The organism is Synechococcus sp. CS-1329, assembly GCF_025128055.1.
Classification (GTDB): Bacteria; Cyanobacteriota; Cyanobacteriia; order PCC-6307; family Cyanobiaceae; genus Regnicoccus_A.
In genome coordinates this window covers 1-55,001 of the sequence record NZ_JAHLYS010000038.1, presented here as the reverse complement: position 1 = coordinate 55,001, position 55,001 = coordinate 1, and the positions used below count along the sequence as shown (strand labels likewise).

Annotated in this window: 53 protein-coding genes and 2 pseudogenes (1 of these 55 running past the window's edge); 24 read left to right on the top strand and 31 right to left on the bottom strand. The window is 66.1% G+C overall.

What is annotated here, in order from left to right; all coding sequences use genetic code 11:
* The 3 genes from hrpB to KQ304_RS09770 all read right to left on the bottom strand — a co-directional run.
* Window positions 1-1,597, bottom strand: partial view of an ATP-dependent helicase HrpB gene (hrpB, locus tag KQ304_RS09780; RefSeq protein WP_259736911.1) — the 5' portion only. Its footprint begins 998 nt before the window's first position; the window shows 1,597 of its 2,595 coding nt (coding positions 1-1,597); its start codon is at window positions 1,595-1,597; the stop codon falls past the left edge of the window.
* A 311-nt stretch (window positions 1,598-1,908) separates the two neighbouring features.
* The gene (locus tag KQ304_RS09775) at window positions 1,909-2,292 is read right to left on the bottom strand and encodes a hypothetical protein (protein ID WP_259736910.1); all 384 of its coding nucleotides are present in this window, start codon (window positions 2,290-2,292) and stop codon (window positions 1,909-1,911) included.
* 81 nt (window positions 2,293-2,373) lie between these two features.
* Window positions 2,374-2,682 carry a DUF2973 domain-containing protein gene (locus KQ304_RS09770; RefSeq protein WP_259736909.1) on the bottom strand — a complete coding sequence of 103 codons (309 nt, stop codon included), beginning with the start codon at window positions 2,680-2,682 and terminating at the stop codon, window positions 2,374-2,376.
* Window positions 2,683-2,981: 299 nt separating this feature from the next.
* Between KQ304_RS09770 and KQ304_RS09765 the strand changes: the two genes are divergently transcribed.
* On the top strand, window positions 2,982-4,124 hold the full coding sequence (locus tag KQ304_RS09765; RefSeq protein WP_399229048.1) for a trypsin-like peptidase domain-containing protein: 1,143 nt from the start codon (window positions 2,982-2,984) through the stop codon (window positions 4,122-4,124).
* Between the two features lie 81 nt (window positions 4,125-4,205).
* Here KQ304_RS09765 and KQ304_RS09760 read toward each other — a convergent pair whose 3' ends face one another.
* The 3 genes from KQ304_RS09760 to KQ304_RS09750 all read right to left on the bottom strand — a co-directional run bounded on the left by KQ304_RS09760 (window position 4,206) and on the right by KQ304_RS09750 (window position 6,695).
* Window positions 4,206-4,478, bottom strand: coding sequence for a hypothetical protein (locus KQ304_RS09760; protein WP_259736908.1), 273 nt, complete (start codon window positions 4,476-4,478; stop codon window positions 4,206-4,208).
* 119 nt (window positions 4,479-4,597) lie between these two features.
* On the bottom strand, window positions 4,598-4,813 hold the full coding sequence (locus tag KQ304_RS09755) for a hypothetical protein (RefSeq protein ID WP_259736926.1): 216 nt from the start codon (window positions 4,811-4,813) through the stop codon (window positions 4,598-4,600).
* A 151-nt stretch (window positions 4,814-4,964) separates the two neighbouring features.
* Complete coding sequence (locus KQ304_RS09750; RefSeq protein WP_399229043.1) at window positions 4,965-6,695, bottom strand: ABC-F family ATP-binding cassette domain-containing protein; 1,731 nt, start codon at window positions 6,693-6,695, stop codon at window positions 4,965-4,967.
* A gap of 93 nt (window positions 6,696-6,788) precedes the next feature.
* Here KQ304_RS09750 and KQ304_RS09745 point away from each other — a divergent pair, with 93 nt between their 5' ends.
* Window positions 6,789-6,962, top strand: a complete 174-nt coding sequence (locus KQ304_RS09745) for a hypothetical protein (protein WP_259736906.1) — start codon at window positions 6,789-6,791, stop codon at window positions 6,960-6,962.
* A gap of 82 nt (window positions 6,963-7,044) precedes the next feature.
* Here KQ304_RS09745 and KQ304_RS09740 read toward each other — a convergent pair whose 3' ends face one another.
* The 3 genes from KQ304_RS09740 to KQ304_RS09730 all read right to left on the bottom strand — a co-directional run bounded on the left by KQ304_RS09740 (window position 7,045) and on the right by KQ304_RS09730 (window position 9,157).
* Window positions 7,045-7,302 carry a hypothetical protein gene (locus KQ304_RS09740; RefSeq protein WP_259736905.1) on the bottom strand — a complete coding sequence of 86 codons (258 nt, stop codon included), beginning with the start codon at window positions 7,300-7,302 and terminating at the stop codon, window positions 7,045-7,047.
* Between the two features lie 100 nt (window positions 7,303-7,402).
* Window positions 7,403-8,716 (bottom strand): glycosyltransferase family 2 protein, encoded by a 1,314-nt coding sequence (locus tag KQ304_RS09735; protein ID WP_259736904.1) that lies wholly within the window; start codon window positions 8,714-8,716, stop codon window positions 7,403-7,405.
* Between the two features lie 111 nt (window positions 8,717-8,827).
* Window positions 8,828-9,157 (bottom strand): hypothetical protein, encoded by a 330-nt coding sequence (locus tag KQ304_RS09730; protein WP_259736903.1) that lies wholly within the window; start codon window positions 9,155-9,157, stop codon window positions 8,828-8,830.
* Window positions 9,158-9,249: 92 nt separating this feature from the next.
* Here KQ304_RS09730 and KQ304_RS09725 point away from each other — a divergent pair, with 92 nt between their 5' ends.
* Window positions 9,250-9,582, top strand: a complete 333-nt coding sequence (locus tag KQ304_RS09725) for a ribbon-helix-helix domain-containing protein (RefSeq protein ID WP_259736902.1) — start codon at window positions 9,250-9,252, stop codon at window positions 9,580-9,582.
* A 16-nt stretch (window positions 9,583-9,598) separates the two neighbouring features.
* Here the strand turns inward: KQ304_RS09725 and KQ304_RS09720 are convergent, their stop codons facing one another.
* The 7 genes from KQ304_RS09720 to KQ304_RS09690 all read right to left on the bottom strand — a co-directional run bounded on the left by KQ304_RS09720 (window position 9,599) and on the right by KQ304_RS09690 (window position 17,734).
* The gene (locus tag KQ304_RS09720; protein WP_399229037.1) at window positions 9,599-10,771 is read right to left on the bottom strand and encodes an anhydro-N-acetylmuramic acid kinase; all 1,173 of its coding nucleotides are present in this window, start codon (window positions 10,769-10,771) and stop codon (window positions 9,599-9,601) included.
* Window positions 10,768-11,472: a TrkA family potassium uptake protein gene (locus tag KQ304_RS09715; RefSeq protein ID WP_259736901.1), complete on the bottom strand. Its 705-nt coding sequence runs from the start codon at window positions 11,470-11,472 to the stop codon at window positions 10,768-10,770. The genes KQ304_RS09720 and KQ304_RS09715 overlap by 4 nt, the downstream gene beginning before the upstream one ends.
* 157 nt (window positions 11,473-11,629) lie before the next feature.
* The gene (locus tag KQ304_RS09710) at window positions 11,630-12,265 is read right to left on the bottom strand and encodes a peroxiredoxin (RefSeq protein WP_259736900.1); all 636 of its coding nucleotides are present in this window, start codon (window positions 12,263-12,265) and stop codon (window positions 11,630-11,632) included.
* A 102-nt stretch (window positions 12,266-12,367) separates the two neighbouring features.
* Window positions 12,368-14,179: an SLC13 family permease gene (locus KQ304_RS09705; protein ID WP_259736899.1), complete on the bottom strand. Its 1,812-nt coding sequence runs from the start codon at window positions 14,177-14,179 to the stop codon at window positions 12,368-12,370.
* Window positions 14,180-14,190: 11 nt separating this feature from the next.
* Window positions 14,191-15,837 carry a GTPase HflX gene (gene hflX, locus KQ304_RS09700; RefSeq protein ID WP_259736898.1) on the bottom strand — a complete coding sequence of 549 codons (1,647 nt, stop codon included), beginning with the start codon at window positions 15,835-15,837 and terminating at the stop codon, window positions 14,191-14,193.
* The gene (locus KQ304_RS09695) at window positions 15,834-16,496 is read right to left on the bottom strand and encodes an HAD-IA family hydrolase (protein WP_259736897.1); all 663 of its coding nucleotides are present in this window, start codon (window positions 16,494-16,496) and stop codon (window positions 15,834-15,836) included. Before KQ304_RS09695 ends, hflX begins: the two co-directional genes overlap by 4 nt.
* A complete protein-coding gene (locus KQ304_RS09690) occupies window positions 16,493-17,734 on the bottom strand; it encodes an NAD(P)/FAD-dependent oxidoreductase (protein WP_259736896.1) in 1,242 nt (413 codons plus the stop codon). Before KQ304_RS09690 ends, KQ304_RS09695 begins: the two co-directional genes overlap by 4 nt.
* A gap of 75 nt (window positions 17,735-17,809) precedes the next feature.
* Here KQ304_RS09690 and KQ304_RS09685 point away from each other — a divergent pair, with 75 nt between their 5' ends.
* Complete coding sequence (locus KQ304_RS09685; protein ID WP_259736895.1) at window positions 17,810-18,559, top strand: phosphoadenylyl-sulfate reductase; 750 nt, start codon at window positions 17,810-17,812, stop codon at window positions 18,557-18,559.
* Window positions 18,560-18,562: 3 nt separating this feature from the next.
* Window positions 18,563-19,366 carry a type III pantothenate kinase gene (locus KQ304_RS09680; RefSeq protein ID WP_259736894.1) on the top strand — a complete coding sequence of 268 codons (804 nt, stop codon included), beginning with the start codon at window positions 18,563-18,565 and terminating at the stop codon, window positions 19,364-19,366.
* Here the strand turns inward: KQ304_RS09680 and bcp are convergent.
* Window positions 19,344-19,811 carry a thioredoxin-dependent thiol peroxidase gene (gene bcp / locus KQ304_RS09675; protein WP_259736893.1) on the bottom strand — a complete coding sequence of 156 codons (468 nt, stop codon included), beginning with the start codon at window positions 19,809-19,811 and terminating at the stop codon, window positions 19,344-19,346. The genes KQ304_RS09680 and bcp overlap by 23 nt on opposite strands.
* A gap of 79 nt (window positions 19,812-19,890) precedes the next feature.
* Here bcp and KQ304_RS09670 point away from each other — a divergent pair, with 79 nt between their 5' ends.
* Entirely contained in the window at window positions 19,891-20,400 is a 510-nt protein-coding gene (locus tag KQ304_RS09670) for a hypothetical protein (protein ID WP_259736892.1), read from the top strand.
* A gap of 93 nt (window positions 20,401-20,493) precedes the next feature.
* Window positions 20,494-21,186, top strand: coding sequence for an alpha/beta hydrolase (locus KQ304_RS09665; RefSeq protein ID WP_259736891.1), 693 nt, complete (start codon window positions 20,494-20,496; stop codon window positions 21,184-21,186).
* Between the two features lie 67 nt (window positions 21,187-21,253).
* Here KQ304_RS09665 and KQ304_RS09660 read toward each other — a convergent pair whose 3' ends face one another.
* Window positions 21,254-23,503 (bottom strand): AAA family ATPase, encoded by a 2,250-nt coding sequence (locus KQ304_RS09660; protein WP_259736890.1) that lies wholly within the window; start codon window positions 23,501-23,503, stop codon window positions 21,254-21,256.
* Between the two features lie 113 nt (window positions 23,504-23,616).
* Here KQ304_RS09660 and KQ304_RS09655 point away from each other — a divergent pair, with 113 nt between their 5' ends.
* The 5 genes from KQ304_RS09655 (at window position 23,617) to KQ304_RS09635 (ending at window position 33,041) form a co-directional block, all read left to right on the top strand.
* Entirely contained in the window at window positions 23,617-24,693 is a 1,077-nt protein-coding gene (locus KQ304_RS09655; RefSeq protein WP_399229027.1) for an efflux RND transporter periplasmic adaptor subunit, read from the top strand.
* Between the two features lie 13 nt (window positions 24,694-24,706).
* Entirely contained in the window at window positions 24,707-28,120 is a 3,414-nt protein-coding gene (locus KQ304_RS09650; protein WP_259736888.1) for an efflux RND transporter permease subunit, read from the top strand.
* On the top strand, window positions 28,120-28,404 hold the full coding sequence (locus KQ304_RS09645) for a hypothetical protein (protein ID WP_259736887.1): 285 nt from the start codon (window positions 28,120-28,122) through the stop codon (window positions 28,402-28,404). The genes KQ304_RS09650 and KQ304_RS09645 overlap by 1 nt, the downstream gene beginning before the upstream one ends.
* A gap of 224 nt (window positions 28,405-28,628) precedes the next feature.
* Window positions 28,629-29,771 (top strand): efflux RND transporter periplasmic adaptor subunit, encoded by a 1,143-nt coding sequence (locus KQ304_RS09640; protein ID WP_259736886.1) that lies wholly within the window; start codon window positions 28,629-28,631, stop codon window positions 29,769-29,771.
* A 6-nt stretch (window positions 29,772-29,777) separates the two neighbouring features.
* Window positions 29,778-33,041, top strand: coding sequence for an efflux RND transporter permease subunit (locus KQ304_RS09635; protein WP_259736885.1), 3,264 nt, complete (start codon window positions 29,778-29,780; stop codon window positions 33,039-33,041).
* Here the strand turns inward: KQ304_RS09635 and KQ304_RS09630 are convergent, their stop codons facing one another.
* A complete protein-coding gene (locus KQ304_RS09630; protein WP_259736920.1) occupies window positions 33,042-34,694 on the bottom strand; it encodes an alpha-D-glucose phosphate-specific phosphoglucomutase in 1,653 nt (550 codons plus the stop codon).
* 143 nt (window positions 34,695-34,837) lie between these two features.
* Between KQ304_RS09630 and KQ304_RS09625 the strand changes: the two genes are divergently transcribed.
* The gene (locus tag KQ304_RS09625; RefSeq protein WP_259736884.1) at window positions 34,838-35,215 is read left to right on the top strand and encodes a hypothetical protein; all 378 of its coding nucleotides are present in this window, start codon (window positions 34,838-34,840) and stop codon (window positions 35,213-35,215) included.
* A gap of 32 nt (window positions 35,216-35,247) precedes the next feature.
* On the opposite strand, the gene KQ304_RS09620 is transcribed toward KQ304_RS09625, so the two are convergent.
* From KQ304_RS09620 to KQ304_RS09590, 7 genes are all read right to left on the bottom strand, one after another.
* A complete protein-coding gene (locus KQ304_RS09620; protein ID WP_259736883.1) occupies window positions 35,248-35,742 on the bottom strand; it encodes a hypothetical protein in 495 nt (164 codons plus the stop codon).
* Window positions 35,743-35,780: 38 nt separating this feature from the next.
* The gene (locus tag KQ304_RS09615) at window positions 35,781-36,998 is read right to left on the bottom strand and encodes an FAD-dependent monooxygenase (protein ID WP_259736882.1); all 1,218 of its coding nucleotides are present in this window, start codon (window positions 36,996-36,998) and stop codon (window positions 35,781-35,783) included.
* Window positions 36,995-38,404 carry a phosphatidylserine/phosphatidylglycerophosphate/cardiolipin synthase family protein gene (locus KQ304_RS09610; RefSeq protein WP_259736881.1) on the bottom strand — a complete coding sequence of 470 codons (1,410 nt, stop codon included), beginning with the start codon at window positions 38,402-38,404 and terminating at the stop codon, window positions 36,995-36,997. Before KQ304_RS09610 ends, KQ304_RS09615 begins: the two co-directional genes overlap by 4 nt.
* Window positions 38,405-38,523: 119 nt before the next feature.
* The gene (locus KQ304_RS09605) at window positions 38,524-38,697 is read right to left on the bottom strand and encodes a hypothetical protein (protein ID WP_259736880.1); all 174 of its coding nucleotides are present in this window, start codon (window positions 38,695-38,697) and stop codon (window positions 38,524-38,526) included.
* Complete coding sequence (locus KQ304_RS09600) at window positions 38,697-39,812, bottom strand: DUF4912 domain-containing protein (protein WP_259736879.1); 1,116 nt, start codon at window positions 39,810-39,812, stop codon at window positions 38,697-38,699. The genes KQ304_RS09605 and KQ304_RS09600 overlap by 1 nt, the downstream gene beginning before the upstream one ends.
* Before the next feature lie 203 nt (window positions 39,813-40,015).
* Window positions 40,016-40,777 carry a phycobilisome rod-core linker polypeptide gene (locus tag KQ304_RS09595; protein WP_259736878.1) on the bottom strand — a complete coding sequence of 254 codons (762 nt, stop codon included), beginning with the start codon at window positions 40,775-40,777 and terminating at the stop codon, window positions 40,016-40,018.
* A 116-nt stretch (window positions 40,778-40,893) separates the two neighbouring features.
* Complete coding sequence (locus KQ304_RS09590; protein WP_259736877.1) at window positions 40,894-41,520, bottom strand: phycobiliprotein lyase; 627 nt, start codon at window positions 41,518-41,520, stop codon at window positions 40,894-40,896.
* A 55-nt stretch (window positions 41,521-41,575) separates the two neighbouring features.
* Here KQ304_RS09590 and KQ304_RS09585 point away from each other — a divergent pair, with 55 nt between their 5' ends.
* Window positions 41,576-42,475 carry an EamA family transporter gene (locus tag KQ304_RS09585; RefSeq protein ID WP_259736876.1) on the top strand — a complete coding sequence of 300 codons (900 nt, stop codon included), beginning with the start codon at window positions 41,576-41,578 and terminating at the stop codon, window positions 42,473-42,475.
* Here KQ304_RS09585 and KQ304_RS09580 read toward each other — a convergent pair.
* Window positions 42,441-42,830: a hypothetical protein gene (locus KQ304_RS09580; RefSeq protein WP_259736925.1), complete on the bottom strand. Its 390-nt coding sequence runs from the start codon at window positions 42,828-42,830 to the stop codon at window positions 42,441-42,443. The genes KQ304_RS09585 and KQ304_RS09580 overlap by 35 nt on opposite strands.
* The gene (gene sufR, locus KQ304_RS09575; RefSeq protein ID WP_259736875.1) at window positions 42,823-43,497 is read right to left on the bottom strand and encodes an iron-sulfur cluster biosynthesis transcriptional regulator SufR; all 675 of its coding nucleotides are present in this window, start codon (window positions 43,495-43,497) and stop codon (window positions 42,823-42,825) included. The genes KQ304_RS09580 and sufR overlap by 8 nt, the downstream gene beginning before the upstream one ends.
* Window positions 43,498-43,803: 306 nt before the next feature.
* Here sufR and KQ304_RS09570 point away from each other — a divergent pair, with 306 nt between their 5' ends.
* The 6 genes from KQ304_RS09570 (at window position 43,804) to KQ304_RS09545 (ending at window position 49,501) form a co-directional block, all read left to right on the top strand.
* Window positions 43,804-44,175 (top strand): ferredoxin-thioredoxin reductase catalytic domain-containing protein, encoded by a 372-nt coding sequence (locus KQ304_RS09570; protein WP_259736874.1) that lies wholly within the window; start codon window positions 43,804-43,806, stop codon window positions 44,173-44,175.
* A gap of 5 nt (window positions 44,176-44,180) precedes the next feature.
* Window positions 44,181-45,623: a Fe-S cluster assembly protein SufB gene (gene sufB, locus KQ304_RS09565; protein ID WP_259736873.1), complete on the top strand. Its 1,443-nt coding sequence runs from the start codon at window positions 44,181-44,183 to the stop codon at window positions 45,621-45,623.
* A 79-nt stretch (window positions 45,624-45,702) separates the two neighbouring features.
* Window positions 45,703-46,491 carry a Fe-S cluster assembly ATPase SufC gene (gene sufC, locus KQ304_RS09560; RefSeq protein ID WP_259736872.1) on the top strand — a complete coding sequence of 263 codons (789 nt, stop codon included), beginning with the start codon at window positions 45,703-45,705 and terminating at the stop codon, window positions 46,489-46,491.
* Between the two features lie 11 nt (window positions 46,492-46,502).
* Window positions 46,503-47,756 (top strand): SufD family Fe-S cluster assembly protein, encoded by a 1,254-nt coding sequence (locus KQ304_RS09555; protein WP_259736871.1) that lies wholly within the window; start codon window positions 46,503-46,505, stop codon window positions 47,754-47,756.
* An 89-nt stretch (window positions 47,757-47,845) separates the two neighbouring features.
* The gene (locus KQ304_RS09550) at window positions 47,846-49,090 is read left to right on the top strand and encodes a SufS family cysteine desulfurase (RefSeq protein WP_399229013.1); all 1,245 of its coding nucleotides are present in this window, start codon (window positions 47,846-47,848) and stop codon (window positions 49,088-49,090) included.
* A 15-nt stretch (window positions 49,091-49,105) separates the two neighbouring features.
* Window positions 49,106-49,501, top strand: a complete 396-nt coding sequence (locus tag KQ304_RS09545; protein ID WP_259736870.1) for a L,D-transpeptidase — start codon at window positions 49,106-49,108, stop codon at window positions 49,499-49,501.
* Window positions 49,502-49,507: 6 nt separating this feature from the next.
* Here the strand turns inward: KQ304_RS09545 and KQ304_RS09540 are convergent, their stop codons facing one another.
* Together KQ304_RS09540 and KQ304_RS09535 are read right to left on the bottom strand one after the other, a co-directional pair.
* Complete coding sequence (locus KQ304_RS09540; RefSeq protein WP_259736869.1) at window positions 49,508-49,921, bottom strand: hypothetical protein; 414 nt, start codon at window positions 49,919-49,921, stop codon at window positions 49,508-49,510.
* Window positions 49,922-49,938: 17 nt separating this feature from the next.
* Window positions 49,939-50,649 carry a class I SAM-dependent methyltransferase gene (locus KQ304_RS09535; protein WP_259736868.1) on the bottom strand — a complete coding sequence of 237 codons (711 nt, stop codon included), beginning with the start codon at window positions 50,647-50,649 and terminating at the stop codon, window positions 49,939-49,941.
* A 104-nt stretch (window positions 50,650-50,753) separates the two neighbouring features.
* Here KQ304_RS09535 and KQ304_RS09530 point away from each other — a divergent pair, with 104 nt between their 5' ends.
* Window positions 50,754-51,488, top strand: a complete 735-nt coding sequence (locus KQ304_RS09530) for an integron integrase (RefSeq protein ID WP_259736867.1) — start codon at window positions 50,754-50,756, stop codon at window positions 51,486-51,488.
* Here KQ304_RS09530 and KQ304_RS09525 read toward each other — a convergent pair.
* A pseudogene (locus KQ304_RS09525) lies at window positions 51,481-52,655 on the bottom strand (ISAs1 family transposase). The gene KQ304_RS09530 and the pseudogene KQ304_RS09525 overlap by 8 nt on opposite strands.
* Before the next feature lie 46 nt (window positions 52,656-52,701).
* Between KQ304_RS09525 and KQ304_RS09520 the strand changes: the two are divergent.
* The 3 genes and pseudogenes from KQ304_RS09520 to KQ304_RS09510 form a co-directional block, all read left to right on the top strand.
* Window positions 52,702-52,941: pseudogene (locus KQ304_RS09520) on the top strand (tyrosine-type recombinase/integrase); the annotation flags it as partial.
* Window positions 52,942-53,488: 547 nt separating this feature from the next.
* Window positions 53,489-53,830, top strand: a complete 342-nt coding sequence (locus KQ304_RS09515) for a hypothetical protein (RefSeq protein ID WP_259736866.1) — start codon at window positions 53,489-53,491, stop codon at window positions 53,828-53,830.
* A 4-nt stretch (window positions 53,831-53,834) separates the two neighbouring features.
* Entirely contained in the window at window positions 53,835-54,836 is a 1,002-nt protein-coding gene (locus KQ304_RS09510; RefSeq protein WP_259736865.1) for a DGQHR domain-containing protein, read from the top strand.
* The last annotated feature ends 165 nt before the right edge of the window (window positions 54,837-55,001 follow it).

Sequence of the window (55,001 nt, the reverse complement as noted above, 5' to 3'; positions counted from 1 at the left end):
CCGCCTCCCCTTCGACCTGCTTCTCAGCCTCTGCACCAGCCCCCCTTGAGCGGGCTGCAGGCCACTCAGTGGCCTGCAGCTGCTGCTGGAGCTGCCGGCAGAGCTGCCGCAGGGGACCCCGCCGAGGGTCTCGCCTGTCCTGACGCAACCAGTCGAGACGGGCCATCAGATCGCTGCCCGCCCCTTCGCCCGCCAGAGGATCCCGTTCGTTGAGCAGAGTCGCCAGCTCACAGGCCAGCTGCGGGTTCCCCAGGCACTGGCCCTCCAGCAGCATGTGAGCCAGGCGAGGATGCAGTCCCAGCTGGGCCATGGCCCGGCCATGGGCGCTGAGCACCCCGTGCGGGTCGATCGCGCCCAGCTGCTTGAGCAGCTCCAGACCCTGGCGCAGGGCGGCCTGCGGCGGTGGATCCAGCCAGGGGAGTGATTCCCCCAGCCCGGCGCCCCAGCGAGCGAGCTGCAGCACCAGGGGCAGCGGGTCGGCATCGAGCAGCTCGGGCGGGTCGTAGGCCGGCCGCCGCTGCTGCTCTGCCGGCGACCACAGCCTGACGCAGTGGCCGGGCCCCAGGCGGCCGGCCCGACCCCGCCGCTGCTCGGCGCTGGCCTGGCTGGCGGGCAGGGTGATGAGCCCGTCCATGCCGGTGCGGGGATCGAAGCGGCTGCGCCGGCTCAGGCCGCTGTCGACCACCAGGCGAACGCCCTCGATGGTGAGCGAGCTTTCGGCGATGGCGGTGGTGAGGACCACCTTGCCGGCGGGGTGGCGGCCGGCGGCGATGGCGCGGCCCTGGGCCTCCAGCGAGAGGCCTCCGTGCAGGCTGTGAAGCTCCGCCCGCTGGCCCCAACCGGTGGCTTCAATCGCCCGCAGCGCCTGCCTGATCTCCCGCTGGCCGGGCAGGAACACCAGAGCTGTGCCGGCTCCCCCCTCGTCCTCCTCCTGCAGCCAGTGATCTTCGAGGGCTCGCACCACCTGGGCCCCCAGGGGCTCCCGCTCCCGCGGGGGTTGATGGTGCAGCTCCACCGGATGGCTGCGCCCCTCGCTACTGAGCACCACCGCCTCGGGCAGTTGCCGGCTGAGGGGCTGCAGGTTGAGGGTGGCCGACATCACCAGCAGCCGCAGCTGGGGGTTCAGCAAGGGGCGGGCCTCCCGCAGCAGGGCCAGGGCGAGATCAGCGTCGCTGCGGCGCTCGTGAAATTCATCGAAGATCACCGCCGCCACGCCCTCCAGGGCGGGATCGTCCTGGAGGCGGCGCAGGAACAGTCCGTCGGTGATCACCTCCAGGCGCGTGGCCTTGGACACGCGCTGCTCCAGCCTGACGCGATAGCCCACCAAGGCTCCCACCGGCTCAGCAATGGCTTCAGCCAGGCGTGTGGCTGCGGCTTTGGCTGCCAGCCGCCGGGGCTCGAGCATCAGGATCGTGCCGCCCTCGCCTTTGGCGCTGCCCAGGTGCTGGAGCAGGGCCAGAGGAACGCGACTGGTTTTGCCGGCCCCGGGTGGAGCCTGAAGAAGAAGGGTGCCGCCCGGAGGAAGTTGCTGCAGGATCTCCGGCAGAAGCGGGTCGATCGGCAACGCTTCCCCGTGGCGGCTGCAGGGGAAGCCCATGGAGTTCAGCGGGGTAGGAAGGCTCCCGCCGGCGAAGACAGTGAGAAGGGAGCGGTGTCCGTTGAGCTTGGATGCTCAGCCGAGAAACCGCAGGACAAGAGCCAGCAGGGCGGTACTGAGCAACCCCAGGGAGGCCAGCAAACGCACGAGCGGCCCGATCGACAGGCCCAGAGTGGACATGAAGAAAATTGGAAGAAGTGGACACCGCTGTTTTAACGCCGCTCGGTGGGGCGAGCGGTGTTGATGGCCACGTTTCGTTGCCACACGTTGGAATGACCACAGCTCAAGACCACCGGCTGACGCCTCGTTGCTCAGCGCACGTGGCGGGCCCCATCCACCGGGTGATAGGCCTCTCCGGTGGTTTCCTCGTAGACGATCGCCGGCAGGCCTGTCTCAAACATCGTTTGCAGAGCCTCCTTGAGGTAGGGGTTCCAGCCGCCGGTGCTCACCTTGCCGTGACGCACGGTCCAGTCCCAGGTGCCCTGCAGATCGCGGGGAATGCGACCTTCGCGGTCACGGCGGGCCACCAGATCCTGCGACTCCACCAGTCCCACCAGGATGGGATCCTTGCCGTAGGCGGGGGTGAGACTCAGCTCGAGGCGAACCGGATCGTCTTTGGTCAGGTGAAGGCGGAAGCGGGGCGGCAGTTTCAGGCCGCGCAGCACTGCCGCCACGATGCGGGTTTTCTGATCCAATTCTCGGCCTCCGCCAGAACTCGGGTTCGCCCACCGGTTGTACCAGCCGGCAGGGTCGCCCCAAGATATGCAGGTGGCGGATCAGTCGTGTTGGGCCGGCAGCTTGGGGAGATCGTTGTCTCCCCCGAAACGCACGGTGAGCAGATCCTCTGAAGTGATCTGCCCATCGGCATCAAGCAACTCAGGGTGGATGGTGAGCCTGCCGGTGCGATCCCCCTTGGTCTCGGGTTCATTGGCGAAGTCCGGAGCCATGGGGGGCGAGCTGCCGAGATCGCCAGCTCGGGGCACAGCTGAAAATCCCTTGGCCATCACCTTGAAGGCCTGCCAGAGCAGCACCAACATGCAAGCGCCATAGACGATCGGGAAGATCTGGGACAACAGTGGTGTCATCGGCGGCTCGGCGGTGCTGGAAAAATCCGGCTCACTTCACCATCATTGCCTGGATGAGGCACCTTGGGCGAGCTTCCAGGCCCAAAGGCTGCTGCAGGCAGCACCAAAAGCTAGAAACAGCAACAGAAAAGAACTGGTATCCATGGATCGGTTACAAATCTTTGTTAAGCCTAGGCGGTTGCTGGCCCACCTGCAGCCAGATCCCCGCCGCACTTCGTCACACCTTGGCGGCTGACCGCCCTTACGTGCAGCCCGCCACTGCCGTTACGGTCCAAAAACCCCTGTGCTCCCCTGACGTGATGACGATGATCTCCCTCTGGCATCGATCTCTGCGTCCTGTGTTGCCCCTCGCCCTGTTGCTGGGGGCTCCGCTGCTGCCGGCTGGATCTCTGCCGGCTTTGGCCAGGCCCTCGGTTGCGGCACCCTCCCTCTCGCGCCAGTCGTTCGTGGCCGATGCGGTGCGCCGCTCAGGACCGGCCGTGGTCACGATCGACACCGAGCGCACCGTGATCCGCCCTGGCAGTGGCGGACTGCCACCGGGAATGATGCTGGATCCCTTCTTCCGCCGTTTCTTTCCCCAGGCCCAGCAGCCCACGCAGCGCACCGAGCGGGGCCAGGGCAGCGGTGTGATCTTCCAGGCCGATGGCCTGATTCTCACCAACGCCCACGTGGTTGAGAAAACCGACCGGGTCTTTGTGGGGCTCAAGGATGGTCGGCGCACGGAGGGCAAGGTGATCGGCCTCGACAACGTCACCGATCTGGCCCTGGTGCGGCTGATGGAGCCAGGCCCCTGGCCGGTGGCTCCTCTGGGCAACTCCGATGCTCTGCAGGTGGGTGACTGGGCGATTGCCGTGGGGAATCCCTTTGGTCTCGACAACACCGTGACCATGGGCATCATCAGCAACCTGAATCGCAATGTGGCCAAGCTGGGGATCACCGACAAGCGGCTGGATCTGATTCAGACCGATGCAGCGATCAATCCCGGCAACTCCGGTGGCCCCCTGCTCAATGCCGACGGCGAGGTGGTGGGGATCAACACCCTGGTGCGATCCGGCCCAGGGGCCGGCCTGGGCTTCGCCATTCCGATCAATCGAGCCCGGGAGATCGCCACCCAGTTGCTGGCTACGGGCCGGGTCAGCCATCCGATGATCGGCGTGGGGCTCGACAACCTGCCCTCCGAGCTGAGACGGAGCTTGAACGGCGGAGCGCTGGTGCGTTCGGTGATGCCTGGTGGCCCGGCCTCAAGGGCCGGGCTTCGCAGTGGCGACGTGATCGTGGCGGCGGCTGGCAAGCCGGTGGCCGGTCCGTCGGAAATGGTGGCGGCTGTGGAGGCCAATGGTGTGGGGCGACCGCTGGCGCTCCAGGTGGTGCGTGGCGGAAGCCAGGTTCAACTGGAAGTGGTGCCCACCGGGATGGAGATCAGTGGTGAACGGGCCCGGTAGGCCTTGGTCAAGGCTGATCGCCTGTGGGGAGGAGGGGAGCCATGGACTCCCCCCTGCGCAGTGCCCGCAGACGTTCCGGACTCAGAGAACATCCATCGAGCCGTTGACGTCTGGCCTGGAGTCGCTGTCACGGGAGGTGCCAGCGGTGGACCTGGTCGGACCACCGAACTGGCTGGGGGTTCCCAGCTGCTGGCGCATGATCCATTCCGTGGCTGCTTTCTGGGTGTGCCAGGCCTGCAGCAACTGCTTGGCCAGGCCACGCAGCGACTGGGTGTCTCCAGTGGAATCGATCATGCGGGTCATGCGCTCCAGCTCAAACTTTTGGCCGAGGCTGAGGGCGAGCGGTTCGGACATACGAGGCATCGCGACGGGGCAGTGAAGCCACGCCGATGCTACGAAGTGTTTCGGGTGCTCGCGTAGCGAGCGCCACAGACTTACCGATTTTTTGTCAGGGTCTGCCCATGGCGCCTCGATCAGTGGTGTTCCCGGAGCTCCTCCACGCAATGGGTGATGCACTCGCCGTCGTCGAGGGAGCAGGTGGTGATGCACTCGAAGTAGCTCTCCACCGAATCACCGTTGTCGTCATGGCTGAGGCTGGCGCCTGTGGCCACCACCGCCAGGCCCGCAACGGTCTGGGGAGAGCCTGCGCCGGTTTGGTTGGCAAGGGGCTGGCCGAAGGAATGGGTCATGTGCCGGACCTGAGAATGGGGATATGGTCAGGATATGGAGATCATTCCTGCGGGTCCAGACAATTGAGTCTTCTTGCCTACTCAAGGATGAAGTTGTCTGTGCTTGCTTGAGAGATTCTGCTGATTCACTGCCCAGAGAGCTTCTGGGGGTTCAGCTGCCGCCCCGGGTGCGGCGTGACTGGTTTTTGTCTTTCTGCTTCTGGCGGTTGGCCAGCTGCCGGGCCTGCTTCTGCTGGTCCTGCTGAGCGAGCAGTGCGGCTTCGGCCTCCTCGGCTTTCTTCTCCAGGTAATAGGCGTAGTCGCCCTGATAGAGCACCAGGTCGCCGTCGCGGAGTTCCACGATGCGGTTGGCCACCTGGGCGATGAAATAGCGGTCGTGGGAGACGATCAGCGCGGCCCCGTCGTAGTCCTTGAGGGCCGACTCCAGCATCTGCTTGGCGGGAATGTCCAGGTGGTTGGTGGGCTCGTCGAGCACCAGCAGGTTGCAGGGTGTGAGCAGCATCAGCGCCAGGGCCAGGCGGGCTTTCTCGCCGCCGCTGAGCTGGCCCACCGCTTTGAACACGTCGTCATTGCTGAAGCCGAAGTTGCCCAGCAGCGAGCGCACCTGGGTCTGGGTCCAGTCGGGCACGGCCTCGAACAGGGTGTCGACGACGCTGCGCTCGAGATTGAGGGCCTCGGCCTGGTTCTGCTCGAAGTAGCCCGCCTCCACGTTGTGCTCCCCCAGGCCGGCCTGGCCCGCGTCGGCGGCCTCCAGCCCCATCACCAGCCGCAGCAGGGTGGATTTGCCGGCTCCGTTCGGGCCGACGAAGGCGATGCGATCTCCCCGCTCCACCTCCAGATGGGCGCCGAGAAAAAGGATCTTGTCGCCGTAGCTGTGGGTGAGGTCGTCGATCAGGGCCACCTGGCGCCCCGAACGCGGAGCCGGAGGGAACTGAAAGCGGGGGCCTGAGAGGCCCTCCAGCGGGGCCTCGATCCGCTCCACTTTGTCCAGCAGCTTCTCGCGGCTCTTGGCCTGGGTGCTGCGGGTGGCGCTGGCCCGGAAGCGGTCGATGTAGGCCTGCTGGCTGGCGAGATCCTTCTGCTGGCGATCGAAAGCGGCCTGGCTGGCCTCCCGCTCCAGGGCCTTCTGCTCCAGGTGCTGGCTGTAGTTGCCCAGGTAGGTGCGCGAGACGCCCCGCTCCGTTTCAACGATCAGGTTGCAGACCCGATCGAGGAAAGCGCGGTCGTGGCTGACCACCACCATCGGCACCTCCTGCTGCAGCAGATACCCCTCCAGCCACTGAATGGTTTCCACATCCAGGTGGTTGGTGGGTTCATCGAGCAGCAGCAGATCCGGATCCTGCAGCAGGATCTTGCCCAGGGCGATGCGCATCTGCCAGCCCCCGGAGTAAGCCCCCACTGGCTCTTCGGCCCCCTCCGGCGTGAAGCCGAGGGTGGGCAGCAGTTTGTCGATGCGGGCATCGAGCTCATAGCCGTGCAGGGCTTCGAAGCGGCTGTGCAGCCGCCCCAGTTCGTGGATCAGCTCATCGAGGTGGTGAGGGTCGGTGGCCGCCTGATCACTGGCCATCTCATGCTCCACCTGGTGCTGGCGGATCAGCACGTCGGCGGCCTCACCGAAGGCCTGGAACAGTTCCTCGCGCACGCTGCGCTCCAGATCCACATCGAATTCCTGGCGCAGATAGACGATGCGGGGGTTCCCCTGGCGCACCACCTGGCCCGAGCTGGGTTCCTCCAGGCCGGCGATCAGCCGCAACTGGGTGGATTTACCCGCTCCATTGACGCCCACCAGACCGACCCGGTCCCCCGCCTTGACCTCCCAGGTGACATCCCGCAGCACCTCGCCGGTGGGATAGATCTTTGAGACACGTTCCAGACGGAGCACGGTTTGGGCGGATCGGCGGTGAAACGTCATCATCCCCGCTGGCCCTGTTCAGCTGCGGGGCAGACTGCAGACCGTCCTGAGCCAGCGGCCGTGATGGTGAAACGTCTGGAGCAGGTGGCGGCGCTTGTGGTGGCTGCCGGCCTGGCGATCGTCAGCTACTGGCTGTTCTTCAGCTGGGCTCAAGGTGGGCGGGAGCTGCGCCAGCCCCAGGCCCAGCCGAGCCAGGCTGAGCCATCCGCCGCGTCCCGGCGGCAGGGCCTGCCCTGAGTGCAGTCAGAGAGGCCTCTTCTGAATCAGCGCCTGGGGCCGAGAGAGACCGAGAGCGGCCCGAGCAGGGCTCCTGCCTGGATCAGAGACCGCCGCGGGCCTTGATCAGCCACTGCTTGCTGTCGAGATCGTCGAGGGAGGCCAGATGCTCTCGAACCGAGGCCTCGGTGACCGGGAGGTTGAACTCGACTCCCATGGCGATGATCCGCTCGATCGTGCCTTTGGGGTCCTGCAGCGCCTGACGGAACAGGGACTGGGTGAGGGCTTCATCGCAGCGGATGCGCTCGTAGAGAGCGGCGGTATTGGCCGCGGCGGCCGGTTCGGGCGGGTGCTCGGTCATGGGTACAGGCCTGGCGGGTGCAGCCGGAACTCTCTGGTGGGCACCCTATGGCCACTCCGCAACCGGGTCCAGCCTTTGGTGGCTGTTGTTGGCTGGCTCATCACCACGACCGGCGCCGGCTCAGGCTGCTGGCGTAGCCCCAGAGATGACTGATCAGGTTCAAGGGGATGTAGAAGAACGGCCTGAGGCTCAGCTCGATCAGGGCGCCCGGCACCGAGACCTCCGAACGGCCGAAGGCCCGCCGGTAAACCTCCAGCGACAGGCCCGTGAGCAGCAGCCCCACCAGGGCGGAGATCAGGGCCAGCAGGCCAAGGCCCCCCAGCCCACCGGCGGGTGGGCGGGCCAGCAGGGCCAGACCGGCCAGAAACCAGGCCAGCGGGTAGAGAAAGCTGGCCACGGTGTAGGTGTTGTGGCTCAGGTAAAGCAGCCCCAGCACGCCGTAGCGGCGGTTCCCCACCATCGGGCGATAGCGGATCAGGGTTTCCAGGAACCCACCGGCCCAGCGCCGCCGCTGGCGCAGAAACACCCCCATGCGGCCGGGGGCTTCCGTGCGCACGGCCAGGGCCGGCTCCACCCTGACCCGGCAGGGCTCGCCGCGGTCGCGGCGGTGGCGCTGCAACCGGTAGATGATTTCGTAGTCCTCGACCCAGCTGGAGGGATCGAAGCCGCCGATGTCGAGCAGGGTCTGGCGGCGGAAGGCCGAGCAGGCCCCGGAGATGATCAAGGTGGCGTCCCACTGGCTCCAGGCCAGGCGCCAGAGATGGTTGCGGGCGTATTCATAGCGCTGGAAGCCGGCGAACAGCCGACCCTGCAGGTTGGCAGGACAGCGGGGCAGCAGCGTGCCGCTCACCGCATCGAGGCCCGGTTCCAGGGCGAACCGGTGCTCCAGGGCGGCGAGGGCGCCGGGCAGCAGTTCGGTGTCGGCATCGAGGATCAGCACCACCTCAGCGGTGCTGATGGCAACGCCCTGGTTGATCGAGTCCCCTTTGCCGCCGTGCTCCTTGGTCAGCAGCTGCAGGCTGGGATGGCTGCTGGAGCGACGCAGCCGCCCCTGACCCCCAAGGCCATAACCCTCGGCCAGTCGCACCAGGGTGTCATCGCTGGAGCCGTCATCGCAGACGATCACCTCACTGGGCTGGGGGCTCTGGGCCAGCACGCTATCCAGGGTGGCGCCCAGGGAAGCGGCCTCATTCCAGGCCGGAATGACCACGGCGATTGTTGGTGCCGCCGCAGCGGCCACGGCTCCCGCTGAGCTGCGTAGCCGCTGCAGGCCGCTGCGGGCCAGCAGCAGGATGCCAGCGGCCTGGAGGGTGTCGTAGAGCACCACCAGCAGCGACAACGCCAGGAAAAGATCGAGCCAGCTCAACAGGCCTGCCGCCAGAATCCCAGCCGGAATCAGCCAGGAGAGGCTCATCAGGACCACAAACAATCCCGCTGGTTCCCGTGGGGAGATGGCCCTTTGTCCTGGTCTTGGCATGCTGCCGCGGAACCCTTGGCCAGGAGGGGAACCAGGCTAGGGACACCATCAGGCGGCCTGGGGCGGCTCCACTGATTCAACGGGCTCAGGGCCGCAGGAGGCACTCTCCAGACTGCGGGCCTCCAGGCAGAGCAGTTGGCGCAACTGGGCGTAGTTGGCGGCCAGGGGTTGGCGCCCCTCCTGCAGGGCGTTGAACTCAGCGCGTTGCAGGACGTGATGGAGATGGGTGAGCAGGTAGGTGCTGATCACCGCTGAAACCTCCACATCACTGGAGCCGGCTCCTCGAGCACCGGGCACCCCTGGGGAGGCCGATCGCTCTTTGCTGCGTCGGGGATTCGGGGGCTGTCCCGCCTCCGATTGGACCGCGCTTTTGGGCATGGCTCTGGCTCGGAGCGCTTCAATCTTAGTGCCGGATAGTATCCGTTGGGAACTCTGTACACTGGTGTGTAACGCGTGGGATCTGTTCCGCTGTGGCCACTCGCCAGACCTCCACGAGCGGCCGCCCCAAGTCACCCCGCATTCAGGTGGTGCTGCCGGAAGAGCTCTGTGATCGTCTCACCGCCGCCGCCGAAGCCGAGTCGCGCACGGTCAGCAACATGGCCAAGGTGCTGATTCAAAGAGGGCTCGAGAGCCTTGAGCAAGCCGTGTCGCCTCCGTCTGGCGTGGCGGAGAAGCGCCTTCGCCGCGAAGCACGGCCCACCGAGCGCACCGAGCGCTTCCGCGAGGTGCTGGAACGCCAGGAGCGCAGGGAGCCCCGCCGGCTGCGGGGCCTGCCACGCCGTCTGCGCCTGCCCCGCTCCTGAGTCGGCCCCAGCAGGCTCAGCGGCTGGGATCAGTTCTGACCCCCATCACCGCCGCCAGGCGAGCCCCGGTGACCGAGGGAAGACAGCCGGCGTGGCCATGCTGCTGCCACCAGGCGAACAGGGCAAAGCCCAGGGCCTCGCGGGCGGCCTCATCGAGGCCCAGCTCCGCCAGTGGCCGCACCCACAGCCCCCTGCAGCGGCGTCTGAGCTGATCCATCAGCATCCCGTTGCGAGCTCCGCCTCCAGCGACCACCAACTCCAGCGGCCGCGGCCCATGGCGCAGATCGGCCGCCACCACCGCCGCACTGAAGGCTGTGAGCGTGGCCAGGGCATCGGCGGGCTCCAGGGGTCCTGCAGCGGCGCCTGCCCGCTGTTCCAGCTGCTGCAGGCGCCGCTCCAGATCCGGCAGGCCGAAATCCTCGCGGCCGGTGGACTTCGGCGGCGGCTGCTGGAAGTAGGGCTCCCGCAACCACGCCTGGATCAGGTCCTCGTGCACCACGCCCCGGCTGGCCCAGGCACCGTCCTCGTCGTAGCTGAGGCGGCCCTGACTGAAACGACTCACCGCCAGGTCGATCAGGCTGTTGGCCGGGCCGCAGTCCCAGCCGCGCACTGGCCGATGGCGTTCCGGCCCCCGGGCCGGTGGCAGCAGGCTGAGGTTGGCGATGCCTCCGAGGTTCAGCACGGCCCGCCAGCCCCCGATCGGCTCCAGCAGGGCCGCATCGGCCGCAGGCACCAGCGGGGCACCCTGGCCCCCCAGGGCCAGATCGTGGGCGCGCAGATCGAACACCACCGGCCGTTCCAGCAGCTGCGCCAGCAGCGGTCCCTGCAACAGCTGCCAGCTGGCGCCGCGCCGATTCGCCTGGGGGGGGCGGTGCCAGATGGTCTGGCCGTGGCAGCCCACCAGCTGGGCCCGGCCGCCTGGGTCGCAGCGGCGGGCGCACTCGGCCTGGGCTTCGCTGACAGCTTCGGCCAGATCCAGCAACGTGGCGGCCGCCAGGGGCTCTCCCTGCCCCACCGCGATCAGCCGGGCGCGCAGATCACTGGGATAGGGAGTGAAGCAGTGGTTCAGCACCCTCCAGCGGGGATGGGCCAGTGGGGGCTGGAAGCTGGCCAGCACCGCGTCCACCCCATCGGCGCTGGTGCCACTCATCAGCCCAAGCACCAGCTGGGGCCGTCCCGGAAGGCTCACAGCTGGGGCAGGCCTTCGAGCGCCTGAACCGTTCCCATCACCACCAGCAGATCCCCTTCGCTGAGCACGTGGGAGGCCGGGGGGTTCACCGAGAGGCGGTTCTCCGGGCCGGCCGCCAGCACACTCACCTCATAGTTCTTGCGCAGGTTCAGATCGCGCAGGGAGCGGCCGATGAAGGCCTGGGGCACCTTGATCTCCTCGATGCTGTTGCGATCATCGAGTCTGAGCCGCTCCAGCAGGTTGGGGCGCACCAGCTGACGGGCCAGCTGCTCCCCCTGCATGCGCGAGGGGAAGACCACCTTGTCGGCTCCCACCCGGCGCAGCATCTTCTCGTGCAGGTCGTTGGTGGCCCGGGCGATCACCTGCTTCACCTTGCTGCCCTCACTGTCCTTGACGATCAAGGTGGCGGTGATGCTGGCGGCGATCGGTTCGCTGATGCCCACCACCACCGTGGTGAGATCGAGCACGCCCGCCTCGCGCAGGGCCTCCTCATCGGTGCAATCGAGGGCGCGGGCCTCGATGGCCGGGTCCACCTGGCGCAGGGCATCGATGGCCCGCTGCTCTTTATCGATCGCCAGCACCTCGGCGCCGCAGCGCACCAGTTCCTTGCAGACGGCGGTGCCGAAACGACCCACCCCGATCACCGCAAAACTGTCCGGTGCGGCCGTTCCGGCTCCCTGCCAGCGCCACCAGTTGGTCATCGAGGTTCAGCTGCATGCGGCGCCATTCTGTGGCCAGCGCCCTCCGGCTGCCGCTCGGCTCGGCTCCTGGCTGCGCTCGGGCAAAAAAAATCCCACCTGAGGCGGGAGTGAAGGGGCCAAGGCGGCGGGAGCCGGGCCGATCAGGCCGGCTGGAGGCTCACTTGTTCGGCTGGGGGGTCATGCGCAGGTAGGGCTTGATCTCGGTCACACCCTTGGGGAATTTGACGCGGGCATCCTCGGTGGCGATCGAGGGCACCACCACGCAGTCTTCGCCGTCTTTCCAGTTCACCGGGGTGGCCACCTGGTGGTGGTCGGTGAGCTGCAGGGAATCGATCACCCGCAGGATTTCAGTGAAATTGCGGCCGGTGCTGGCGGGATAGGTGATCTGCAGGCGCAGCTTCTTGCTGGGATCGATGATGAAGACCGAGCGCACCGTCAGGTTGTTGAGGGCCTTCGGATGGATCATCCCGTAGAGATCGCTGACCGTCTTGTCGGAATCGGCCAGGATTGGATAGTCAACGACGGTGCACTGGGTTTCGTTGATGTCGGAGATCCAGCCCTTGTGGCTTTCGGCCGAATCCACGCTCAGGGCGATCGTTTTGACGTTGCGCTTCTCCCACTCGGGGCGCAGGCGTGAGACCTCGCCCAGCTCAGTGGTGCAGACCGGGGTGTAGTCGGCGGGGTGGGAGAAGAGCACGACCCAGCTCTCGCCTGCAAAGTCGTAGAGGTTGATCGGACCCAGCTGAGACTCCTGGGTGAAATCGGGAACGGTGTCGCCGAGTTGCAGCGTCATGGAAAAAAACGTGTGGGGGGGGAGAAGGAATGGGGGGTGGCGGGAAGGGGCTCCCTTCCGCTGCCGCATGCCGGACCTGGTTCAGGTTAGGCACTGAAGGGCCTAGATCCCGAACTTCCGGCAGATCAACCAGGGGACCAGCAGGGTCATGGTCATGGTGAGTGGCACGCCATAGCGGGCCACATCCAGGAAGCGGTAGCGACCGGGGCCGAAGACCATCAGGTTGGTCTGATAGCCCACCGGGCTGAGGAAGCTCTGGCTGGCTCCGAACAGCACGGCGAAGATGAAGCCCATGGGCTCCTGGCCCAGCCCCTCGGCCAGCTGGGCGGCGATCGGGATCAGCAGCGCCACGGTGGCGGCGTTGCTCATCACCTCGGTGAGCAGGGTGGTGAACAGGAACACCGCCACCAGTGCCCAGAACACGGGCCAACCTTGGACCAGCAACAACATCGCCTTGGCGATGGCCGTGGCCAGGCCCGTTTTCTCCAGGGCCACACTGAAGCTGGCCAGGGAGCCCAGCAGCAGGATCACATCCAGGCGGATCGAGCGCTGCAGATCCCCAGGCCTAAGGCAGCCGCTGGCCACCATCGCCACGGTCCCCAGCAACACCGAGGCCACCAGCGGCAGCAGCTTGAGACTGGGCAACAGGATCACCAGCACGGCGATCACCAGGGCGATGCCCTTGCGGCCGGCATAGGCCAGATCCTTTTCCAGCTGCTCCAGCACCACCAGGTCGTTGCTGGCCTGCAGGCCCCGGATCGCATCCCTGGGCGCCTGCAGCAGGAGCACGTCGCCGTCGCGCAGCACCACCCGCCCCAGGCGCTCGCGCAGCACCGCATTGCCACGGCGCAGGGCGAGCACGGTGGCGTTGTAGCGCTGGCGGAAACGCAGATCCCGCAGGGTCTCACCGGGCAGGGTGGAGCCTGAAGGCAGCAGCACCTCCACGGTCAGCTGGCTGGCGGGATCAACGGCCTCAACTTCGCCGTCGTCGAGCTTGGCCGGCGCCAGGGTGACCGTGCGCTCCTGTTGCAGCCGCAGCAGCTCCTCGCGGTTGCACCGCAGCAGCAAACGATCGCCTTCCGCCAGCGAGAGGTCGGCCAGGGGGGGCAGGAAGCGCTCGTTGCCGCGGTGCAGCTCCAGCACGTCAAGGTCGAAGCGCCGCTGCAGGCGGCTGTTGTGGAGCGATTGGCCCAGCAGCTCCGAGTGCCTGGGGATCAGCACCTCGGTGAGGTAGCCGCTGCGGGACATTCCGGCGATCAGGCTGCTGTCGTCGACCCCACGGTTAGGCAGGAAGCGGTCGGCCAGAACCACCATCAACGTTCCCCCCACCAGCCAGACCCCCAGGCCGATGCCGGTGAAGCTGAAGAGGTCGAACTCGCCGTAGCCGAGCTTCTTGCTCACGTCGCTGGCCAGCAGATTCACCGAACTGCCCAGCAGTGTCAGGGTGCCCCCCAGCACCGTGGCGAAGGAGAGCGGCAGCAGCACCTTTGAAGGGGCGATCCTGTGGCGGTGGCACCAGCCCTCGATCACCGGCAGCAGCGTGGCCACGATCGGGGTGTTGGGAATGAAGCCCGAGACCGGGCCCACCACCGCCACCATCAAGGTGATCATGCGCTTGGGACTGCGCACCGCATTCGAGCCGATCACGGCCCGCAGGCGATCCATGGCGCCGGAGCGGAACAGGCCAGCCGAAAGAGCGAACAGGCCCATCAGGGTGACCAGGGCCGTGCTGCCGAAGCCCTCCACGGCCTCGGCTGGTTTGAGCACCCCGGTGGCCATCAGCAGACCCGCCGCCAGCAGGCCGGTGAGCTCAGGAGCGAGCCAGCCGCTGATGAACAGCACGATCGCCAGGGCCAGCACCAACAGGGTGATCAGGGCCTGGGGCTGGAGGGCGGCCTGGAGCAGGTCGTCCATGGACGTAATCCCTACGTGGATTGCGGCCAATCATGCAGCAGCTCGCGCAGGTGCTGCAACCCCAGCTCTTCCGTTGCGGAAATGAACACCGCATCGGCCTCCAGCGCCCTGGCCTGATCCAGGGCGCCGGCCGGGCAACGATCGATCTGGTTCGCCACCAGGCGCCGGGGGGCGTGGCTGCCGAGGGAATCGAGAATCGTATGAACCGTGCTGAGCTGCACCGGCCAGGCCGGATCAGCCAGGTCCACCACGATCAACAGGCCGTCGGCCTCCAGGGTTTCCTCCAGGGTGGAGCGGAAGGCCTCCACCAGTGCCGGCGGTAACTGGCGGATGAAGCCCACCGTGTCGGTGAGCAGCAGGCGCCGCACCGCTCCGCTGCCATCGGGCAGCTCCAGCCGACGGGTGGTGGGATCGAGGGTGGCGAATAGCTTGTTCTCCGCCAGCACTTCCTCCCCGGCCACCGGCTTGGTCAGGGCGTTGAGCAGTGAGCTCTTGCCCGCATTGGTGTAACCCACCAGGGCCAGCCGCTTTAGCCCACCCCGGCCCTGGCGCAGTCGAGCCCGGTGCTCCCCCAGCCGTTCCACGTCGCGCTGCAGCCGCTCGATCCGGCGGGCAATGGTGCGCCTGTCCTTCTCCAGCTGGGTCTCCCCGGGCCCGCGGGTGCCGATACCACCCCCCTGGCGCGAGAGGCTCAGGCCGCGGCCGCTCAGCCGGGGCAGGCGGTAGCGCAGCTGGGCCAGTTCCACCTGCAGGCGCCCGGCACTGCTGGCGGCCCGCTGGGCAAAAATATCGAGGATCAGCTCGCTGCGATCGCTCACCGGCAGGTCCAGCAGTCGCTCCAGGTTGCGGACCTGCAACGGCGTCAGCTCCCGATCCGTCACCACGAGAGTGGCCTCGAGCCGGCGGGCCTCCAGGGCCGCTTCCCGCAGCTTGCCTTCGCCCCAGATGGTGTGAGCGGCGGCCTGCTGACGCTTCTGGCGCACCACCCCCACCGGTAGCCCACCGGCGCTGCGCACCAGCCCTTCGAGCTCGGCGATATCGCGCTGGCTCTCGCCCTCATCGCTGCCCACCAGAGCCAGCAGCATCACCCTCTCCGGCCCTTCCCGCGCCTGGTTGCTCGCCTCACCTCTGTCCAGGTCGGTGGCCTCGGCGGGGTTGATCCCCGGATCACAGAGGTCGGCGAGCTCGCCCTCCAGCCGGCAGCTCCAGGGCTGAACCTCGTCGCGGCTGAGCCCATAGACGGCGGCCGGCCAGCGACCGCCGGCGCGGGCACGGTCGCTGAAGCGCAGCCAGAACAGGGGCTGCAGATCCATGCCCACCAGCGCATCGCTGCCGATGGGATCGAGGGACTGACCCCGGCCGATGCAGCTGAGCAGCCGCAGGTCGTGGCCCTGACGACGCTCCGAACCGGGCAGGCGCTCGATCAGCCGGCCCGATTGCTCCAGGGGACCCACCCAGAGCAGGCGGCAGAGGCCGCGGCCATCCACCACCAGGCTGAGGGGGAGCTCCAGCTCCCTGGCCTCCGCCGCCAGGCGCTGCAGCCCCAGCAGGTCGGCGCCGCCCTGCTCAGGGTGACGGCGTTGGGCCAGACGCTCCAGCCGCCGTTTCTGAGCGGGCCGCAGCCCTGTGACGCGGCCGGCAAGGACAGACTGTTTCAACGGCGCTGGATCAGAACGCAGCTGATCCTGGCCGCCCGGGCACCCGCCACATCCTCGGGACTGTCGCCCACATGCCAGACCTGCTCGGGACCGAGCCCCAGGCCGTCCAGGGCCAGCTGGAAGGGCAACGGGCTGGGTTTGGCGGCACCGGCCGCACTGGAGACCACCACCAGCTCCAGCAGCTGAGCCAGGCCGAGGGCCTCCAGCAGTCTGTGCAGGCGCTGATCGAAGTTGCTCACCACCGCCAGGCGCAGACCCGCTCCATGCCAGCGGCCCATCGGGCCGATCACATCGGGATACACCTGCCAGAGATCCGGCTCGGCAAAGCGCTCGAACAGCTCGATGGGCAGCTGCGGGGGCCAGTCCAGCTCGGCCAGCTGGTCGCCGGCTGAGCGAAAGGTGTCCTCGATGCGCTGGCCCCACCACTGCTGCTCGGCCGCCAGCAGTTCCGGGCCCTGCAGGCCTGGAAAGGCCAGGGGCGGAGCCTGATGCAGCACGGCGGGGAAGGCCCGGTCAATCGCTGCTGGCTCCACGATCACGCCGTGCCCCCGGGCCACCTCCGCGTAGGTGTGGCCCACCGAGCGGCGCAGACCGATCAGTGTTCCCATCGCATCCAGCAGCAGAGCGGCAGGGGGATCCGAGTTCAGGGGCGGCCTCATCGAGGCGAGCGCAGGGGGCTGCCGAGATCGCTCAACCAGCCCGCCGCCACCCTGAGCTGGTGCGGCAGGCCAGGCAGCCTCGAGAGGTAGGTGAGCTGGCGGATGCGGTAGGCGGCGGGTCCGGCCAGGGTCAGGCCCAGCCCGGTGAGGCTGGCCTCGCCGATGCCCAGGCTGATCATCTCGCCCAGGTCATTCCAGTGGAATGGCTGCAAGGGCTCACCCTCAAGGGAGCGCAACAGATTGTCCGCCAGACAGTCGGCCTGCTGGAAGGCCACCTGGGCCGTGGCCGCCAGGGCGGCCCCATCGGCATCAGCGCTGTGGGCCACATCACCGAGCGCAAACACTCCAGGGGTCTGCTCCAGCTCCAGGCTTGGCTCACACAGCAGGCGCCCCCGGCCATCGAGGAGGGCGGCCGGGGTGATCGGCGGTGGGGCCACCGTCACCCCGGCGGTCCAGATCACCCCATCCACCGGCAGGGTTTCGTGGCTGCCGTCCTGCTGGCCGGCTGTGAGGGCCAGCTCCAGGCGGCCGGGCTCCAGGCCCAGCACTTTGGTGTGGGTGCGCAGACGGATGTCACGGCGCAGCAGGGCCGAACGGGCCTGCTCGCGGTTGAAGGCACGGGCCTGGGGCAGCAGGTCGGCGCCCTGCTCGATCAGCTCGATCACCGTGCTGCCCCCAAGCAGATCGGCCAGCTTGCAGGCCAGCTCCACCCCGCTTGGTCCGGCCCCCACCAGCGCCAGTCGCTGCAGGGGCCTGGGCCGGCTGCGCAGATGCTTCACCAGCTCCTGCAGGCGCTCCACGTCGGCAAGGCTGCGGAAGGGAATGGCCAGCTCCTCGACCCCGGGAATGCCGTAGCTGGTGCCGCGGCTGCCGGTGGCGATCACCAGCCGGGAGTAGGTCAGCTCGCGGCCCTGCTCGGTGGACACGCAGCTGGCCGTGGCATCGACATGGGTGATGCGATCCCGCAGCCAGGCCACGCCGCGGCTGGCCAGCAGGGTGTCGTAGCGGGGGGCCACTTCCCACCCGCGCAGTTCCCCGGAGAGCAGCTCATAGAGCAGGGGCAGGAACAGGAAGCGCTCCTGGGGCTCCACCAGCAGGATCGGCGGGTGATGACGGCGGGAGGCCAGGGCCAAGGCGGTGTAGAGGCCGCCGAAGCCGCCGCCGGCGATCAGCACCGGCCGGGTGGGGCCGGGGGGCTGTGGGGAGGTGTTGTCCGGGTGCTTGCTGGGCTCCTCCATGGGCGAAAGGGCGTGCCGTCTGGGGTTGATCAAACCCTAACCAGCAGTGTTGCCCCGGAGGAGATGATGGACGCCATGACCAGCCTCACCACGACGCCACTGCCGACGGACCGGCTCGGCCGCACCGTCGAGCCAGAGCCGGCCCGGCGTCTGCTGGAGCCCCTCGATGCCGCCGGGAAACTGGCCTGGGGATATGAAACCTTCGGTGAGGGATTCGCGCTCACCACCAGTTTCGGGATCCAGTCGGCGGTGCTGCTGCACATGGCCAGCCGGCTCAGTGAGCGCATCCCCGTGCTCTGGGTGGACACCGGCTACCTGCCCCCAGAGACCTATCTCTATGCCGACAGGCTCTGCACGGCCTTGAACCTCAATCTCAAGGTGGTGCAGGCCGATCTCTCTGCGGCCCGGATGGAGGCGCTCTACGGCCGCCTCTGGGAGAGCGGCCGGGTGGAGGACCTGCAGACCTACCACCGCCTGCGCAAGGTGGAACCCCTCGACCGGCTTTTCCAGCAGCTGGGGGTGCACTGCTGGGCCAGTGGTGTGCGCGGCGGCCAGACCGATCACCGCGGGGCCATGGCCCCCCTCGATGGGGTGCGGGGGCGCTGGTCGCTGCGACCCCTGCTCTCCTGGGATCCGCGTCAGGTCTTCTATTACATGGAGAACCATGCCCTGCCCCAGCACCCATTGTTTGAGCAGGGGTATTCGAGCGTGGGTGACTGGCATTCCAGTCGTCCCGACGACGGTGACGGCCGCGCCAGCCGTTTCGGCGGGCTGAAGCAGGAATGTGGCATCCACCTGCCGGGAGTGATGGGCGAGGGCATCTGAGTCGTGGCGGCTGGCGACCTCTGGTTGCTGATCGGCAACAGCCGCTGGCACTGGGCCGAGGCGATCGGTCACGCCGGCGCCGGCAGCGGATCTGCCGTGGATTCCGCTTCAGTGCCCCTGCGCTTCAGCCACAGCCCACCTTCGCCTGACCCAGGCGGCCTGGCCTGGAGCCGGCTGCGGGCCTGGGCGGCCGTGGGCCGGCTGCCGAGCCCGGGAGAACCAGGGTTCGGGCGACTGCAGGCGCTGGAGTCTCGGCGTCTGGGGCTCGGGCGGGTGCCCCTGCTGCAGCTGCCCCCCTGGCTGGGCATCGACCGCGCTCTGGTGGGCTGGCAGGCCTGGTGGCATCAGAGCCAGCGGGGGGGTGGGGCCGTGCTGGTGGCGGATGCGGGCACGGCTCTCAGCCTCACCCGGGTGGCAGCCACCGGGGCTTTCGCGGGGGGGCGACTGCAGCCCGGCGTGAGCCTCCAGCTGCAGTCCCTTGGCCAGTCCACGGCTCTGCTGCCGCTGCTGAAATCAGGCGCTGGGGAATTGATCACCGTCGCCGAGGCCACCGACCCCTGGCTCACCGACCCCTGGCCGATCGAGACCGAGCGGGCGATGCGGGCGGGATGCCTGCTGGGCGTGGCGGCGGCGGTGGCCCAGGCCTGGCGCGACGCCCAGCAGCTGGAGCCCACGGCGCTCTGGCTCACCGGTGGCGATGCTCCAGCACTCTCCCCTCTGCTGCAACAGGAGCAGGTGCCCCACGAACTGGCAGCGGAGCTGGCCTTGGAGGCCCTGGTGACCCTCAGCTCAGAGCCAGGTCCGTGAGGATCTGCTGGGCCATCTCCTCAGATTTGACCTTCCAGTAGATGCGTTCCAGCTTTCCCTCGGGATCGACCACGAAGGTGTGCCGCATCATGCCCATGTACTCCTTGCCCATGAACTTTTTCAGCCCATAGCTTTCATAGGAGGCGGCCACCTCGCAGGGCTCGGGGTCAGTGAGCAAGGTGAAGGGCAGCTCATATTTAGCGATGAACTTGGTGTGGCTGCCGGCCTGGTCCTTGCTGATGCCCAGCACTTTGATGCCGTGCTGCTCGAAGCTGGCCCACTGATCGCGGAACCCACAGGCTTCCTTGGTGCAGCCCGGCGTGTCGTCCTTGGGATAAAAATAAAGAACCACCCGTGCTCCCCGCAGATCAGCCAGCGACACGGGAATGCCGTTCTGATCGGGAAGGGTGAATGAGGGGGCCGTATCTCCGATCTGAAGTGTCATGAACCAGGTACTGCCGTACAAGCTTTGCTTTGGCGGAGCCTAAGTCGCCGGTAGGCTCAAGGTGTCCTCCCCAAGCCCGATGGCTCTTGCGTTTCGCCTCGGCCTGTCCACCCTGCTGGCGCTCATCGGCGTCGCTGGTCTGGTGCAGCTGAGCCTGCAGCCGCCCCTGGCCAGCCGCCCGGGGGACTCTGTCTCCGTCGTGTTGGCTGATCTTGAGGCCCAGGAAGCCCTGCTGGATCAGCGTCAACAGGCGACCCTCCTGCTCAATCTCTTCGTGGGTGCCCAGATCACCCGCTACTTCTGGGGGGGCTTCAGTGGCTACCTCGAAGTGCTGGGAATCGAACGCCCGCGCGATATGAAGGCCGAGTTGAAGGTGGAAGACCAACAGAGCGCCCAGCTCAGGCTCATTCCCCGAACGGGCCAGGAAACTTACCTGGCGCGGGTGGAGGCGATTGAAGGCGTACCCCGGGGGGTGGTCTGCCGCGGAGAGGGCACGCCGGGGGCCTTCCCCATCCAGGCTGATCGCCTGGCTTGCCCGCCTGGATGGCGGCCGCTTGGCAGCCTCAGGCGCCTTCGTCCAAGCCCCTGAGCCAAGGCCTGAGGGCTGGTCCAGCCTGAGGGATGTCTCGATTCCCACGGCAAGATGTTGGCAGGTGCAACTCAACTGGTTAGGTTGAAAGAGATGTTCCTTCGCCTCCCCGTGCTGAAGCGTCTTGCCGCTGGCCTCCTTGCTGGAGCCGCTTTCTCAGTCACAGCCCTGCCTGCTTCGGCTGCTGTGGACAACGATCTTCCCGTTCGTTGGAACACCGGTGGTGCCGTGTGGTCCACGAGCCTGGATTCTTTTAAAACCTTCATCGAAACCGGTGATGTGGTCGACCGTGGTCTTGGTGGCGGAATCTCCCGCTCCGGTTGGACCGCCAGCGAAATCCGCACCGGCCTTGCCAAGACCTACAGCGTCGATGTGGTGGGCGTCACCCGCTTCCTCTACTCCGACGCCGGCGTCAAGTTCCTCAAGAACCAGACCCGCAGCTACTTCCCGTACTGGTCGATGAGCACCTACGCGGTCCAGGGCCTGCGTGGCGCCATCATTTCGGACGCCGCCGATGGTTCGATCTCCTCGGCCGGCATCATGGCGGCCCTGCCCACCGACTTCCGCCTGGCGGACACCTGCGGCACCTACGACGGCAAGCAGAACATCTGTGCCGAAGGCAAGTGCCAGGGCGAAGCCCAGTGCACCTCCCTCCTCTCCTGGTACGTCTTCCTGCCGGCCTGCATCCAGGCCAACCAGATGATGGATCCCGTGGCTGAAGTGAGCACCGCGGCCCCCGCGCCCGCCTTCATCCCCCAGAACGAGCCCATCCGCGGCCTCTGGTGACACCAGACCAGCCTGCTGGCTGACCCCAGAAGCGCTTGGACTCAACCCCGGCACTGCCGGGGTTTTTTCATGGGCCCACCCCGCTGCGGCGGGCGATCAGGCGCTGGTGCAGCAGGCGCTGGGGTAGAACCGCCCTCAGTTGTCCCCGGAAACCAGCGTCCAGCCTGGCGATTTCAGCAGGTTTCAGCACGCTCTCCAGTCGGCATCGATAGGCCGCCCCCGGGCCGAACCAGCGCTGGTGGGTGGCCTCGTTCAGCTCCAGGCTCAGCGACTCCTGCCAGCTCTCGTGCTCCACCTGCCAGCCCAGCGCCACCAGCGCTGCGCTGAGATCGCCTGCCTCTGGTGCCGCCGCGAGCCAGTTGCCCTCCATCAGGCTGACGCGTTTCAGCAGCTCAGACCACGTGCCTGAGGGTTTGCCCTCTGCTGCCACTGCTGGGGCCCCAGGCCTGGTGAGCAGCTCCGCCAGGGCTCCGGCGGGCCCCAGCAGCGGCCCACTCAGCAGCAGGCGCCACTGCGCCCTCGAGCTGGCCAGCCGATCCAGCTCCAGCAGCCAGCGTTGCCACAGCTCTGGCGCGACCCTCTGAAAAGGGGAGCGGCCCACCAGCCACTCGAACTGCTCGCCAGGTTCCAGCCCTTCGCCCAGGCTGCCGGGCCGGCTGGAATCCAACCCCAGAATCCGGGGGCTGCTCAGGCTGTCGAGCAGCTGGCTCTGGGCCTGCAGTCGCTGCTGATCCGCTGCAGTGTCCACACAGATCAGCACGCCCCCCTCCGGGCAGTGCTCCAGCGGATCGAGGGCCCAGAGCAGGGAGCGGGCGGCCACAACCAGCGTCCGGTCCTGCCGCCGCCAGTCGGCCCCCTGCCAGAAGCGCTGGCGCAGCTGATCGAGTCGTTCGCCTTCGGCAGCGGCCTGGCGCTGCAGCCAGCGCTCCAGCTGTGCGTCGTCGGGTCCGCTGCTGAGCAGGGGACCATCGTTGGCTTCACCTTCGGCGGCCGCAGCGAGCTGGGCGGCCCGCCGACGCTGCAGCCGGTTTTGCAGGGCCCCCTCCCAGCCGAGGCGACCCGGCAGCCAGAACACCTCCCCCTGCAGGGCGGCTGGCAGGTAGGTCTGGCTCACCCAGTGCTCGGCGTAGGCGTGCGGGTAGCGATAGCCGACTCCATCGCCGAAGGCCGCCCCATCGCGGTTGGCATCGCGCAGGTGCGAGGGCACCTCCTGGCGGTTGCTGGCCCGCACACTCCTGAGGGCATCGAAGAATCCCAGCAGGCTGTTGCTCTTCTCCGCGCCGGCCAGATAGAGGGCGGCCTGGGCCAGGGGATAGAGCCCCTCCGGCAGCCCCACCCGCTCGAAGGCCGCCGCACAGGCTTCCACCACCACGATCGCCTGGGGGTCGGCCAGACCGATGTCTTCGCCGGCGGAGATCAACATGCGCCGGAAGATGAAGCGTGGATTCTCGCCGGCCTCCACCATCCGTGCCAGCCAGAACAGGGCGGCATCAGGATCGGATCCCCGCAGCGACTTGATGAAGGCGCTGATCGTGTCGAAATGGGCATCCCCTTGCTTGTCGTAGAGCACGGCCCGCTGCTGGATCGACTGCTCGGCGATCTCCAGGTCGATCTGGATCACCCCGCTGGCCTCGGCGGCGCTGCTCTCCACCGCCAGCTCCAGCGCATTGAGCAGGCTGCGGGCGTCTCCGCCGGCCACATCCAGCAGGTGATCGGCGGCCTCAGGGCTCAGCTCCACCGCCCGGCCGCCGTAGCCCCGCTCCCCATCGCTGAGGGCCCGCTCCAGCAGCACCCGCAGATCACGGGGCTCCAGCGGCTGCAGGCGGAACAGCCGCGAGCGGCTCACCAGGGCCTTGTTGACCTCGAAGTAGGGATTTTCGGTGGTGGCGCCGATCAGGGTGACGGTGCCGTTCTCCACCCAGGGCAGCAGGGCGTCCTGCTGGGCTGCGTTGAAACGATGCACCTCATCGATGAACAGCAGGGTGCGCAGACCATGGCGCTCCAGCCGCTGACGTGCCGCCTCCACCTCCAGCCGCAGCTCCTTGACCCCGGCCAGCACTGCATTGAGGCTGGTGAAATGGGCACGGGTGCTGCTGGCGATGATGCGCGCCAGGGTGGTCTTGCCCACCCCCGGCGGGCCGTGCAGGATCAGGTTGCCCACCCGGTCGGCGCGGATGGCGCGCCTCAGCAGTCGGCCGGGGCCCAGGATCTCCGCCTGGCCCACGAACTCTTCGAGGCTGCGGGGGCGCAGGCGATCGGCCAAGGGGGCAAGCGCCTGGCGATTGATCTCCCCCTGATGGCTGAACAGGTCGCTCACAAACGGTGGGGCGGTGAGGGGACAATCCTGGGATCAACCCCGAGGGACTGCAGCCGGCGGCACGGACCTACAGAATCGGGCAACCCTTGTCACCGTGCGTGAAGCGTTCCTGTTTGGTGATCCCAGCCGCTCTCGGTCTGCTGGCGGCTGGTCTCAGTGGTTGCGGCGATCCCCCCAAGCCGCCCCCCCGGCAGGTTCAGGTCAAGACCGAGCCCGTAGCCCAGGCCCGCTTCAGCGATGACGTGGACACGATCAGCACGCTCGAAGCCCTCAATGTGGTGGAGCTGGCGGCCCAGGCCGGTGGCCGCATCGAGCGCCTGCTGGTGCGCCAGGGCGATGTGGTGCGCCAGGGTCAACTGCTGATGGTGCTCGACCAGGTGCAGGTGCGCGCCGATGTGGCCAGCCTGCGCGCCCAGCTGGAGAAGGACGAGCTCAACTACAAACGCTTCGAATTCCTGGTGCGTCAGGGGGCCGCCAGTGCCCTGCAGCGCGATCAGTTCCGTGCCCAGTTCGTTCAGTCGAGGGAGGCCCTGCGGGCCCGACAGGCCGATCTGTCCTTCCGCGATCTGCGCTCCCCCAGCGATGGGGTGATCAGCGATCTGCAGGTGAAGGTGGGCGATGTGATCAGTGCCGGCGACCCCTTCACCAAGGTGGTGCGCAACGATCGGCTCACCGCACGCATCGATGTGCCCGGCGTGCTCACTGCCCGGGTGAGGCCCGGTTTAGCGGTGACCCTGCAGGAGCCCCAGTCGCCGCGGGTGCTGGCGCGGGGCGTGGTCAGCTCCGTGGATCCGGTGGTGAATGCCGGTAACCAGTCGCTGCTGGTCAAGGCCCAGTTCGACAATCCCACCGGCGCCCTGCGCACAGGCCTGCGGCTGCGCACCCGGCTTCAGCTGGATGCAGCCGATCTGCCATCCGTGCCCTTCGCCGCCGTCACCCAGACGGCGGGCCAGAGTTTCGTGTTCATCCTCGGCAGCCTGCAGGATCTGGAGAAGAACCCCGGCAAGGCCCCTCTGGACCAAGTGCGCCAGCTACCACCGGGCAGCACCTTTGCCCTGCAGCGTCCGGTGCAGCTCGGCCCCCTGCAGAACAACCGCTATGCGGTGTTGCGCGGCGCGACAATCGGCGAACGGGTGATCACCACCAACCTGCTAACCCTGCGTCACGGCACGCCCGTGACGGCCCAGTAGGAGCAGCACCCAGATGTCCGCTTCCGACAATTTCATCACCCGGCCGGTGCTGACAACCGTCTGCAGTCTGCTGATTGTGATCGGGGGCCTGATCGCGATCCCCCTGTTGCCGATCGAAAACCTGCCCGACATCGCTCCACCGACGGTGACGGTGAACTCCCGATACAACGGCGCCGACGCGGTGTCGGTCGAGGAGGGTGTCACCAATGTGCTGGAGCAGCAGATCAACGGGGTGGAGAACATGGACTTCATCACCTCTTCCAGCGCCGCCGATGGCAGCAGCGCGATCACCGTCTCGTTTGCCAGTGGCACCGACGGTGACATCAACCAGGTGAATGTTCAGAACCGGGTGGCCCTGGCCCAACCGCAACTGCCCGAGGAGGTCCGTCAATCTGGAGTGGTGGTCAACAAGGCCTCGAACTCGATCCTGCTGGTTTATAACTTCGGCAGCGAGGATGCCGCCAATCCTTACAGCACTGAATTCATCAGCGGTCTGCTGGATCAGAACCTCACCGATCGCATCAAGCGGGTCAAGGGCGTGGGCAACATCGCCTACGCCGGCAACCGTCAGTTGGCCTTCCGTCTCTGGCTCGACCCCGACCGTCTGGCGGCCAACAAGCTCAGCTCCTCGGATGTGGTGACCGCTCTGCGCAGCCAGAGCCGCCTGGTGCCGGCCGGTCAGGTGGGAGGTGAACCTGCCCCCGACGGCCAGCAATTCACCTTCACGGTGCAGCTGCAGGGGCGTTTGCGCAGCGTTGAGGAGTTCTCGAACATGATCCTGCGCAGCTCGGGGGAAGGGGGTCTGCTGCGGCTGGGGGATGTGGGCCGGGTGGAGCTGGGCGCGGAAACCTACAACGCCAACGCCACCGATCTCAACGCCGTTCCTTCTGTAGGACTGCTGGTGTATCAGTCCAGTGGCAGCAACGCCCTTGAGGTGTCTCGCGGTGTCGAGGAGGTGCTCGATGAGTTCAGCCTCACCATGCCGCCCGGCATGAAGGTGGAGAAGATCTACGACAACACCGATTTCATCAATGCTTCGATTCAGGGTGTGACCAGCTCCCTGCGGGATGCGGTGGTGCTGGTGGTCTTGATTCTCTTTCTGTTCCTGCAGAACTGGAAGGCCACGCTGGTGCCGGGTATCGCCATTCCGGTGGCGCTGGTGGGCACCTTTCTGTTCGTGAAGGCAGCGGGCTTCTCTCTCAACCAGCTCACGCTCTTCGGTCTGGTGCTGGCCACGGGGCTGGTGGTGGACGATGCGATCACCGTGATCGAGGACACCTCCACCAAGAAGGCCCAGGGTCTCTCTGCCCTCGACGCCGCCAAGAGCACCATGAATGAGCTCTTCGGAGCGGTGATTGCCACCTCCTTGGTGCTCTTTGCGGTGTTCTTGCCGGTGCTGTTCTTTCCCGGCGCCACGGGAACGATCTACCAGCAGTTCGCTGCCACGATCATCTTTTCGGTGGCGATTTCCACCTTCAATGCCCTCACCTTCTCGCCGATGCTCTCGGCCCTCCTGCTGGCCCGGGAGGGGGCATCTCCCAGCCGCCGGGCCTATGCGATCGCTGGCACCTCGATCGGTTTTGTCTATGGCCTCCTGGTGAGTGGCGGTGGTGCCTTGGTGGTGCTCGCCTGGGTGGTGGGGGGCCTGCTGCTGGGCTATCTGCTGGGGTTGATCACCCGCCTGCCCCTGCGACTTCCCGTCACGGTCGCGGCAGCGGTGATGGGGCTGCTGCTGGGCAGCGTGTCGAGGCCTGTGGCGGTGCTGGTCTTCAGTCTGATCGGGCTGCTGCTGGGAGCGTTCCTCGGCCCGATCTTCAGTCGCTTCAATCAGATGTATTCAGGCGGTGAACGCTGGTATCAGAGGGCCCTGGCCTGGGCCCTGGCCCACCGTGCCCTGATGATGGGCGTGCTTGTGGGTGGCATCGCTCTCACGGGTGTGGCGTTCACCTCGATCCCCTCAGGATTCGTGCCGATTGAGGATCAGGGGTATGCCATCGGTTTTGTTCAAGCTCCCGACGGGGGTTCCGAGCAGAACACCCGTCAGATCAATGCCCGGGTGGCGGAGATCATCCGCAGCGAGCCCGAGATTTCCACGGCCGTGATCATCAGTGGCTTCAGCCTGGACGGCAGCGCCCCCAACAGGGGTCTCTTCTTCGTTGGAGCCAAGAACTGGGACGATCGCCCCAATCCCGATCAGTTCATGGATCAGATCGTGGAGCGGTTGAACCGCAAACTCTCGGTGATCGATGGGGCCAGGATCTTTGTGGTGGAGCCACCGGCCATTCCCGGCTATGGAACCTCCGGTGGTTTTGAATTCCAGTTGCTGGATCAGAGCGGTGGCGCCCTCTCCCTGCCGGAGTTCTCTTCCACGGCCAATCAGCTGATCGGCAAGGCTCTGCAGACGGACTTGTTCAGTCGTGTGTTCACCCAGTTCACGCCGGAATCACCCCAGCTCAAGGTGAGTGTGAATCGTGATCAACTGGCGGCTCTGGATGTGGATTATGGCCAGGCGATGCAGGCCTTCAGCTTCTACTTTGGCGGTGCCTACATCAATGACACCTTCCAGGAGGGCAGGATCCGCCGGGTCTTTGTTCAGTCGGATGCCCAGTTCCGGGCCACGCCCCAGCAGTTGAAGTCGTTGTTCGTGAACACCCGAAGCGGCGAGCCGGTGCCGCTGGCCGAAGTGTTCACGGTGGGGCCCACCACAGGTCCAGCGGTGATTCCCCACTTCAACCTGTTCCGCTCGATCAAGATCGATGGCTCAGCCGCCCCTGGCCGCAGCTCCGGCGAGGCGATCAAGGGCATGGCCGACACCTTTGCCGAGCAGGGCACCAATGGCCTCGGCTTCGACTGGACCGGCCTCTCAAGGGAAGAGGTGAAGGCCGGGGCCCTGGCGGTGGTGATCTTCGCCCTGGGCATCCTGGTGGTGTACCTGGTGCTGGCGGCTCAATATGAGAGCTATGTCGACCCACTGATCATTCTGATGACCGTGCCCACCGCCATGCTGGGGGCCCTGGCCTTCCTGGCCGCCCGGGGGGAAGTGCTCAACATCTATGCCCAGGTGGGGCTGGTGATGCTGATCGGCCTGGCCGCCAAGAACGGGATCCTGATCGTTGATCTGGCCAACCAGCGCATGGCTGATGGGGCCACGGCCTATCAGGCGGCGAAGGAGGCGGCTGAATCCAGGCTTCGGCCGATCCTGATGACGGCCATCTCCTCCCTGTTTGGCTTCCTGCCCCTGGTGCTGGCCAATGGGGCCGGGGCCCGCAGCCAGGCGTCCCTGGGCACCGTGGTCTTCGGGGGGCTGATGGTGGCCACGGTGCTTTCGCTGTTTGTGGTTCCGGTGTTCTATGTGGTGATCAAGCAGCTTGGTGCGTCTGAGAAAGACAAGCCACTGCCTCCAGCCGCTGTTTCGCCCTCACCCTGATGGCCCTGACTCCAGAGCCGCTCAATGGACGCCGCATTGTCGTCACCGGTGTGGTGGGCGGCCTGATCGGCCTGGCTGTCAGCCTTTTTCTGGAATCAGTCGTGGCGCACACGCCGGCCACGGTCAGCTCCTATGCCCAGTTCTGGTTCCGGGTGATGCTGGGTGCCTTCGGCAGCCTGGCGGGCCTGGCGATTGAAACTGTGCGCCAGCTGCAGGCCACCAACCCCGATCCCTCCTACCGCCATTCCACCAAGGGCCGGAACCGCCGGCGAGATCGCCGATGAGGGCCTTCATACCGGTTGTCAGCCCTGGTGATCAGAGAGAGCGGGGCTAGGCTGGGAGCTGCCTTGGGGCCTGAGGAGTTGCGCAGCTGGTTTGATGTTTCCAGCCCCTTCAAGCCAGTCTCCCTGACGGCTCAGGCTCTGCATCAGTCCGGTTGGGGAGAGAATCCTCGCGCCGGTCTGGACCATCGCCTGTCGATCTCCGCCCGTTCATCGGCCTCACCTCTGTGATCAAGCCCGCTGTTGTTCTCGTCCCTCTGTTGCTGCTGCTGGGCTGCGGCAGCAAACCGGTGGAGCCCACCTTGCTCTCCGTACAGACGGTTCAGCTGAGTGAACAGGTGTTCAGCCCCGGCATCCGTGTGGTGAGCAAGCTTGAATCGGTGGCTGATGTGGTGATGAAGCCCGAAACCGATGGCCGCGTGGTGCGAATCCTGGCCCAGCAGGGCCAGAGAGTGGAGAAGAATCAGCCGATTCTGGTGCTCGACAATGTGCAGCCGGCAGCTCAGCTGAACTCCAGCATTGCCGAGGCCCGCAAGGATAAGATCAACGCTGAGCGTTATATCTTCCTCAACGAGCAGGGTGCTGTTTCCTCCAAGGATATGGATTCTTACATCACCCAGGCGATTGAATCGCGGGACCAGGCAAAGGCCGATGCCGCCACCCTGGACTACACCCTGGTGAGATCCCCGATCGCTGGGGTGATCGGGGATCTCAGCACCGTCAAATTAGGCGATTTCGTGCAGAAGGGTCAGGCGATCACCGGTGTGGTCGACAACGGCGCCCTCTGGACACAGATGGACGTGCCGGCCACCCAACAGGGCAGGGTCAGGATCGGCCAGAGGGTGCTGCTTACGTCCCAAGGCACGCCTGCGGTGACAGGCGAGGGCCGGGTGGTGTTCATCTCGCCCTATTTCAGTCGCGCGAGCAGCTCAGCATCGCCGAATTCACTGCTGGTGAAAGCGGAGTTCCCCAACCTGACTGGCCAGCTGAAGAGTGGCCTGGTGGTGAAAAATGAGATCATCACCAGTCAGAAGCAGCAGCTGGCGGTGCCGGTCCAGGCCGTGACGATGCAGGCCTCCCAGCCCTTCGTCTACCGCATCCTCCCGCTCTCGGAGGTGCTGCCGAAGATCAAGGCCTCGGATCAGGTGCCCGAGGCCCAGAAGGAGAAGCTCAGCAAGCTGGCCGCCCGCAACCCCAGCCAGCCCACCGTGGTTCAGGTGGCGGTGCAGCTCGGCCCCCTGCAGGGCAATGCCTACCCACTGATCAGTGGCCTGCCCAGCGGCGCCCGCGTGGTGATCAGCAACACCGCCCTGTTGCGCAGCGGCATGCCGGTGAAGGAAATGGCCGTGGGCAGCCGGGTGGAGAGCTGAGCCGGGATGTCACTCTCCGACAATTTCATCAAGCGGCCCGTTCTGACCACGGTCTGCAGCATTCTGATCGTGCTGGTGGGGTTGATCAGCATCCCCGCTCTCTCGATCGAGAACCTTCCCAGCATCTCGCCACCGCTGATTCAGGTGATCGCCAACTACGGCGGTGCCAATTCCCTCGTCACCGAACAATCGGTGACCAATCCGATCGAGCAGCAGATCAGTGGGGTGCCGGGAGCCTCCTACATCTCCTCGTTCAGCACGATGCAGGGGAACAGCACGATCAATGTCTATTTCGATGAAGGAACCGATATCAACATTGACCAGGTCAATGTTCAGAACCGGGTGTCCCTGGCCATGCCCCAGCTGCCCCAGCAGGTGCAGGCCACGGGCGTGTCGGTCAAGCAATCCACGCCCTCGATCCTGCTGGCCTATCAGGTGGGCTCCAGTGAGGGCCAGTTCGAGGCCCCCTATCTCAATGGCCTGATCTACGCCAGCCTCTACTACCAGCTGGGCCGGGTGCCCGGGGTGGCCAATGTGAACCTGCTGGGGGGCAGCAATCCCGCCTTCTGGCTGTTCATCGATGCCAACAAGGTCACCGCCAATGGCCTCACCGCCAATGATGTGGTGAGCGCGGTTCAGAGCCAGAACACGGTGGCGATCGGCGGCCTTGTGGGTGGACCGCCGGCCGGCGGCGACCAGGCCTATGCCTATCCGTTGCTGGTGAAGAACAACGGCAACCTCGTTTCGATCGAGGAGCTCAATGATCTGATCGTTGGCCGCACCTCCGGCGGCAACCTGCTGCGGCTGCGGGATGTCGGCAGTGCCTCCTACGGCTTCAACACCTTCAGCCAGACGGCGGTGGACAAGCGCGGCCGGCCGGCCATCACGGTGGCCATTTTCCAGACCCCCGAGAGCAATGCCCTTGACGTGTCCGAGGGGGTGGTGAAGGTGATCAACGAGTTTGCCGCCAATGTGCCGCCCGGCGTGACCGTTGAGCAGATCTACAACATCGGCCAGTTCATCGAGGCGGCCGTGGAGGGGGTGGTGGATGCCCTCGGCCTGGCGATCCTCTTGGTGCTGCTCATCCTCTTCCTCTTCCTGCAGGACTGGCGCGCCACGGTGGTGCCGAGCCTGGCGATTCCGATCTCGCTGGTGGGCACCTTCGCCTTCGTGAATGTCTTCGGTTTCTCGATCAACCAGCTCACCTTGCTGGGGGTGGTGCTGGCCACCGGCCTGGTGGTGGATGACGCCATCGTGGTGATCGAGGCGGTGTCGATCAACCTGGAGAAGGGCATGGGGCCGCGCCAAGCGGCGATCGCCTGCATGGGTGAGCTGATCGGTGCCCTGGTGGCCACCGCCCTGGTGTTGATGGCGGTGTTCGTGCCGGTGGCCTTCTACCCCGGCGGCATCGGCATCATCTACAAGCAATTCGCACTCACGATCGCGTTTTCGATCGCGATCTCAGCTTTCAATGCGCTCACCTTCTCGCCGATGCTCTCGGGTCTGATCCTGCGCGGCAAGCCCCAGCCACCGAAGGGTCCGATCTGGATCGTGCTCGGGGTGCTCGTGGGCCTGGCCTTCGGCCGCTTCAACGGCGTGGGCGGCTGGACCTACATCCTCGGGGTGGTGGTGGGGGCGATCGGCGGAGCCAACCTGCCCAGAATCTTCCGGGTGTTCAACCGCTTCTTCGACCGCATCCAGACGGGCTACGCCGGGCTGATTGCCGGTCTGATCCAGCGGCGCAAACTGATCCTGTTCGGCCTCATCGGCGGGATCGTGCTCACCGTGCTGGCCTTCGCGAACATGCCCACCGCCTTCATCCCCGATGAGGATCAGGGCTACGGCGTGGGTTTTTTCCAGTTGCAGAACGGCGCCTCCCTCAGCCAGACGGGGGGTACGGCGCTGGAGATCGCCAAGCTGATCAATGAGGAGGAGGAAATCACCCAGGCCTCGGTGATCAGCGGCTATGGCTTCAATGGCTCCAGCCCCGATCAGGGCGTGTTTTTCTTTGGTCTCAAGCCGCTGGAGGATCGCGGTGGGGCGGGTCAGTCGGCCGCCGCGATCGTCAAGCGGCTCAACGAGAAAATGGCCACGATCAGCAGTGGCTTTGTGCGCGCTGGCCTGCCTCCGGCGATTCCCGGCTTCTCCTCTCAGGGGGGGTTCTATTTCCAGTTCAACGATCTCAGCAATGGCGGTTACAGCTTCACGGAACTGGCCGACCAGGCCGCCAGGCTGGAGAGTGCCGCCAATGCCACCGGTGATTTCAGCTCGGTCTACACCCAGTTCATTCCCAGTGCCCCGGCCTTCATGCTGAGCATGGATCGCGATGTGATGGGCGCCCTGAACATCGACTTTGCCAAGGCGATGAACACCATCGGCATCCTGGCCGGCAGCAACTTCGCCAGCCTCACCTATGAGAATGGCCAGGTGCGCAACATCTATGTTCAGGCCGATGCCTCCAACCGCAGCACGATTGAGGATGTGCAGGGCTATTACGTCCGCTCCAACGACGACAAGCTGGTGCCTGTTTCTGAGTTCGCCGAGGTGACCCTCGCCAGTGCTCCGCCGGTGGTCAGCCATTACAACCTCTACCGCACGGTGCTGGTGCAGGGCTCTGAGGCGATCGGCAAGAGTTCAGGAGCGGCCCTTGAATCGATTCAGCAGGTGTTCCGCTCGCTGAATTTCAACAACATCGGCTATGCCTTCACCGGTCTGGCGGCCCTGCAGCTCTCGGCGGGCTCCGCCAGTGTGCTGGTGTTCGGTCTGGGCATCCTGGTGGTTTATCTGGTGCTCTCGGCCCAGTACGAGAGCTACGTCACCCCGGTGATCATCCTGATGACCGTGCCCCTGGCGATGCTGGGGGCCCTGGCCTTCCTGGCGATCCGCTCGATCGATCTCAACATCTATGCCCAGGTGGGCCTGGTCACCTTGATCGGTCTGGCGGCCAAGAACGGAATCCTGATTGTTGAGGTGGCCGAGCAGCATCTCAAGGCCGGCATGACGGCCTCCCAGGCCGCGATCGCCTCGGCTGAATCCCGCCTGCGGCCGATCCTGATGACGGCCATCGCCGCCCTGGCGGGTTTCTTCCCACTGGTGGTGGCCCATTCCGCTGGCGCCCAGAGCCAGCAATCGCTGGGCACGGTGATCTTCGGTGGCCTGCTGGTGGCCACCGTGCTCTCGCTCGGGGTGGTGCCGCCCTTCTATGTGGTGATCAAGGAGCTGGAGAGCCGGCTGTTCAAAGATTCCGAGGCAGGCACGGAGCCGGCCTGATCAGGTGATCACGGTGGGCCGCTCCATGCCGGTGCGGCTGCGGATTTCGGCCAGCGCATCGGCGGCTTTGATCAGATCGGCCAGTGCCTGCTGGGGATCCTGATCGAGGTTGCCGCCGGCTCCCACGTAGCTCTCCAGGTAGAGGCGCAGGGTGGCCCCCTGGGTGCCCGTGCCCGAGAGGCGGAACACCGCCCGGCTGCCGTCGTCGAGCAGCAGGCGCAGGCCCTGGCCACTGGTGAGCGAGCCATCGACGGGATCGGTGTAGCTGAAGTCGTCGGCGGTGGCGATGCTGCGGCCGGCAAAGCCCGTGCCCACCAGGGAGGGCAGCAGGCCCTTCAGGCGGTCGTAGAGGCCATGGGCACGGCTGCTGTCGATCGCTTCGTAGTCGTGGCGGGAGTAGTAGTGGCGGCCGAAGCGGCTCCAGTGGCCGGCCATCACCTCCGCCACCGAGCAGCGGCGGCTGGCCAGGATCTGCAGCCAGAACAGCACCGCCCAGAGGCCATCCTTCTCACGGATGTGGTCGCTTCCCGTGCCGAAGCTCTCCTCCCCGCAGAGGGTGATGCGACCGGCATCGAGCAGGTTGCCAAAGAACTTCCAGCCCGTGGGGGTTTCGAAGCAGGGAATGGCCAGCTCCTGGGCCACCACATCCACCGCGGCGCTGGTGGGCATCGAGCGGGCCACCCCGGCGAGCCCGCCGGCGTAGCCGGGCGCCAGGGTGGCATTGGCGGTGAGCACCGCCAGGCTGTCGCTGGGGTTTACGAAGCAGCGCTGGCCCAGGATCATGTTGCGGTCGCCGTCGCCGTCACAGGCGGCGCCGAAGCGGTAGGCGTCGCCATCGAGCAGCAGCTCGGCGAGCTCATGGGCATAGGTGAGGTTGGGGTCGGGGTGCCCACCGCCGAAATCCTCCAGGGGCGTGCCGTTGCGCACCGTGCCGGCCGCCGCCCCCAGCAGCCCCTCCAGCAGGCGGCTGGCGTAGGGACCGGTGACGGCATGCATGGCATCGAAGGCGATCGGGAAGTCGCCCTTGAGCAGCGCCTTGATCGCCTCGAAATCGAACAGGCCCTGCAGCAGGGTCACGTAGTCGTCGACCCCATCGATCACCTCGATGCTCAGGCCGCCGAGGGCATGGGTTCCCGCCACATCCAGGGATGGCACCTCCCCCTCAACGATCCGATAGCCCTGCAGACAGGTGGTGGCGCTGTAGATGGCCTCGGTGATCGATTCAGGCGCCGGCCCGCCGTTGGCGCCATTCACCTTGACCCCGAAATCCCCCGTGGGTCCGCCGGGGTTGTGACTGGCCGAGAGGATGATGCCGCCGATGGCCCGGTGTCTGCGGATCAAGTTGGAGGCCGCCGGGGTGGAGAGAATGCCGCCGGTGGTGGTGATCAGCCGCGCCACGCCATGGGCCGCGGCCATGCGCGCGATCACGGCGATGGCGTGGCGGTTGCCGTAGCGGCCGTCGCCGCCCAGGATCAGCGTGCCCCCTTCCACCCCAGGCAGCACCTGGAGGATCGCCTCGATGAAGCTCTCGAGATAGTGGGGCTGCTCGAATTGCCGGCTGCTCTTGCGCAGGCCCGAGGTGCCGGGTTTCTGGTCGCTGAAGGGGGCATTCAGGGACACCTGGCGCACCGATGGCGCTGGAGAGGTGGTCATGGCAGCGGCTGGAGCATCGGAGGAGGCGCTGCTGGTCATGGATGCCAACCTGGGGAGATTCCAGGCTAGCCCTGCAGTCAGGTCCGATCCGGCCCATGGCTGGCCGCTGGCTAGCCTGCGCTCACTGCCTGAACCCTGAGCCGATGGCCTTCCCCTGCGCCCTGCCGAGCCGGATCCAGGGGCTGTTGCTGGCCGTGGTGGCCCTCGGCCTCTCCCCAGTTCAGGCCGGAGTGATGGGTGCTGCCCCGGCCCAGCCGATGCCCGAGGCCATCAGCACCACCCGCAAGGCGGCCACGGCCGTGCTGGAGAAATCAGGCACCTCCAGCTGCCTCACCGGCAAGCTCACCAATGCCCTGCTCAGCCTCTCCTCCAGCTGTGAGGCCCAGGCTGATCGCTCCCCCCTGTGTGTGCTGGCCGACCAGGCTGTGGTGACCACCGGCTGGTCGATGGAGTTCATGGAGCGCACCTCCAGGGAGTTGCTGAATCTCTCCGACACGCCTGTGGCCGCCACAACCCCCTGAGCGGAGGGCGGCTGACGGCCTGGGGTGATCCCTCAGCGGCCGCCCGATCCGAAACCGAAGCCCGAGCCGGAGGGTCGAGTGCCACCGGCGCCGCCGGCAGGAGGGCCACCTCCGGCGGCGGCTGGCCCGCCGGGACCCCCACCCGTCCCATCCCTGGCCACGGGCTTGCTCACCGGCCGGCAGCTGCTGACCACGCGATCGGCGGCCTCATCGATGGCGTCACGGCGCTTCAGGCTGTTGTCCGGGTCGGTGACGGCTTTCTGAACCACGCCCCAGAGGGCGTCCTTGCAGAAGCCCGAGAGCAAGGGGTGATCCATTAAGGGATCCGCCAGCTGGCGGGCCCGACCACAGGTGGCGGTGTTGTTCTCCCGGCCGCAGTCGAGGGCGGCCAGCTGCACCTCCCTCAGGGTCTCCGTGCTGGGGTAGAGGGCCATGCTGTCATTGGCCCGGGCCGGGCCCATGGCCAGGCCTGGCGCAGCCAGCATCGCGGCGCTCAGCAGCGTGGCGGCAAGGCTTGATCGGGCCATTGATGCACAGCAGCAACAGCTCCCATCATGGCGGCGGCTCAGACCGTGAGCTGAACTGGGGCCAGACCCTGCCTCAGGGGAATCTGCCGCTGCCGCCAGGACTGTCCGATCCGCCCCCCCAGCCAGGGGGCCAGCTGCACCAGGACAAGGCGCAGCAGGGGTGATCGCCGCAGCCACTGCGCCTGGCGGGCCTCCTGCTGCTGCAGGGCCTGGGCCCGGCGGATCTCCGGCATCCGTTCAGCCTCGATCCGCTTCAGGCTGTCGTCGATGGCGGCGGTATCGCCCGCCAACAGGGGCGCCAGCAGGTGGTTGGTCGCCACGATCGCGTCGCGCAGGGCCATGTTGATCCCCTGGGCACGGATCGGACTCATCGGGTGGGCGGCATCTCCCAGCAGCAGCAGGCCTGGGCGCTGCCAGCGGCGGCAGCAGCCCACCTGCACCGAGAGCTTCAGTGGCGCACTGATCACTGGGCCCACCTGGCGCAGGTGATCCGCGAGCCAGCCGGGGGCCAGGGCTGCGAAGGTTTCGCCCCAGGCTTCGGGGCTGCGCTCGATCCGCTCGCCGGGGTTGAGCACCCAGCCCAGCTGGAGTTCTCCGGGCAGGGCGCCATGGAAGACGCTGCAGGCGCTGCCGTCATCACCCAGGAGCATGGTGAAGGCGTTGTCGTCCTCGAAGCGGGGGTGGCTGGGAAGGCGGAACCAGAGCAGATCGATGGGGCTGCTCTGGCGCTCCAGCTCCAGTCCCGAGCGCTGCCGCAGCAGCGACGAGCGGCCGTCGCTGCCCACCACCAGGCAGGCCCCGAGCCGGCTGCCATCGCTGAGCACCACCCCGGTGATGCGTCCCCCTGACTCGATCAGATCCGCCACCGCCACCCCTGGCTTCCACTGAAAACCACCCGCCCGGCTGGCCCGCTCCAGCAGGGCATCGAGCAGCGCCGGCTGGGAGATCAGCGTGCAGGGCCGATCACCCTCCAGGGGCTCCTCCACGCGGAACAACTGCTGGCCGTGCAGCTGGAACGACCAGGCGCTCAGCGGCCTCTGGGGCAGGCGGGCCAGCAGGGGCCCGCAGCCCATGCTCTCCAGGGCGGCCAGGCCCGAGGGCATCAGCCCCTCGCCGCGAAACTGGCGCTGAAAATCTCGAGCCGCTTCCACCAGGGTCACCGGCACCCCACGCTCGACCAGCAGCATCGCCAGGGAGGCGCCGGCCGGACCGGCGCCCACGATCACGACGGGCTGGGGCTGGGGGCTTGGGGTCATGGGTCCTGGACGGGGGTGGTCGGGGGCCGCGCTGTGCCCTGGCCGCAGCTCTGGCGAACCCGCTCCAGCTTGCGTCGCAGCCTTGGTGTGATGCCCAGTTCAGCCCCCTGCCACATCCGGTCCTGCTCTCGGGTGAAGTGGGCCGCCAGCTGGGGCGACTCCAGGATCATCAGTGTTTCGTCGTTGCTGTGGGCCGCCGACGGGCTCCAGTTGAACGACCCCGTGATCACCGTCTGGCCATCCACCACGGCGAACTTGTGGTGCATCTTGTCGCCGCGGGCCAGACGGGGCGTACCCACTCCGTTGATCGGCTGCTGCCAGGGGCTGTTGTCCTGCTCCAGTTTGCAGAAGCGATCCGGCATCGAGACCCCCAACAGATCGAGCACCTCCGAGAAACTGCGGCTGGCGAAGCCAGGATCGGCCAGCAGCCGGATCGTCACGCCCCGCTGCTGCAGTTCGGCGAGCCCATCGGCCACCGGCTGGGCTGAGAAGACGAACAGGCTCAGATCCAGCTGCCGCTGGGCCAGGGCCAGGCGCTCAGCGAGCAAGCGCAGGCCCTGGTTGGAATCCTTGCGGCGGTGGGGAGCGAAGAGCACCTCCACCCGGGTGGGGCCCACCATCACGGCCTGCACCGGACCTTCGTTCTTGGCAATGCCGAATCGGCTGTCGGTGAGGCCGCCGGGGCCATCGCCCCACATGCGGCTGAATTCCTTGCTGAACAGCTCAGAGAGCGCCCGACTCTCGAAACGCAGCAGATGGTTGACGTTGCCGCGGGTGCGGGGGTCGTCGGGGTCGCCGTGGATGCAGGAGGGGGTGAAATTGGCGGAGCCGGTCACCAGCCAGCGCTGGTCCACCACCAGGAATTTGTGGTGCATCAGGCCACTGCCCGCGCTGCCGTCGGCGGTGTCATCGATCAGGGGAATGCCGCCCCGCTGCAGGATGCGCACGGCATCACCGCGCTCGCGTTCGCCGGCGCTGAGGCGTCCGTCACCATCGCTGTCGGCAAGGGCCAGCAGGTGGCGGTAGCGCCCCAGCTGATGGGACTCCAGGCCAGCCGGCAACTGCTCACTGAAGGGGGTGCTGTAGGTGTTCTCGAGGATGACCCGCACCCGCACTCCCTGACGCTTCCGCTCCACCAGGGCTTCGGCCACCCGGGGCAGGGAGAGCTCCTGCACGGCCACCAGGATGTCGCTTTCGGCCCGCGCGATTGTTTCGAGCAGCATCTGCTCGAGGTCGTCGCCACTGCGGCGTTCGCCGCTGATCGGGCTGCGGTAGTGGTGGTCGGCGCGGTGGTTGAAGGCCAACTCGATTCCCGCCGGCAGCGGCAGATCCGGCGGGGGGGAGCCCAGGATGCGGGCGGTGGCGGAGCAACCGTCAAGGACCAGAGCCATCAGGCCGCTCGCCATGGCCAGGCCCCTGGATGGGCCGGAGCCTGAGCGAAGCGGTGGTTGGGCTGATGGGGATTGCACGGCGCTGCATTGCGGCTCCCCTGAGCATTCCCCTCTGAGGGGGAGTTGGGCTGGCCTCAGTGGTGGCCGGGCATCTCGGCGGTGCGCAGCATCAGCACAAACCAGAGGGTGCTCACCAGCACGGCCATGCCCACCGCTGTGCCGATGCCCACTTTGAGCATCAGCACCGGCACAAGAAAGGGCAGGGCGAGCGTGCCGGCCAGGGGGGTCAAGGCAACGAAGGTGCGCATCAGAACCACTCAGCCACGGCCTGGCTGGAGGGATTGCTGTTGTCCTCGGGGGTGCTGCGCTTGAAGCTCAGGGTGATGTTGCGCTTCTGTTCGCCGTCAGCGGCCACGGCCTGGATGGGATAGAGCTGCTGGCCGTCGCGGAAGGGCACCTGCACACGGAAGGTGCCATCGGCGGAGAGGGGCACTTCTTCATCGCCGATGGTGAGCTTGGCGGCCGGATCGGTGGCGCCGTAGACGATCAGCTCCGCATCGGCCACCAGCCAGAAGGACCGCTGACGGGGCGCCACACCACCGAGGCCTGATTCGTTGCGGCCACTGGCCCAGAGGCCGATGCCGGAATCGTTCAGGCCGCGCAGGCCTGAGGCCGAGTCGGAATCCTCGAGCTCGTGGAAAGCTTCGGATCCGCGGCCGAAATGCTTCCAGCGCACCGTGGCCGACTGATACAGGCGTTCGTGCAGGCCACTGTCCACTTCGGTTGCGTGGGGGGCGGGGCTGCTGTGGGGGTAGGGGCTGCCGAGAGCTGTTTCGCTGGGGGCTGCCTCCAGGGAGAAGGGCACGAACTGATCGAGGATCTGCTCGCTGGGCTGCAGGGCGGGCACTCGGGCCATGGAGGAAAAGCCCAGGGAGAGCCAACCACCGCCGTGCTTGCGGTAGCCCAGCTCAACGCGATAGTCCCGGTCGCTGAGGGGGACAGGCAGGTACCACTCGGTGGCATGGCTGTCGACAGGAACCTCCTGAAGCGTGTGCGGGTGAGCAGCGCCAGCGGGCAGCCCGGTCACGTCGGCGACCCGCAGACAGAGCTGGCCGGCACCGGCCTCGATGGCCTTCATGCGCTCGGCTTCCGCGATCTCCCAGAACACGTAGGCCCACTGGGGATCCCTGGGCAGAAACACCACCTTGGTTTCAGCGCTGGGGCGGGGAGCGGCGCTGAATCCCGCTTCCAGGGTCTCGAGGCTTGGAGAGGACGGGCCGGATGAGGGCGCTGGATCGGAGCGGGATGGATCGTCTTCGCCATTGACGTGGTGGATCTCGTTGAGCAGTTCCTCCTTGGATTTCCTGCTGTACAGGCTCACGCCGAGGTCACTGGCGATCTGACGGAGCTGACGCAGGGTCATGCGAGCCAAGGACGAGAGAGCCTGAGTCACCGTATCTCCGGATTTCGTTTGGGATCAGTTTGGGGTCAATCCCGCCGATCTCGGCCTCTTGGCTGCCCTCCGTCAGCAACACCTGACTGGGCTCCTGTTGAAGGACCAACAAAAAAACGACGGGGTGAGCCGCCGTTTTGAAGAACGTGAAGGGGAGCCAGAGGCCCCTGGAATCAGCGACCGATGCTGCGGTAGGGAACCTTCGAGAGGTAATCCATGTTGGTGTTGCCCGATGACGCGGCTCCGCTGCGCAGAGCAGGCAGGGTGCGAACCCAGGGGAGGTAGTCCTCGGGGAAGCCGCCGCGGCGCTGGCTGGCCCATTTGGGCAGGGTCTTGGCGGTACCGGTGTAGACGATCTGGGGGAAGCCCAGAATGCCGCGGTGGTAGGCCTCGTAGCGGGGCGAGGTGATGTTGAAGGGGGTTTCGCCCACTTCGCGGGAGCCGACCACGCGGTTGCGGTGGTACGGAACCATGTCGTAGCCAAAATTCTCGAGATACTCGTCGCTGTCGAGGATTTTATCCACGGCACCGGCGATTCCCTTCGTCATGATCACTGCTGACCAGGCGATTTCCTCGGCCTTGCCATACACCTGACGACCCAGCAATTTCTCCACCAGGTGGCGAGCCACCCGATAGTTGCTGTTGAGGTTGTAAAAGCTGCGGGTGAAGGTATCCGAGAGGCAGAGGGCCCGGATGAAATCGCGCACAGTGATCTGGCCATCGCGCAGCTGCGACTCCAGAATTGTGTCGCGATCCACCTTGAACGCGTGGAAGAAGATCTGACGGTAAGCCGCCTCGATCACCACGTTCTGGGCGTTGCGGTCGAACGCCTTGTCAAGCGAGACGCCTTTCGGATCCTCGTCAGAGCCCACACGGAACGCCTTCACTCGAGAGTTCTGGCTGGTGGGTGCGTACTTCAGAAGCGGGATCGCCACGCGAACATCGTCATCCGTCGCCATGGATCGTAGAAGTCAGGCCCGGTGGAACCCGGCCCGGGGCGGCAGGGCTCACAGTCCGTAACGTTTGAAGGGCTCTTTGGGGCAGGGCCGCCCTACCAGCCGAAGGCCGAAACCAGGGCTTGGCGCGGGGCCTCTGCCGGCTCCGTGGCGCCCTGGTCTGAGGCGACACTGTCCTCGGTCTGGTCGGCCTCCAGGCAGCGGCTCTCCATGCAGAAGGAGGCGGTGTTGGAGAGCCCCTCCACGGTGCTGGTGCGCAGGCGCAGGTTGGGGTTGGGGAACCAGAAGCGCTCCAGGCTGCTCATGGTTTCGTAGGCGGTGGTGAGCAGCAGGCCGTCGCGGTCATCCATGCGGAAGTGACCCGCCACAGGAGCGGTTTCCGCGTAGCCCCGGTCACGCAGCAGCAGCCCTTCGCGTCCGGCGGCGTCGGTGGGGATCAGGCCGAACACCGACTCCCCCTGGTGGGCTTCGCCGGCCTTGTCCCAGGCCATCGAGCCGCTCCAGCGCACCTGACAGCCCCCCACCAGACCCGCGGGGTCCTGGCCGTGCAGCTCGGCGATCGCCCTGAGGCGTGGATCGCTGGCCTCCACGTTCACCACCTCGATCATCGAACCACCGGCCTCGGCGCGGCGGTGCAGCAGGTGGTGGCTGGTGCGCTGGGAGCGCCAGCGCCCGCAGCTGAGCCTGAAGAAACTGAGGGCGTCGGCGATGGGAATGCTCACGGCGGCAGCACGGCTGTAGCGATGATCGCAACTCCCTTACCCCAGCCGTTGCCCGGTGGCCAGCACGGGAGTCGTGGCGGCCCTGGCCGCAGCCCTCTGCTGGGCACTCTCCAGCAGCCTCTGGCGGCGTTTGCCCACCTCCTTGAGCGCCGCCCAGCTCAACCTGGTCAAGAATCTGTTGGCGGTGGGGCTCCAGATGCCTTTCCTGCTGCTGGGGGGCTGGTGGGTGTCGCCGCCGGCGCTGCTGTTGCTGCTGGCCAGCGGCGTGCTCGGCATCGCCCTGGGGGACAGCTTTTATTTCGCGGCGCTGCGCCGGCTGGGCACCCGTCGCACCCTCACCCTTGAAGCGGGTGGCCCGGCCCTTTCGCTGCTGGGCGGGGCCCTGTTTCTGGCCGAGTGGCCCCGCTGGCCCCAGGGGCTGGGGGTGGCGCTGATCTGTCTCTCGGTGGCGCTGGTGGCCCGTCAGCAGCCCCCGGCCGGGGGCCCCGATGTGGTGCCCCTGCCCCCGGGGGGCCAGAGGCTGGGTCTGCTGCTGGCCCTGGCCGCGCTGGTCTGCGGCAGTGCCGGCGCCCTGCTCTCCAGGGCCGCCCTGCGGGATTCGGACCTGCCGCCGCTGCAGTCGGCCAGCCTGCGCCTGGCGGCCGCGGCCTTCGTGATGCTGCCGTTGCTGTGGCGACTGCCGCCCCCGGGGCTGCGTCCGCGCCCGCTGCGGCGGCGTTGGCCGCTGGTGGTGGTGGCCACCCTGCTGGGCACCAGCGCCGGCATCGTGCTGCAGCAGACGGCCCTCCAGCACCTGCCGGCCGGCCTGGCCGTGGCCCTGCTGGCCACCGCTCCGGTGCTGGCCCTGCCGCTGGCGGGACTGGAGGGGGACCGGCCGGGCGCCAGTGGGCTGCTGGCGGCCGTGCTGGCCCTGGCGGGGGTCAGCCTGGTGGTGGGGCTGGGTTGGCGAGGTTGAGCCGGGCTCTGGCCTCTGCCTCCGCCCAGACGATCAGGTCGCTGATGTCGAGGGCGAGGGGATCGCAGCCCCGGCTGGTGGCCAGGGTCTGCAATTGCAGGGCGCCGCGTTCCAGCTGGGTGAGAAACGCCTGCTGGAAGCCGGGATCGGCGGCGGCCCCTCCCTGCTGAGCCACCCAGGCGACCAGGGCGGGGCGGGCCGGCAACGGGCCCCAGCGGCTGCCGGCCACCTGTTGCAGGGTGCGCAGGCAGTGGGCCAGCAAGCGCAGGTGGTGGCGCTCGAGGCTGGGGAGCAGGGTGGCCTCAAGGGTGGCCAGATCCGTGCTGGCGAGGGGGCCGGCCTGGGCCTCAGTCATCCTGGTCCTGGGTCAACGGGGCCGATCCGCCGCTGTGGGGGGTGATGCGAAATCCGCAGGAGTGGCCTGCTTCGAGGCGCCAGTGCACCCGCTCAACGCTGCAGTCGGGAAACGTGTGGCGCATCTGTTGCAGCTCCTGGTCGCAGAGCACCGGGAACTGCTCAGCGAGGCGGGAGACGGAGCAGTGGAATTCACTCATGCACCAGGAGAGCCCGTCGGGCTCGGCGTGGCAATCGCTGACATAACCCTCGTTGCAGCGCAGTTCCACCAGACGCTCCAGGCGCTCCAGCAGGGACCCACTGCCGATCTGACGCCGGTAGTCGAGGGCTTTGGTGATGGCCTGCTGGCGCAGCAGGGTCTGCACGGTGTCGGCGGGCAGGCTGTCCGCCAGGGACGTGAGCAGGGCGAGGGCGAAGTGCTCGCTGCCGTTGGGGAACTGGTCGTGGCCTTCGTCTGTGAGGTGCCAGTGGTTGCTGGGGCGGCCCGGGCCTTCACCACTGGAACTGCTGGCCACCAGGCCGTCGTCTTCGAGGCTGCGCAGATGGCGACGCATGATCTGCACCGATACCCCCAGGAGCTCGGCGAGCTGGGCAGCTGTGGCTTCTCCCTGTCGCAGGAGGAGTGCCAGGGCGGCTTCTCGGGTTGGGGCCTGGGTGGAGGCGCTCATCGGACACTCAGTCCGGTCCGTCCAGTCGCGAACCTTCTCCACACATTGCCACGCTCGTTCTGGTGTTGTGGCCATGGGCAGTTCACAATGGCTTCAGCCCCCATCGCCAGCCCAGCTGCCCTAGGGTTTCTGGTAACGAAACGAATGGGTTTCGTAATTCAACGGTGTCGTCAGCCCGATCCGTTGACCCCCTTCGGAACTCTCTGCAGCCCCCTGTCCGCCCTGTCGCCCCGGGTGCTGTCTCTGCCCTCCCGCCGCCTGGGTCCTTCACTCCGGCCTCGGTGACCCACTCATTCCTCTGAATTCATGTCTGACGCCCCCTCCGCCACGGCCGCACCCAGCAGCGAGAGCCTGGAGCTGATCCGGCGTTTCGCTGAGGCCTACGCCAAGCGGACCGACACCTATTTCTGCATTGATCCAGGCGTGACGGCGGTGGTGCTTGAGGGGCTGGCCCGCCACAAGGAGCAGCTGGGCGCAGCCCTTTGCCCCTGCCGCCACTATGAGGACAAGAAGGCCGAGGCGGAACAGGCGTTCTGGAACTGCCCCTGCGTGCCGATGAGAGAGCGCAAGGAGTGCCACTGCATGCTCTTCCTCACGGAGGACAACCCCTTCCGCGGCGAGCAGCAGTCCATCGGTCTCGAGGAGATCAAGACCCACATCGAACCCCCTGCCGCCTGAATCCCATGACCACCACCACCAGCGTCAGCGATCTTGTCAGTCAACCCTACAAATATGGGTTTGTCACTGACATCGAAACTGACAAGATCGATAAGGGTCTCAGTGAAGATGTTGTTCGGCTGATCTCCTCCAAAAAGAACGAGCCTCAGTTCCTGCTTGATTTTCGCCTGCGGGCTTACAAGCAGTGGCTGCGCATGGAGGAACCCGACTGGGCGGCCCTGGGGCATCCGGCGATTGATTATCAAGAGATAATCTATTACGCCGCTCCACGCCAGCAGGAGAAGAAGGCGAGCCTCGATGAGGTGGATCCCAAGCTGCTGGAAACTTTCGACAAGCTCGGCATTCCCCTCAGTGAGCAGAAGCGCCTCAGCAACGTGGCCGTTGATGCGGTCTTCGACAGTGTTTCGATTGCCACCACCTATCGCGAGAAGCTTGCCGAACACGGCGTGATCTTCTGCTCGATCAGTGAGGCCGTCAAGGACCACCCTGAGCTGATCGAGCGTTACCTCGGCACGGTGGTGCCCAGCAATGACAACTTCTTTGCGGCCCTCAATTCAGCCGTGTTCAGCGACGGCTCCTTTGTGTTCATTCCCAAGGGTGTGGAATGTCCGATGGAGCTTTCCACCTATTTCCGCATCAATTCCGGCGACACCGGTCAGTTTGAGCGCACCTTGATCGTGGCCGAAGAGGGCGCTTCGGTGAGCTACCTCGAAGGTTGCACCGCCCCGATGTTCGACACCAACCAGCTGCACGCGGCGGTGGTGGAACTGGTGACACTTGATGATGCCTCGATCAAGTACTCCACTGTTCAGAACTGGTATGCCGGCGATGAGAACGGAGTGGGTGGCATCTACAACTTCGTGACCAAGCGCGGCCACTGCCGTGGCGACCGCAGCCACATCAGCTGGACCCAGGTGGAAACCGGCTCGGCGATCACCTGGAAATATCCCAGTTGTGTGCTGCAGGGCGCTGATTCCGTCGGTGAGTTCTATTCCGTGGCCCTCACCAACAACCTTCAGCAGGCCGACACCGGCACCAAGATGGTGCATGTGGGGCCCCGCACCCGCTCCACGATTGTGAGCAAGGGCATCAGCGCCGGCCGTTCCTCCAACAGCTACCGCGGTCTTGTGCAGATCGGCCCGAAAGCCACGGGTGCGCGCAACTACAGCCAGTGCGATTCGATGCTGATCGGCGATCAGGCGGCTGCCAACACCTACCCCTACATCCGCTCGCAGCAACCCGAGGCCAGCGTGGAGCACGAGGCCAGCACCTGCCGCATCTCCGCCGATCAGCTCTTCTATCTCCAGAGCCGTGGCATCGGCTTTGAAGAAGCGGTCTCGATGATGGTGAGCGGCTTCTGCCGCGATGTCTTCAACCAGCTGCCGATGGAATTCGCCGCTGAGGCCGACAAGCTTCTCGCCCTCAAGCTGGAGGGGTCGGTGGGCTGATCACCCCGGCCCCCTCCCTCGGACTTCATTCATCAGGAGCACCGCTCCTTTCCCTATTCTTTCCTCTGCTCCGCCCACTGTGATTCGCCCCGAAGCCGATACCCTCCTCGAAATCGTTGACCTGCAGGCCCGGGTGGAGGACAAGCCGATCCTCAAGGGTGTGAATCTGACGATCAAGGCCGGAGAAATCCATGCGGTGATGGGTCGCAACGGCAGCGGCAAGAGCACCCTCTCCAAGGTGCTGGCCGGCCATCCCTCGTACGTCGTCACCGGCGGCCGTGTGCTCTATCGCGGCGCCAATCTGCTGGATCTTGAACCGGAGCAGAGGGCCCGGCTGGGCCTGTTTCTGGGCTTCCAGTATCCCGTGGAAATTCCCGGGGTCAGCAACCTTGAGTTCCTGAGGGTGTCCACCAACGCCCGTCGCAGTGAGAAGGGCGAAGAGGAACTCGACACCTTTGCCTTCGAAGATCTGGTGCGGGAACGTCTGCAGGTGGTGCAGATGGATCCCGCCTTCCTTGAGCGCAGTGTCAATGAGGGCTTCTCCGGTGGTGAGAAGAAGCGCAACGAGATTCTGCAGATGGCCCTGCTGGATCCCCTGGTGGCGATCCTCGATGAAACCGATTCCGGCCTCGACATCGATGCCCTGCGCATCGTGGCGGGCGGCGTGAATCATCTGGCCAGCCCCGACAACGCCACCCTGTTGATCACCCACTACCAGCGTCTGCTGGATGTGATCACTCCCGACTATGTGCATGTGATGGCCGGCGGCCGCATCCTGCGCACCGGCGGCAAGGAGCTGGCGCTGGAGCTGGAGGACCGCGGTTACGACTGGGTGGATCAGGAGCTGGCCGTTCTGGAGGTGGCCTGATGGTGGCGGCGATGTCCAACTCGGCGGCTGTGGCCGCCTCCGCATGGGTGACCACCTTCCTGGAGCGGCTGCCGGCCCCGGTCGGTGAGCTTGAAGCTGTGCAATGGCGCGGCCGCGAGGCCCTGTCTCGCCAGCCGCTGCCCTCCCGCCGCCAGGAAGACTGGCGCTTCACCGATCTCGCCGCGCTCACGGCCCTGGCTCCGGCCCTGGCTCCGGCCCTGGCTCCGGCCAGCGAGCAGGGCCGCTGGCCGGAGCCAGCCGCCGGTGTGGTGCGGCTCTGGCTCGATGCCCCTGGGGATCCCCTGGCCGGGCAGAGCCTGCCGGCTGGGCTTTCGCTGCTGGACGCTGATGAGGTGCAGCAGGCCCTGGGTCACACCCTGGCCACCTGCAACTGTGAGCAGCATTGGCCGGTGGAGCTCAACCAGGCCAGCGCCCCTCGCGTGCTGGCGCTGCGGGTGAGCGCTGTGGTGGCCCCAACCCTGGAGCTGGTGAGCCAGGCCGCCGGAGATGGTGTGATGCGCCCCGTGCGGGTGCTGTTGCTGCTGGAGGAGAAGGCCAGCCTGGAGGTGCTGCAGGTGCAGCTGGGCTCCGGCAGCAGCCTCACCAGCCTGGTGATCGAAGCCCATCTGGGCCGTGAATCAACGCTGCGCCATGGCCTGCTGGCCCTGGGTGAGGGTCCGGCCTGCTTCCTCGGCCATCTGGCGGTGGAGCAGGAGCCCCGCAGCCTGCTGGAGTCGGTGTGGGCCAGCCACGGCTGGGCGCTCTCGCGCTTTGAACCACGGGTGGTGCAGGTGGATGGTGAAGCCACCACCAGCCTCAAGGCCCTGCAGCTGGCCGATGGCCAGCAGTTGGCCGACACCCACAGCCGCGTTGAATTCCGCGGCCCCGAAGGCCAGCTCGATCAACTGCACAAGGCCATCGCCGATGACCGCGGCCGCAGTGTGTTCAACGGAGCGGTGAAGGTGCCCCGGGCCGCCCAGCGCACCAATGCCTCCCAGCTCAGTCGCAACCTGCTGATCTCCAACCAGGCCCGGATTGACACCAAGCCCGAACTGGAGATCGTGGCCGACGACGTGCGCTGCGCCCATGGCGCCACCGTGAGCCGGCTGCAGACCGACGAGCTGTTCTACCTGCAGAGCCGGGGCCTCTCGGCGGCGGTGGCCGCTGGCTTGCTCAAGCGCGGCTTCTGCGAAGAGGTGCTGCGCGCCCTGCCCGCGGCGGCGGCGCCCTGGAGACCGCTGCAGCGACTGCTGGGGGAGATCTGATGACGATGCTCTCTACAGCCAACACAGCCAACACAGCCATCGCTGGCGCTGCGACCGCTCAGGCCTCTGCTGCTGTTGCGCCCAAGCCCGTGATCGACCTGGCTGCGCTCACCCGCGCCGATTTCCCGCTGCTGGCGGATCAGGCCTGCCTGGGTCAGCCGCTGATCTACCTCGATCACGCCGCCACCAGCCAGAAGCCCCGGGCGGTGCTGGAGGCCCTGCAGCGCTACTACTCCCACGACAACGCCAACGTGCACCGGGGCGCTCACCAGCTCAGCGCCCGCGCCACCGATGCCTTCGAGGGTGCCCGCGACAAGACCGCCCGCTTTGTGGGCGCCGCCACGCCCCGGGAGATCGTCTTCACCCGCAACGCCAGTGAGGCGATCAACCTGGTGGCCCGCAGCTGGGGCGATGCCTTCCTGCGCCCGGGCGACGAGATTGTGCTCACGGTGATGGAGCACCACAGCAACCTGGTGCCTTGGCAGCAGCTGGCTGCGCGCACGGGCGCCCGTCTGCGCCACGCCGGCCTCACGGCCAGCGGTGAGCTGGACCTGGAGGATCTGCGCGCGCAGATCAACGAGCGCACCCGGCTGGTGAGCGTGGTGCAGATCAGCAACACCCTGGGCTGTCACAACCCGATCAGCGCGATCGCGGAGCTCACCCATGCCGCCGGCGCCCTGCTGCTGGTGGACGCCTGCCAGAGCCTGCCGCACCTGCCGGTGAACGTGCAGTCGCTGGGGGCTGATTTCCTGGTGGGGTCGTCCCACAAGCTCTGCGGCCCCACGGGCATGGGCTTCCTCTGGGCACGGGAGGCTCTGCTGGAGGCGATGCCGCCGTTCCTGGGCGGTGGTGAAATGATCCAGGACGTGTATCTCGACCACAGCACCTGGGCCGAGCTGCCCCACAAGTTCGAAGCGGGAACGCCGGCGATCGGCGAAGCCGTGGGCATGGGTGCTGCCATCGACTATCTCAATGCCCTGGGACTGGAGCGCATCCACGCCTGGGAACAGCGGCTTACCGCCCATCTGTTCGAGCGGCTGCAGGCGATCGATGGGCTCAGGGTGCTGGGCCCCACCCCCCAGCAACAACCCGACCGCGGCGCCCTGGCGGCCTTCGTGGTGGAGGGCCTGCACGCCAATGACATCTCCGCCCTGCTGGATGCCAGCGGCATCTGCATCCGCAGTGGCCACCACTGCACCCAGCCCCTGCACCGCCACTACGAGATCAGCGGCTCGGCCCGAGCCAGCCTCAGCTTCACCACCACCCTTGAGGAAATCGACCGCTTCGCCGAAGAGCTGGTCAGCACCGTGGCCTTCCTGCGCGAGCACAGCTGAGGCACGGGCCGATTGATGCTGGAAATCGTGGCGGCGCTGCTGGTCGATCTCTCCGAGCAGAAGCTCTATGCCTACGACGATCGGCAACAGTTGCTCTATGCCGCCTTGGTCTCCACGGGGCTTCCTGGTATGTCAACTCCCACGGGTCGGTTTCAGATCGGCAGTAAGTACAGCGAAACGACGCTGGTAGGGGCCGATTACCGCATCCCCGCCGTGCCGAACGTGATGTGTCTCAGCGGTGGCGGCCTCGCCCCCGATCGCCTGTGCCTCCACCCGGCCCCCTGGCAGGAGAGGGCCGGGCAGTGCTTCGGTGTGGCCCGCAGCCACGGCTGCATCCGCACCACGGGTGCCACGGCCCGCTGGCTGTTTCCGCGCACGGCTTTGGGCACACCGGTTGAGATCCGACCCTGAACGGATTCAGCGTTGTGGCGGGCAGCGCTTGCGGACGAATGGCTTGTCCTGGTCTGGCCCCCCGGCATGGGAGACGTCGGTGAGGGTGGACTGGTCGGGGGAGAGGAGGAACCGGCGCAGATCCAGCCAGGTCTGGCCTTCCCCGGCCAGTGCGGTGATCAGGGCCAGCTCCGAGGTCCCGCTGGTGACCACCGCAACGGTGGGGCCGCCACTCTCGTAGAAGCTGACCGTGCCAGCCTGCAGCAGCAGGCGTGTTTCCATGTTGATCGCAGAGCCGCAGAGGTGGCGGCTGTCCTGCCATTCCCCGCGGAAGCGTTCGGGGATGACACGCTGCAGCTCGGCGGCGGTCGCTTTGGAGCCGCTGCTGACGCTGACGCCAGCGGCGACCAGGCCCAGCAACAGAAGAAAGCTTCGGCTCATCGTCTCTGACATCTCCCTCAACGTACCGGGGTGAGCATGGCCAGGGCTTCAGCGCGGTGTGCTCCCTGCCAGAGCCAGTGCCACCGCCAGCCGCAGGCTTCGGCGCTGCGCTGGATGACGTCACGATCAGCCGGGTCGTCGTACTGGCTGAGGTGGTCGATCACTTCCTGGCGCTGCTCGGGTTCGAGGGGGGTCCAGCCGCTGCGGATCCGCTCCACATAGCGCGCCACGTAGGCCTCGCGCGCTTCCCCCGGCTCGCGGAACACATCAGCCCAGAGCAGGAGCCCGTCAGGCGCCAGATGACGGCGAGAGAGCTCCAGAAACCGCGCTTTGTCGTCGTCGCTGAGGTGGTGAAGGGCGAAGGCGGAATGGAGCAGGTCGACCGGTTCGGGTTCGGGCTCCGCTTCGGCCCAGGCCAGCAGATCCTGCTCACGCCAGGCGCAGGGGTAGGGCACCCCCTCCAGCTGGGTGGCGGCCCTGGGCAGCACGGGTGCGGAAAGATCAAGCCCGATGTAGGAGCCCAGCGGCAGCTGTCGAAGCAACGGGGCCAGCAGAGCGAGATCCCCACAACCCAGATCCACCATGTGGGGCGGTGCCGCTCCCTGGGGCCGCTGGGCCAGCCAGCCCTCGATCGCCGCGGTGGTGGCCGCCGAGAGCGCCTGATGCTCCATCAGGTCGTGGTCGACCACCCTGCGGTAGGTGCTCCATTGACGGTCGAAGAAGTCCATGCCTGAGGCTGGGCAGACGGTGCGTGCTGCTGCCGCCAATCGTGCGCTGAGCGTAGGCGGCCTGGCGTGGGAACTCTTCAGGCAGGTTGACCAACTCCTGATTGATGGCCCCTGAAGCCCGCTCCCCCGGATTGATCCAGCGCTACCGGGAGGAGCTGCAGGTGCGGCACTACGCCCGACGCACCGTGAAGACCTACGAGCAGTGGCTGCGTCGCTTTCTTCGCTTTCACGGGAGACGGCATCCCCGCGAGATGGGCAGTGTGGAGGTGAATGCCTTCCTCAACCACCTGGCGGTGGACCTGCAGGTGAGCGCCTCAACCCAGAACCAGGCCTTAAGTGCGCTGCTGTTTCTGTTCCGAGAGCTGTTGGAGCTGGATGTGGAGATCGAGGGTGTGGTGCGGGCGCGGACGCGCAAGCGGCTGCCGGTGGTGCTGACGCCGGAGGAGGTGCGGGCGGTGCTGGAGCGGATGGATGGCGTGGAGGCACTTGTGGCGGGGCTGCGACTGCGGGTGCAGGACCTGGATTTCAGCCGGAAGCAGCTCACCGTGCGCGATGGCAAGGGTTCCAAGGATCGCCGCACCCTGTTGCCCACCCGTGTGGGGGAGAAGCTGGGGCATCACCTGGAGAAGGTTCGTCGGTTGCATCAGACGGACCTGGCAGAGGGCTATGGCCGGGTGCAGCTGCCCCATGCGCTGGGACGGAAATACCCCAATGCCGCGGTGGAGTGGTCCTGGCAGTGGGTTTTTCCGCAGACGCATCGCTGGACTGATCCAGTCACCGGCCAACAGGGACGGCATCACCTGGATCCCAGTCCAGGGCTGATTCAAAGTCTTAGCTAGGGCTTGGTTCTGGCTTTCTCGTCGCCATCGCCAGTAGCGCCGCGATGTCGTGAGTTACGGCCTGCATGCCGGCTCGAATCGACTGAAACCCACCCAGTCGGAGCAGGTTGAGGGCTGCCGTCCTGAGCGTGGCCATCGCCCCAGCTCCATTGCCCCGGTAGCGGTGGGCATCCTCATGGAGCTGGGTGTCGCGAATCCAGTGCCAGCCCTCAATGCTCCAGCGGTCGCGCACCAGTTGTAGCAGGGCTTCTGGGGTGGTCCGCAGGCTGGTGAGGAATCGGTGCGTGGTTTTGAACGGCTTGCCGCCGCGGGTGCCGATCGCGGTCACCTCAACGATCCAGCTGGTGCCGCTCCAAGTCTCGCGGATATGCTCCGGTGCCTGCTTGGCGCGCAGCGTCCAGGTGATGTCGCGGCCGTGACTTTTCTCGTGGTCCGTTGCCTCAACAGGGATGTGGCGTTTCGCCTGGAACTGGCTGCGGATCTGGCGATGCAGTGTCTTTTGGTTCCGCTTAACGGTCAGGAGGAAGTCGGCCCCCTGCTCGGTGAGCTGTTGAAAAACGGTTTCTGGGTGTGGAGCGCATCCGCCTGGATCAGCACCCCCTCCAGGTCGAGCTCGCCCAGCAGCTGTTTCAGCACTGCCCGCTTGTGGTTCGCGCCAGTGGCGTAGCAGGCCTGAGAGATCGCCACACCCAAGGCGGCCGAGTACAGCGTCACCTGGGCGATGAACGCCGAACCACCGCCGGGTGTGGTCTCGATCGAGCCTCGCAGGGTCTTGCCGTCACACACCAGCTGATCGAGATCCGCTGCACCACCAGGAATCTGGGCGATTGTCCAGTCACGGATGGCCGCGCACAGGGCCGCCACATCCACCTGCAGGAAGAAGTAGCGGAACGCCGAATCCGATGGGGGCCGCCGCAGTTCAAGGCCCAGCTGCTGACCCAGCACCGAATGGTGGCGCCGAGCAAACCGCTCCAGATCCCGCAAGCTTTCGCAGCCGCTCAGGATGCCCAGCACCGCCACCAGCAGCAGGTACCAGGCCGGGATGCGCACCCCACGCCGCATTCGCGCATCTGGAATCGCCTTGAGGAAGCTGATCAGATCAAGATCAGTTGCAGCAGAGGCGGTTTCGGGCACAAGGAAGGGGCGATACCACCAAACAAACCCCATGGAGGCAGCCCAGGCCAGAGCACCTGTGACACACTTTAAATCAGCCCTGGATCCCAGTCTGATCCAGAAGGCTGTGCGTCGAGCCGTGCTCGCTGCAGGTGTCAGCAAGCCGGCGACACCTCACACCTTCCGCCATTCGTTTGCCACCCACCTGCTGGAGCGAGGGCAGGATATCCGAACGATCCAGGAATTGATGGGGCACAGCGATGTCAAGACCACGATGATCTACACGCATGTGCTGAATCGAGGCCCTCTGGGCGTGACCAGCCCCGCCGACCTTTTGTAACGGTATGAACGGCCTTATGCGGATCCGTCTATGAAGCCGTGACGTGTGAAGGTTCTCTGCAACTTCCGTGCAAGGACAAGGTTTTCATGCTGTTGCACTCAGGTCGACCTGCTCTTATGCTGCCAAGAGAAGCAAGTTGCCGGTATTCACTGGATCCGCCCATTCAGCGTTAGGCTTCATTTACGAGCGGCTGCCCAAGCACTTCGGCCCCGGGCGAGCTATCGCGCGCCATGTGCAAGACCAACGGAGTTTACCACTGTAGTATTTCGAACAACTGATTCCTCAGATGACGCTTCGTGTACATGAAAGATTGACGGATTTCGCGTCCGTAGCAAAGCTTTGGCCTCATCTCTTGCAGATGAGCCGAAATCCACTTAACAAGAAGCGCGTGCTGAACACCGCGTGGTTCTTTTTCATTGTCATTGGCATGGGGCAACTTGGGCCGTTCATTGGCTACGCCGCAGCATATTGGAGCGACAAATCAGTCATTCATGCGATATAGGAAAGTGCTGGCAAAGCGGAATTGCTAACATGCGCTACAGCGATCTTGGCTGGCGCCACATTCTTTCTCGTCAAAGAGTACAACTCTCCCGCCAACATTGAGAATCGCTTCTTGAAATCTTTCGCTCTGCTGTGGGCTGCAGTATTGGGGCTGCTTTGCATACTTACTACGGCGCAACTCTTGACCACCCCTGGGTTTGCTTCTGATAAGCAGTCGTGGCTGCACTGGATTCTTTACATGTGTGCCATCATTACTGCATTCCTACTTTGGTTATTGGAGGAGATGCAAGGAAGCGCGCAACACGAGGTACGAATGATTGCCTCCGAGGCTGGCAACCTAACTGAGAAAGCTCGCTCGGAATCGACGGCGGCAGGCATGAAGATTTAATGCTATGAATAACCCCGATTACTTGGATATTCCGGCGGTTGCCTACTCGCAGCCAGGCGCAGTATTTTATGCCTGTTCTCTTCCTGCGAACGCAATAGTCGGCCGACTTGAGATCCGTCGGCGTAGCCAAGACTTGGTACTTGGTATGCAGCGCGACGAGAACCGTGCACGAGTCCTTGACGTTGCTGCATATGCGAGGGAGGACAACTCGGTTTTTCCCACTCCCATAATTGTCTCGGCAAAGTCGGATGTGGTGAGGCTAGATGGCTCATCCCTCCAGCTCCCCAAGTCGAATAGCGTTGTAGGGCATGTTCTCGACGGACAACATCGCTTGCTCGGACTAAAGGAACTCACCGAGCAGGAGCTTGCTCGTTTCGAGCTTCTAGTTGTATTTACTTTTGATATTGACGTCTACGCCGAAGCAACCATCTTTGCAACTATAAATAGCACGCAGAAGCAAGTTTCGAAATCGCTAATGTATGACCTGTTCGCGCTGCAACCAGGGCGAAGCGTAGAGAAGTCATGCCATGAGATCGTTCGATCACTTAACGACGATCCAACATCGCCTTTCCATCGGAGGATAAAGATTCTTGGCAAGAAGATGGGCGAGATAGAGACGCTTTCGCAAGCGGCCTTTGTCGATCAAATTGGCCGCCAGATAAAAAGTAACGAGATGTTGCGTAAGTTCTATGACCAGTCTGAGGACTGGGTCATTCGGAAGATCATATCGAACTGCTTCTCTGCAGTTCGCCAAGCCCAAGAGCAGTCGACAAACCAATTTCCAGAAGACTATTTTTTTCGAACTACGGGTTTCGGTGGGGTGGCGCAAGCACTGGGATCGCTTGTTGATGCGGGGGCCGACAAAGGGGATGTCTCGGAGACGCAGTTCTCAAGAATCATGAGCAAATTCTTCGAGCTAAAGACATCGCCTCCCGCCGGTGTAGGCAATGCTGCCATGCTGGAAATCAAGGACGGCATTGTTCTTGCCATCGGGCAACTGACATAGCAGTTGGGTGGGAATTCGGCCTAAGGAGACTCTGGAAAACCCAGGGCAGCCGCGCGAAAATATCCGTGTAATCGCAGTTGCGGACTGGGGTCATGGGCAGCAAGCAGCTCGGTTTTGGTGATTACGAGCAGTCGACGGCCAAAAAGCGCACCAAGCGAGAGCGAT

Bases quoted from the DNA above. Each gene is read 5' to 3' on its own strand.
- KQ304_RS09760 (WP_259736908.1), bottom strand. From the start codon at position 4,478: ATGTCCGAACCGCTCGCCCTCAGCCTCGGCCAAAAGTTTGAGCTGGAG.
- bcp (WP_259736893.1), bottom strand. From the start codon at position 19,811: ATGACACTTCAGATCGGAGATACGGCCCCCTCATTCACCCTTCCCGAT.
- KQ304_RS09715 (WP_259736901.1), bottom strand. From the start codon at position 11,472: ATGACCAACTGGTGGCGCTGGCAGGGAGCCGGAACGGCCGCACCGGAC.
- KQ304_RS09645 (WP_259736887.1), top strand. From the start codon at position 28,120: ATGGCCCTGACTCCAGAGCCGCTCAATGGACGCCGCATTGTCGTCACC.
- KQ304_RS09650 (WP_259736888.1), top strand. From the start codon at position 24,707: ATGTCCGCTTCCGACAATTTCATCACCCGGCCGGTGCTGACAACCGTC.
- KQ304_RS09600 (WP_259736879.1), bottom strand. From the start codon at position 39,812: ATGACCCTGCGTCAGCTCCGTCAGATCGCCAGTGACCTCGGCGTGAGC.
- KQ304_RS09580 (WP_259736925.1), bottom strand. From the start codon at position 42,830: ATGACTGAGGCCCAGGCCGGCCCCCTCGCCAGCACGGATCTGGCCACC.
- KQ304_RS09555 (WP_259736871.1), top strand. From the start codon at position 46,503: ATGTCCAACTCGGCGGCTGTGGCCGCCTCCGCATGGGTGACCACCTTC.
- sufR (WP_259736875.1), bottom strand. From the start codon at position 43,497: ATGAGCGCCTCCACCCAGGCCCCAACCCGAGAAGCCGCCCTGGCACTC.
- KQ304_RS09670 (WP_259736892.1), top strand. From the start codon at position 19,891: ATGGCTCTTGCGTTTCGCCTCGGCCTGTCCACCCTGCTGGCGCTCATC.
- KQ304_RS09535 (WP_259736868.1), bottom strand. From the start codon at position 50,649: ATGGACTTCTTCGACCGTCAATGGAGCACCTACCGCAGGGTGGTCGAC.
- KQ304_RS09620 (WP_259736883.1), bottom strand. From the start codon at position 35,742: ATGGCCCGATCAAGCCTTGCCGCCACGCTGCTGAGCGCCGCGATGCTG.
- KQ304_RS09635 (WP_259736885.1), top strand. From the start codon at position 29,778: ATGTCACTCTCCGACAATTTCATCAAGCGGCCCGTTCTGACCACGGTC.
- KQ304_RS09545 (WP_259736870.1), top strand. From the start codon at position 49,106: ATGCTGGAAATCGTGGCGGCGCTGCTGGTCGATCTCTCCGAGCAGAAG.
- KQ304_RS09710 (WP_259736900.1), bottom strand. From the start codon at position 12,265: ATGACGCTGCAACTCGGCGACACCGTTCCCGATTTCACCCAGGAGTCT.
- KQ304_RS09570 (WP_259736874.1), top strand. From the start codon at position 43,804: ATGTCTGACGCCCCCTCCGCCACGGCCGCACCCAGCAGCGAGAGCCTG.
- KQ304_RS09745 (WP_259736906.1), top strand. From the start codon at position 6,789: ATGGTGAAACGTCTGGAGCAGGTGGCGGCGCTTGTGGTGGCTGCCGGC.
- KQ304_RS09740 (WP_259736905.1), bottom strand. From the start codon at position 7,302: ATGACCGAGCACCCGCCCGAACCGGCCGCCGCGGCCAATACCGCCGCT.
- KQ304_RS09605 (WP_259736880.1), bottom strand. From the start codon at position 38,697: ATGCGCACCTTCGTTGCCTTGACCCCCCTGGCCGGCACGCTCGCCCTG.
- KQ304_RS09685 (WP_259736895.1), top strand. From the start codon at position 17,810: ATGACCAGCCTCACCACGACGCCACTGCCGACGGACCGGCTCGGCCGC.
- KQ304_RS09770 (WP_259736909.1), bottom strand. From the start codon at position 2,682: ATGACACCACTGTTGTCCCAGATCTTCCCGATCGTCTATGGCGCTTGC.
- KQ304_RS09755 (WP_259736926.1), bottom strand. From the start codon at position 4,813: ATGACCCATTCCTTCGGCCAGCCCCTTGCCAACCAAACCGGCGCAGGC.
- KQ304_RS09665 (WP_259736891.1), top strand. From the start codon at position 20,494: ATGTTCCTTCGCCTCCCCGTGCTGAAGCGTCTTGCCGCTGGCCTCCTT.
- KQ304_RS09530 (WP_259736867.1), top strand. From the start codon at position 50,754: ATGGCCCCTGAAGCCCGCTCCCCCGGATTGATCCAGCGCTACCGGGAG.
- KQ304_RS09765 (WP_399229048.1), top strand. From the start codon at position 2,982: ATGACGATGATCTCCCTCTGGCATCGATCTCTGCGTCCTGTGTTGCCC.
- KQ304_RS09625 (WP_259736884.1), top strand. From the start codon at position 34,838: ATGGCCTTCCCCTGCGCCCTGCCGAGCCGGATCCAGGGGCTGTTGCTG.
- KQ304_RS09540 (WP_259736869.1), bottom strand. From the start codon at position 49,921: ATGAGCCGAAGCTTTCTTCTGTTGCTGGGCCTGGTCGCCGCTGGCGTC.
- KQ304_RS09730 (WP_259736903.1), bottom strand. From the start codon at position 9,157: ATGCCCAAAAGCGCGGTCCAATCGGAGGCGGGACAGCCCCCGAATCCC.
- KQ304_RS09510 (WP_259736865.1), top strand. From the start codon at position 53,835: ATGAATAACCCCGATTACTTGGATATTCCGGCGGTTGCCTACTCGCAG.
- KQ304_RS09695 (WP_259736897.1), bottom strand. From the start codon at position 16,496: ATGAGGCCGCCCCTGAACTCGGATCCCCCTGCCGCTCTGCTGCTGGAT.
- KQ304_RS09610 (WP_259736881.1), bottom strand. From the start codon at position 38,404: ATGGCGAGCGGCCTGATGGCTCTGGTCCTTGACGGTTGCTCCGCCACC.
- KQ304_RS09615 (WP_259736882.1), bottom strand. From the start codon at position 36,998: ATGACCCCAAGCCCCCAGCCCCAGCCCGTCGTGATCGTGGGCGCCGGT.
- KQ304_RS09735 (WP_259736904.1), bottom strand. From the start codon at position 8,716: ATGAGCCTCTCCTGGCTGATTCCGGCTGGGATTCTGGCGGCAGGCCTG.
- KQ304_RS09705 (WP_259736899.1), bottom strand. From the start codon at position 14,179: ATGGACGACCTGCTCCAGGCCGCCCTCCAGCCCCAGGCCCTGATCACC.
- KQ304_RS09630 (WP_259736920.1), bottom strand. From the start codon at position 34,694: ATGACCACCTCTCCAGCGCCATCGGTGCGCCAGGTGTCCCTGAATGCC.
- sufB (WP_259736873.1), top strand. From the start codon at position 44,181: ATGACCACCACCACCAGCGTCAGCGATCTTGTCAGTCAACCCTACAAA.
- KQ304_RS09690 (WP_259736896.1), bottom strand. From the start codon at position 17,734: ATGGAGGAGCCCAGCAAGCACCCGGACAACACCTCCCCACAGCCCCCC.